Here is a 55,978-nt window from a genome sequence, read left to right on the forward strand (position 1 = left end):
GCTGGGCGGCGTGCTGTTCGTCGACGAGGCGTACACGCTGCTGTCCGACGGCAAGGGCTCCGGCGCCGACTTCGGCAAGGAAGCCATCGACACACTGCTGAAACTGATGGAGGACCACCGCGACGAGGTCGTCGTCATCGCCGCCGGATACACCGACGACATGGGTTCCTTCCTCGCCTCCAACCCGGGCCTGGCCTCCCGCTTCACCCGCACCATCGAGTTCGCCAACTACTCGGTGGAGGAGCTGGTGACCATCACCGAGTCCATGTGCGGGACCCACCGCTACGAGCTGGACCCCAGCACCCTGGACGCCCTCGCCCGGCACTACGAGCGGATGCCGCGCGACGCCACGTTCGGCAACGGCCGCGCCGCCCGTCAGGTCTTCGAGGAGATGATCGACCGGCAGGCGTTCCGGCTGGCCTCGATGGCCAGCCCCGCCGAGTCCGACCTCACCCTGCTGTTGCCCGAGGATGTCGCGGACGCCTCGGCCGCCGCGGGCGCGGGCGACGGCCGCAGCTCCGAGGAACTCCTCGCCGACCTCGACGCCATGATCGGTCTCCAGGCCGTCAAACGCGAGGTCACCGACCTGGTCAACCTGCTGTCGGCCACCAGGCAGCGGCAGGCCGCAGGACTGCCCACCCCGAAGATCAGCCACCACCTGGTCTTCTCAGGACCGCCCGGCACCGGCAAGACCACCGTCGCCCGCCTCTACGCCGACCTGCTGCACTCCCTGGGCGTCCTGACCACCGGCCAGCTCGTGGAAGTGGCCCGCGCCGACCTGGTCGGCCGCTACGTGGGTCACACCGCGCAGCTCACCAAGGAGGTCTTCGAACGCGCCCTGGGCGGCGTGCTCTTCATCGACGAGGCGTACACCCTCACCCCCGAGGGCGCTGGCTCCGACTTCGGCCGCGAGGCCGTCGACACCCTGCTCAAGCTCATGGAGGACCACCGCGACGAAATCGTCGTCATCGTCGCGGGCTACACCGAGGAAATGGCCCGCTTCCTCGCCTCCAACCCCGGCCTGGCCTCCCGCTTCTCCCGCACCGTGGACTTCGAGCACTACTCCGCGGACGAACTGGTCGAGATCATGGGCCGCCACGCCACGACCTCCGGCTACGACTGCGCACCGGAGACCGTCGAGGCGCTGCTGCGGTACGTGGCCGGGCTGCCGCGCGACCGCTCGTTCGGCAACGCCCGCACGGCCCGCCAGATCCTGGAGCGAATGATGACCGCCCAGGCCCGGCGGATCGGCACGATGGCCGCACCGGGCCTGGAAGACCTGCGGCTGCTGCTGCCGGAGGACCTTCCGGCGGAGACGCGGCAGCCGGCGGGCTGACCAGGGCCGACGGTGAGGGCGGCCAGGGGCAACCGGTCTGCCCCCGGCTCGGTACTCCTGCCCCGTCCCGCTGTCAGTGGTCTGCGGCAGGGTCGCCCATGTCAGTGCTGCGCCGACGACTCGCTCAGCGCGAGGACATATGGGGACAGGGGAGCGCGCTGCCACGGCGGGTTCGGGCGGGCGGCGGCTGGTGGTCGGTGACGACGGCCGGGTGACCCTGCGCGACGCGGACGGCGAAGGAGGTCTGGACGGTGAAGGCGCCCACGTCCGGTGCCGGTCCCGCCATGAACATCGCGCGCGGCTCGGTGCTGCGCCGGGGGCAGCGGCTCCAGCGCCAGTCGCTCGCCTCCACCGACGGCGGCACGGTGCTGGTGCACCGGGACGACCGGCGGCTGGTGCTCTTCGACGCCGAAGGACAGCGGATCTGGTGGCACGCGTGGGACGCGGAGCGGTCGGCGCTGGTGCTGGATGAGGACGGCATGCCGCGGGTCCGCGCCGACGACGGCGGTGTGGCACTGGAGTTGGGTGGTCCGGCCGATGAGTTGCGTGTGCTGCCGGGAGAGGTCCGGCTGTGCCGCACGGACGGGACCGCGGTCTGGCAGAACGGTGAAGAGGTGTCCGAACCCGAAGGCCCCCAGGACGCCGAAGACTTCGAGTCCTGGGTGGACGTACTGACGGATGGCATCGCGTACTGCGCCACCGTCATCCACCACACGACGCCTGACGAGGCGCTGCGCCGCCTGGGCGCCGAGCCCGGCCGCATCACGACCGGCACCTGGGGCGACCTCATGACGCAGGCCGAGATCGAGGGGGCCGACGTCGACGACACCGCCGTGGCCGCGTTCGCGCTCGGTCCGCACACGCTTCTCGTGGAGGACAGGAGGTCCGAAGTCCAGGCGGCGCTGAGGGCGATGGGGGCGCCGACGACCCGGTGGAGACCGCCTTCGACCACGACCTGGAGCTGCTGTGCCGGACCGCCGGAGTGCGGCCGACGGTGGCCGATGTGACCGGGGACGCGCGGTGGGCGATCACACTCGGGCGGTCGTGACGGGGCCGTGGGCTCAGTTGTTCCAGCCGCCGCCGGTGTTCCTGCCGAGGAGGGGGAAGGTGCCGCGCAGCGCCTCGCGCAGGCCGGGGATGAGGCTGTCGAAGTGCGCGGCGATGGTTTTGAGCGCCGGCTCGGCTCGTGGCGCTCCCGCCCGGTGAAGACGCTCGACACCTCGGCCTCGGCCGCGAGCACGGCCAGGTCCTCCAGCGGGATCTCCGCCGGATCCATACGGCGAACACGGCATCGCGCACGCGCTCCTACATGGCGCACACCTGCGCCGGGTCGTTGACGGCGACCCCGTTGGGGAGCGTAACTCGACGGTGAGCTGAGGGATCTCGTACGCGCTGGCGGGCATGCGACCCACCCCTTCCTTCGGGCGCTTCAGGCGGTGGGGCCGCCGACGGCCCCGCCGGTGGCCGTGCGGATCGCCTGAGCGAACTGCCGGGCGGTGGCCTGCACATCGGACGGTTCCGTGGTGCCCGCACCAGCAGCAGCACCAGCACCAGCACCAGCAAGGAAGGCGACTCCGATCTGCTCGTCCAGCACCCGCACCACCGCGGCGCAGGCCGCGGCGTGCAGCCGCACCTCCAGATCACCGGCCGGTCGCCCCAGCCGGTCGCCGATGATCACGCGCAGCTGCTGCTCGGTCTCGTCGCAAGCCATCAACCAGGCTGTGCGCAGCGCCGGTTCCGTGTCGGCGAGCCGGATCATCTTCATCGCCAGCATCTCGTCCGCCAGATCGACCGGCGGTGTCTCGTGCCGAAACCGGACCAGTTCCGCCGCCAGGTGGTCTTCGAGGGAACTGTTCCTCGGCCAACTGTGCAGCAGACTCAGCAACGTGACGACGCCCTGCATCACGATCGGCTCCGCACACGCCTCCTTGCTGCGGAAGTGCCGCCATATGGTGCGCGTGGACAGCCCCACCGCGTCGGCGATCTGGTCGCCGCTGGTCCCGGCCACGCCCTGCTTCCAGAACAGGCGCGCCGCCTCCCGGGAGATCTCCAGCCGCAGCCGCGCACGCCGCCGCTCGCTCATTCCCCCCACGGGGCGCCTCTCCCCCACGGGGGGCTCCTCCGTCGTGGGGCGCTTCTCCGTCGTGGGGCGCTTCTCCGTCGTCATGGCGCTCATCAGCCTTTTTCCCTTCTCCGCACGGCGGTGCGCGGTCGGTGGTGGGTGTGACCGGCCGGTGTCACCGGCTGGTGTCACCAGGTGAGGGCGTCGTCCATCGACCGCTGCCAGTACGTGACGCTGAGGGAGTCGTCGACGTGGACGCCCTTGGCGGGCAGGGGCGGGTGGGCCGCCGAGGGGGTGTACTTCCCGGTGCGGTCCTTGAAGGCGACGGTGAGGGACGTCTCGGTGCGGCCGTTCTTGCCGGTGCCGTCGGTTGCCGACAAGGTCACGCCGGCGTAGCCGGACTCGCCCGGGGCGAGGGTGATGACGGCCCCCGGATCGGAGTCCTTGATGGCCGGCGGCACCGACTGGGCCTCGCCGAATCCGGCGGCCGGGTAGCCGTAGAGGTCGCAGGGGGCGCCGCCGGTGTTGGTGACCGTGAGCAGCAGGTGGTTCACGGGCTTGTTCACGGGAGCCGCGACCGTCGTGGTGCCGGAGCCCTCACAGGCGACGGCCCGCTTCCCGCTCCCGCCGGAGTCGCCCGTGCCGGAGTCGCCGGTCTCGCTGTTCCCACTCCCCGACGATGCGGTCAATGAGCCACCCGCCGACGACTTCCCGCCGTCATCGACCGACTCGTCGCCGCACGCGGTGAGCGAGAGCGCGGCGGTCGCGACGGCCGCGGCGGCGGTCAGCAGGCGGAGGCGGGTGCCCCGGACACTGGACATGTGGGTGGTGCCCTTCTGCGGTGCAGTGGTTGGTGCTTGGCCGAACGGAGTGTGTGCGCGGATCCGTTTCATCCGCCACGGAAGACGGTGATTTGATACGCCGGGACGGGGAAACGGCCGCTGACCAGGCAGGATGCGGGGCGCCTGGAACGTGGGAATGGGACGCGGAACGTGGAAATAGGACGCGGCGTGCGGTGCCGGGGCGACGGGGGATACCGCGGAGGCGACGGCACGGTGTGCCCCTCTTGCAACGGCGCCGCTTCGGCAGCGGCTCGAACCCCTTCGCCGTGGTTGAAGATGCTGTTCTGGTCCGCCGTCGGCCCAGACCTTGGTCACGCTGGGATGTGCCGCGGCCAGGTCGTCGAGCAGGAGCTTGCCGCCGGTGGTGTCGTGCACGTTCGCGGCGGTGACCAGGACGGCCAGCACCAGACCGAGCGTGTCCGTGATCAGGTGCCGCTTGCGCCCCTTGATCTTCTTGCCGGCGTCGATGCCCTGACTGGTTTCGGCGACGTTTGCCGAGGTCTTCACGCTCTGCGCGTCGACCACGGCCGCGGTGGGCTCCGTACGGCGGCCATGGAATCGGCGGGTTTTGTCGCGTCACAGGTCGTCTACCTGCTGGGTGGTGCCGTCGTCTTCCCACTTCGCGTAGCAGTCGTAGACGGTCTTGCAGGGCGGAAAGTCGTGCGGCGGGTACTCCCACGGGATGCCGGTGCGGTTGACGTAGAGGATCGCGTTGACGATCTCCCAGCGGGCGTCGGACAACGTCACTGCGGTACGGGCGACGAGCACTCACGCCTCATCCAACGACCGCCGACGACGACACTCACAAAATCATCCCAGAACGCCAACTACCTAGATTAAATGCTCTCTTAGCACCGCCGAGTGGCCTATGCGCTTGGTAATAGAATTTATGGCCTGGTAACAAAATTAGTAGAGCAACTGTCAAATCCTGCGGACGCGCACGGTGCGGGCACCTGGAATACGGGAATGGGGCGCCGTTTGACGAGCAATGGGTTACAGGTGTTCACTAAGCAGCCTGAACCGCGGAAACGCGGCGCGGCGGGGGCCACGCGGGGTTGGGGAGTTGGGGAGGAACCGTGTCGGAGTCGACAGGGGCAGGGGCCACCGAGGAAGCGGAAGCGTTCGCGGAACTGCTGCGGGGACTCAAGGAACGCTCGGGACTGAGCTACGTGGCACTGGCCAAGCGGCTGCACATGAGCGCCTCGACGCTGCACCGTTACTGCATCGGCCGCGCGGTACCGACCGAGTACGCGCCGGTCGAGCGGCTCGCCCGGAAGTGCCGCGCGACCGGCGAGGAGCTGGTCGAGCTGCACCGGAGGTGGATTCTGGCCGATGCGACGCGGACGCGCAGGGGGCCGGGCCAGGGCGGAACAGAGCCGGGAACGGGACCGGACGGGGCGGGACCGGAGCGGACAGCCCCGGCATCCGACAGCAGCGAACCAGACGAATGCGATGAACCGGTCGTCAGCGACGCCGTGCCGTCCGTCCCCCCGCCCACCCGCACGCGCCTCCGCTGGAGCCGCCGCCACACGCTCATCGCCTGCGCCGTGGCGACCGCCACTCTGGGGAGCGTCGCACTCGCCGCGGGTCTGCCGTTCTCCGGAGACGACGACCGCGGCCCGATACATGCCGGAGACGACACCTGGAAGGTCGGCACCGACGAGGACGTGAGCCCGCTCGCATCGACCCTCCCCAACCCGCCCCGGGACACGAAGAGCGGCAAGTCCACGGCGCCGGGGTCCGGCGACCACGACGGCGCACCGGTCAAGGTCACCACCCGGCCCTACGTCTACGACGACCCGTGCGGGCAGCACTTCCTCGTCGACAGCGGACCCAAACAGGTCGGCCCGCCCGCCACCGAGCAGGACGCCCCCCAATGGGCCGCCGCATACGGCGCGGTCTCCTCGGGGCAGCAGCGCGTCGCCCTCACCGTGCAGGGCACCGGGAAGGACACCGTCGTCCTGGAGGCGCTGCACGTGCGCATCACCGCGAAGCGCGACCCGCTCACCTGGAACGACTACTCGATGGGTGTCGGCTGCGGCGACAGCGTCAAGGCCAAGTCCTTCGACGTCGACCTCGACAAGCGCAGCCCCACCGTCACCGCCGAGAACGGCCAGCACGACTTCCCCCTCACGGTCAGTGAGTCCGACCCGAAGGTCTTCCACGTCACCGCCCGCACCACGGCGCATGACGTCCGCTGGGACCTCGCCCTGGACTGGTCCAGCGGCGACCGGCACGGCACCGTCCGCATCAACAGCAAGGGCACCCCGTTCCGTACCAGCGCCGACATCGACCGCCCCGGATATGACTATCCGCTGAGCGGCGGCGGGTGGGTCAAGCGGAAAGGCTAGGACCGCAAAGGGCCGTTACCCCCCGAATCGCGTTCCGGGGAGAGGTGAACGCATCCGGGGGGGGCAACGGCGTTCCCGGGGGAGGCACGGCCCCACAACCGAACCTCCGCCGAGGGGGGAATGGCTGGCGCGCGTACAGGTCGGCGTGCGTCCTGCCGTTGACAATGTGTCGTGGCACCGGAACTCGTAATTCCTGCCCTGCTGTTCAGGTTGTACCCCTCTGACGAGCAGCCAGCGTGCGAGGTGAAGCTCATGTAGTAGCGCCACGTGGGAACGGAGCCGACCGCGAGACCGGCAGCGGCACGAGAACGCCAGGGCTTCATGTTTCCCCACACTTTCATCAGCACAATTAATCGAGTGGCGCACCGCCATGGTGCGGTGTTGGGGAAACTCTACGCCTCACAAATTCAGGCACGAGGAATCGGAGGGAATTCCACCGGGCCAGGGTGAGGGATTCCAGGGAATGCGCACTGCCCGAAAGGGAAACCGGGAAATCCGGCCGCCGCCCCCTCACAGGTAGCCTTCCCGGATGGCATACGCCACGGCGTGGGCCCGGTTGCGCAGGTGCAGGCGCATGGTGAGTCCGTGCAGGACGTTCTTGATGGTGCGTTCCGAGTAAGCCAGCTTGGTGGCGATCTCCCCGGTGTCCAGGCCCTCGGCGATCAGGCGCAGGACCTCCACCTCGCGGGGCGTCAGGCCCGGGGAGGAGACGCCGGGCCCGCCCGTCGTGCTGCGGTGCAGGGTGCCGACCTGGCCGATGAGGCGGCCCAGCAGGTCGGCGGGCAGGTCACCGTCCCCCCGGGACGCGGCCAGGATCGCCTGTACGAGCCGGTGGGAGGTGGCCTCGTGGCGCCACACGATGGCGGCGACACCGCACTCGATGACGTCCAGCAGTTCGTGCTCGCGGATCGCGCCCGTGACGAGCACGGTGCGCGCTCCCTCGCTCCGTGCGGTCCGGCGCAGCCGGGTGAGCGCGGTCTCGTCGAGCGTGTCCTCGATCAGCAGGGCCACCGTGCCGGGGCCCGGCCGCTCGCGGAGTTCGATCCCCGGGTGCGGGCGCAGTTGGCTGATGGCGCCCTCGCGGGAGATCGGGTCCGGGGCGCTCACCGTCACGGGTACCCGGCCCCGGGGGCCGTCGTCGGCGGCGCGGGGTGGGCTGTGCACCGTCCGCCCGTGTTCGCGTACCCGCTGCCCGGGGAGGACCGGCGGGGAATGAGTCGGTCCGGGTTTCCGGGACGCGCGTTCCGGCAGCGTCTTCACATCGTGTCCTTGAGGCCGTGTCATCCTTCGGCCTCCTCCTCTCGTTCCGGCTCGGTCCCGTTCTCCCCGTTCCAGGGCTCTCAGCGGCTGGAGGTGCCGCTGGAGGCCCGGCCGCTGCGCCTCGGCGGAGCGGCCCATGCAGTCCCCCGCGGTCGCCGCGTACTGCACGAGCGTGGTCTGTCCGGCGGTGACGGCCGGCTCCAGGGAGTCCGCGGCGGTCTTGCCCAGGCGCCGGTACGCCTCCCGGTGCACCTGCTGCCGCCGGGCCTCCGACCACTCGGTGAGCACCGCGTCCCGCAGCAGCGGATGCGCGTAGCGCTGTCCTCGCCGCGTACGAGCGCAACTGCCGCCACAGCTGCGCCGCCTGCCGCCACCGCCCGGTCGCGCTGTCGCCCGCCCCGTCGCCCGGGATCCCCTGGGTGAACTCCCCGCCCTGGCCCAGCAGATGCAGGACCGTGGCGAAGGGCAGCTCCGCCCCCTCCGGGAAGCAGCGCGCGCAGGACGCGCAGACCGTGGGCGGTGGCGTGGGAGACGGCCGCCTCAAGCGCAGCGGTACGGCCGGTGCCCGTGGCGCCGCGCCGCAGGACGGTGCCGCCGGCGCCGTCGGCCGCGCGCTCGATCTCGGCCGCGAGCAGCGCGTAAGTGTCGTCGCGTTCGTACAGCGGTCCGGTCATCTCACGCCCCCCGCGCGTACGGTCGCGAAGCCCCGGGAGCACCGATGCGGTCGGCGGCTTCGGTAACGGTGTCCATAAGCACTCCAGACTTCCCATCGGGTGTCACCATCTGGTGGCGTCACGCATCGACTGCTGCCAGTACGTGACGTCCAGAGAGTCGTCGACGTAGACGCCCCCGGCGGGCAGCGCCGGGTGGGCGATCGCGGGAATGTCCTCCCCGGCGGATCGGCCCTGGAAGGCGACGGTGAGGGACGTCTCGGTTCTGCCGTTCGCACCGCTGCCGTTGGTGGCCGACAGGCTCGCGCAGGCGTAGCCGGACTCGCTGGGCGCGAGCGTGACGGTGGCCCGCGGCTTGGAGCGCTCGATGACCGGCGGCGACTGGGCCTCGCCGAAGCGGAGGACCGGGTAGCCGTAGAGGCGGCAGGGGACGCTGCCGGTGTTGGTGACGGTGAGCAGCATGTGGTTCACGGGGCGGTTCAGGGGAGCCGCGACCGTCGCGGTGTGGGAGCCCTGACAGGGGGCGCCGTCACCCGTGCCGGAGTCGCCGGTACCGGTCCTTCCGTTCCCTCCCGTCGCGGAGCCGCCGGCGCCGGTCTCACCGTTCCGTCCCGCCGCGGGCTCCTTTCCCGCGGGCGTGTCCGCGGGCGTCTCCTGGCGCGGCCACGAACCGTGGGGGGCGGGCTCCTCGTCCTCGTCAGAGGACGAGCCGGAGGGCGACCCGGTCGAGGAGACGGCTGTCGACGAGCCCTCGGCACGGGTACCCGATCCATCGGCGCACGCGGTCATGGAGAGGGCGGCGATCGCCACCGCCACAGCGGCGGTCAGAGAGCCACGGTGCATGTGACGGGGCATGTGGGGCGGGACCCTTCTGTGTGCGGCAGGTCTGGCGCTTCGATGACCAGGCCATGACCGGAGCCTGCGGGACGACCCGTCCCAGCCGCTACGGAAGGCGGGCGGCCTGAGACGCTGGGACGCGGAAATGGGCTCTGAGCAGAGAGAACGTCGGCGGTCTGGGATACGGAGTGGGACGTACCGGGCCTTGCATGCGAGCGGCCGTGTCAGCCGGTCACAGACGTGTTGCCACGCGGACCAGGTCGGCGACCGCGCGAGATCGGCTCTGCGGGGGCCAGGCGATCACCGTTGTCACGGGCCGGGCATCCGAAGCCGGCACGGCGGCGAGATCCCGGCGCAGGTCGGTGGCGGCGGACTCGGAAATGATCACGGTAGTGCGGCCGAGCGCGATCAGCTGGAAGAGCTGTGTGAGGTTCCGTACCTCCGCTCCCGGTCCCTCCGGGCAGCTGCCGTCATGACGGGGCCAACGGGCCATCTGGAGTTCCGGCAACGCGGTGACCTCGGCCTCCCGGACCTGTGGGCGTCCGGCCAGGGGGTGGGGGGTGGGCAGGATCGCCATCTGTCGCTCGGTATGGAGCACTTCGGTGTCGAGTCCGGCCGTCGAGTCGAAGGGCAGGTGCAGCAGAGCCGCATCGGCTTCCCCGTTCTCCAGCAGTTTCTGTTGCCGATGTGCCTCGCAGAGCAGCAGGTCGACGGTGGCCGCGCCGGGTTCCGCACCGTAGGCATCGAGCAGTTTGGCCGCCAGCTCGCCGGCGGTGGTGAGCGGTGAGCGGTGAGCCGTGAGCCGTGAGCGGTGAAGGTCGGGCCGGGTGGCGAAAGGGTCTGTGGCTTCCCGGTCGCCTCAGGGACGGCTGCCGTCGGGCCGAGCGGGCCGCCCCCCGGTCCGCGTCTGTCCGCCGCCACTGCCGCGCTCGGCACCAGAGCCGTCACTGCCGGCAGCCGAACCGTCGTCCGCGGCGGCCGAGTTGCCGCCTCCGGCCCCCGAGCCGCTGACCGCTCCCGCCGAGCCGCTGTCGGCCTTGCCCGAGCCACTGTCAGCCTTGGAGCCACTGTTCGCTGAGCCCGGTCCGCTGCCGTTGCCCTTGCCGCTGTTCCCGGAGGCTCCCGTGCCCTTCTCCGGTCCGGCTGTACGGCCGGGGCGGGCGTCGGACCGGGCCGCCTGCTCGGCGCAGTACGCGGTGACGTGCCTCTCGCCGCCCGCGGCCGCGACGAGGCGCTGCCAGGCCGTCGCGTCCATGACCCGGCCCCGGCGCCCGGCCTTCTCGTAGGCGCGGCAGTGCGCTTCGGTGTCCTGAGCGGCGGCGGGACGGCCCGGGGGCGCGGCGGAGGAGACGGACTCCGCGCCGGTGGGCCCGCCCGCCGGGTTTCCGGGGGCGGGCGGGGAGGTGGGCGCGTGGGAGCGGCCCGGCTCGTCGGAGCCGGACGGGGAGTCGGACGAGCCGATCGCCGCGACCGCCACACCGCCCAGTGTGAGACTGGCGAGCAGCACCGAGAGAGTGGTCCTCAGCGAACGCCCGGTCAGCCGCCGCTCCCGGGGCCGCCAGTCGTCCCGGCGGCGGGAGCGCGCCCGGTGCGCGCCGGAGCCCCGGGCGGCCCGGAACGCGGCCACGGCCCGCTGTTCGGCCCCGCTGTCGATCCGGCCCTGAGTGAGAGCGGCGACGAGGAACGCCTGCACCTCGGCCTCGTCGAGGACAACGGCCGGCCCCGGGGGGTGCGGCGGGCTGCCGGAGCCGGCCGTTGCGGGGTCGCGGGGAAGCGGGTCGCCGGCGTCCCGTGCCGCCCGGCGGGCATACGCGGAGTCGCCGAGGTGCACACCCCGACGGCCGGCAGGCCCGCCGTCGCTTCGATGTCCACCCATGTCCGGTTCCGTTCCTGCTCGATCCGATCGATCCCGCTGCCACTCCGGCGCCGGGCCCCAGTACGTCCCGCCGGTCCGCCCCGTTCAGGGCGCCGGGTCCGCGCGACCCGGCCGGGCCGTCAGCGAAACCACCGGTTCCGCTACGTCGACTCCCCCAGCGTCCGGGGAGTCTCATCCGTCACACTCTCCGCGCGCAGCTGCCGGGCGAGGCGTTTCAGACCCCGGTGGGCGGCCGTGCGTACGGCACCCTGCCGCTTGCCCAGGACCCGCGCGGCGGCAGGGCCGTCGAGGCCGACCACGACCCGCAGCAGCACGGCCTCGGCCTGGTCCCGCGGCAACCCCCGGACCAGCTCCAGGGCGCGCTCGGTGGAGAGGGCCTCCAGCGCCTGGTCGTGCGTGCTCTGCGGTCCGGGCAGGTCCAGGACGTCCTGCTCCAGCGCGGACGAGCGGGGCCGTACCCGCTGCCGGCGCAGGTGGTCCAGCGCCCGGTGCCGGGCGATGGTCGCCGTCCAGCCGCGAAAGCCTGCCCCGTCGCCCCGGAACCGCCCGAGGTCCCGGGCGATCTCCAGCCAGGCGTCGGACGCCACGTCCTCCGCGTCGTCGCCGACCAGGCCGCGCAGATAGCCGAGCAGTCCGGGCTGCACGAACCGGTAGGCGGCCGCGAAGGCCGCCTCGTCACCCTGCTGGGCCCGCGCCACGGCCTCGCCCAGCTCCCCGTCGTACGCCTGCCCGCGCCGGGGCTCCGCTCCCTGACCCAAGTACCGTCCTCGTCCGTGCCGAGTGCGCGCCCTCCCACCGTGATCAGCGCCGGTCCGCCCGGAAGTGTCACAGCGCGTCAGACGACCGTTCGGGTCAACCCGACCCGCCGTCCTCGGGAGCCCGGCCCCGCGGAGGTTTCGGCCAAGTGCCGTACCGGGGAGCTCTGCACGCGATGCCACCCCGCACACGAAAGGCGAGCGCCGTATGACACACCGCCTCCTGCGCACCGCCGTCGCCACCGCCCTGGCCCTCGGTGCCCTCGGCCTGACGCAGCCCGCCCGGGCCACCCCCTCGGACGGTGTGCACACCGTCCGGGTGCCGGACGGCGACCCCCACGACCGGTCCCTCGCCCCGCGCACCACCGAGCCGTTCAGCCTGATCGGCATCACCTGGGACGACCCGGACGCGGTTTTCGACGGCTCCGCCCAGGTGCGCACCCGCTCCCGGAAGAGCGGCGCGTGGACCGCGTGGCGCCCCCTGGACACCGAAGGCCGTACGCCCGAGGCCGGCCCCGACCGCGACCGGGCCGGGGTGCGCGGCAGCACCCAGCCGCTGTGGACCGGGCCCTCGGACGGTGTCCAGGTGCGTGTGACGGGCTCGCGCCTGCCGGAGGGCCTGCGGGTCGAACTGGTCGACCCCGAGGCCGGGTCGGACCCCGTGCACACCGCGGTCGTCGAGCCGGACGGGGCCGGGCCGGCGCCCGGCCCGCTCTCGGCCGGGCGTCCCGCCGTGACATCGCGCTCCGCCTGGGGCGCCGACGAGTCCCTGGTGAAGGACCCGCCCACCCTGACGGGTGGCACGAAGGCGATGTTCGTCCACCACACGGCGGGCACCAACGACTACACCTGCTCCCAGTCGGCGTCGATCGTGCGCGGCGTGTTCCTCTACCACGTGCAGAGCAACGGCTGGAACGACATCGGCTACCACTTCCTCGTCGACAAGTGCGGCACCGTCTTCGAGGGACGTGCCGGCGGCATCGACAAGCCCGTCCTCGGCGCGCACACCTACGGGTTCAACACCGCCACCAGCAGCGTGTCGGTGCTCGGCGACTACTCCACGGCGGCCACGAACGCCGCGGTGCGCGCGTCGGTCGCGAAGGTCGCGGCGTGGAAGCTCGGCCTCTACGGCATCGCGCCGACCGGGACGGTCGTGCTGACCTCCGGGGCCGACAACGGCAAGTACAAGCTGGGCCAGAAGGGCACGTTCCAACGCATCTCCGGCCACCGCGACGGCTACCCGACCGAGTGCCCCGGACAGAACCTCTACGACGACCTGCCCGAGATCCGCACCCTGGCGGCGAACGCGGCGAACGCGGCGAACGCCGCAACGACGGCCGCGCCCGCCGCCGAGCCGCCCGACGGCCCTCAGGCCGTGGTCGAGGGCGTGGTCGAGGGCGTGCTGGAAGGCGCCGAGGGCGTCGAGGGTGTGATCGAAGGCGTGGACGGGCAGGTCCGCGCCCGCCGACGCTAACGCCGGGGCGCGGTGCTCATCGCGTCCCGGCACAGCAGCCGCAGCGATCCATGGCCGCCGTAGCACCGGCGGGCCTCGTCGATGGGGTCCCACAGGCGCCCGTCGGGAGTGCGGATCCAGTGGTCCCCGCCGGTCGCCCACCACTCGGCGCCGGTCTGACGCGCCATCACCTCACCCGCGTACGCGCCGAAGCCGCGCAGCACCTGCTGGACCGCCGCGTCGGGCGCTCCCTCCCGCCGTATCCCCTCGATCATCCGGTCGATGCTCCACAGGCTCTGCGCCGAGTAGTCGAGGCGCAGCCGTGCTCCCTCGCGCATCGTCGCCACTGTGTCCGCCGCCCATCGCAGCGGCTTCGCAGCCGCCGATGGCCTGGTCTCCGCTTGAGTCGTCACATCCCGGAAAGCGCTGCGGCGAAGCGTTTCGTCACCCGAAATCGGCGGCTTCCCCGAAGCGGCGCAGGACCGCCCCACCGCGCCCAAGGGACAGTCACAGGATGTGCCCAGGAACGGGGTTTAGGCCGGTCGGGCCGTCGGCCGCCGCCCTTCAGCCCCGCTGCCGGCTCCGGCGGGACACCACCGCGCGCAGGACCCGCCGCCCCTCGACCGACAACTCCAGGGCCCGGCGCAGCCCGGCCGGGCCATGTCCGGCCAGGACCTCCAGGACGGTGATCTGGCGGCGCAGTTCGGCCGCGACGAGGGGCGACATGCCCTCCGTACGGCCCTCGCGGCGGGAGTCGACGGACGAGGCCGCGTCCGCGGCGGTGTCCAGGAGCCGGTGGATCTGGAGGGAGGCGACGGAGCAGCCGTCGGCCCACACCCGGACCGCGGCGGCGGACCGCTCGGCGGGAGCGGCCTCCAGCATCCGGTGGGCGAGCGCGGCCGCCTCGTCCCCGGCGCCGGCCGCGTCCAGCTTGCCGCGCGCCTGCTCCAGCCGCTCGCCCCACTCCTCGGCAGCGGCGCCGTCGCTGAGACTCGCCCACACCGGCCTGAGGACCTCGTCGTCGCCGCCCAGCAGGGGCACGCACCGATCCAAACAAGCCAGCCCGCTCGCGGCCAGCCCGCGTTCATCGGCCTGTGCGATCAACTCCACCAGGCTCATCCACGCCTCCTCCGCGGGCCTTCTTCGGGGCCCATCAGGCCACTAGCGGCCCTCACCCCTCACGGAACCCGCACTTCCCCTTACTGCGTGCAACGGGCCCGGAGTGTCACAGGGGCACCACGCCCAGTCTGTCGAGGAAGCGGAACAGCAGGTTTTCAGCCAGGGGGTCCCCCCGCTCGAGCGAAGCCGAGAGTGGGGGAGGATCAGGGTCTGAAGTCAGTACGTCCACCAGTGCGCGGGCGTTCACCTCACGCCCGGCCTCGGCGGCCCAGCGCACGGCGTGCTCGGCGGCGTCGTCGGGGTCCAGGAAGTAGTCCTCCAAGGTGAGGCCCTCCCGGTCCGCCCCCAGGTACCCGGCCATCGCGGAGCGCGCCAGGCAGGTCGTCCACGCCCCGCTCTCCGGAGCGGCGGCTTCCAGCACGACGCACTCGCTGTTCATGACGTACCCGAAGAGCGCCGGTGCCCCGGTCTCCCGGGCGAGGGCGTTCATGTTCCCGATGTCGCCGTCGCTGCTCGGGTACTCCCACACCTGCCATCCGCCCGGCGCCGAGGCACGCTGCGTCGGACCGTCCCCGGCCCCCGCCAGCGCGTCCAGCTCCGGCAGCGGCCGCTCCCCCCGGCCCACGACGAAATATCCCCAGTAGCCCATGTCCCGGTTCCCCCCCGGCATGTTCGATTGCGGTCGCGCCAGAAGACCACCACAGCCGTACGGGAGTTCGCAGCCGTATGGGCCAATTCGTGCCGGGTCAGCCGAGCCTGTCCGCCAGCGCCCGGAACTCCGCCCAGGACAGCTCCGGCTTGTCCGGGTCCCAGAGCTTCTGGACCGTCGCCCGCAGCGGCATCCGGATCCCGGCCGCCACCTGGTCCTGCGTCTGGGAGTCCGCGAGGTCGCACCACACCGCGAAGGACCCGCCGAGGATCTGGTCGTCGTAGCGCGCCGGGACGGCCGCGGTGCCGCGCAGCACCCGGGGCGTCCACTGCTCGTAGATCCGCTGCCCCGTCGGGTAGACGAAGGTCTGCGGCTCGCCGAGCACGTAGTACAGGAACTCGTCGTTGTAGTTGATCACCTTGCGGCCCGCCTGCAGATACTCCAGGGGCGCCCGGGCGCCGATCTCCTTGCCGGTCCAGTAGGCGACCTGGATGTCCTTGGCGGCCTGCACGGAGGTGCCCCGGAAGAAGCCGTCGTTCCAGGCGCGCGGGACGCGCTGATGCCCCCGGACGGTGTCGGCCCGGTCGTTCAGCCAGCCGGTGGTGAGGTCGGCGACCGTCGCGCCGGAGCCGTACTTCTTCTGGGCGGCGGCGGCCAGCTGCGGGAACGACGCCTCCGGGTCCGACCGGGTCAGCGCCTGGTACTCGTCACCGCCGAGGTGCCACGGCCCGCCGGGGAAGAGGTCCGCGTACTCGTCGAGCAGATCGTCGACGATCTGGGCGCTCTCGGCCTTGGAGATGTCGATGGCGCCCTGCACCGCCGAGCCCTGAGCGCTGCGCAGCTGCAGGTCGGGGTGGGCGTCGATGACCGCGCCGAGGTGCCCGGGCGAGTCGATCTCGGGGACGATCGTGATGTGCCGGCTCTGCGCGAGGTCGATGATCCTGCGCACCTGCGCCTTGGTCAGATGCTGCCGCGACACGATCTCGGGATGCGAGGTCGACTCGATCCGGAACCCCTGGTCGTCGGAGAAGTGCAGCCCCAGCTGGTTGAACTTCAGGTCGCCCAGTTCCCGGATCCGGTCCTCGATCCAGCCGGCCGTGAAGTTCTTGCGCGCGATGTCCAGCATGAACCCGCGCTGCGGCTTGGCCGGTTCGTCCTTCACGACCCCCTCGGGGGCCGTGCCGCCGTCGTGGGTCTCCTGCTTGAGCGTGCGGGTGCCGTAGAAGACCCCGGTGTCGGACGGCCCGTCGATCTCCACCCGCCCGTCGCGCACGGTCATCGTGTACGACTCCGGGTTGGCGCCCTTGTCGCCGTTCAGCCCCAGCCGCAGGTCCCCGGCCTTCTTGTCGCCCTTCTCGCCCGCGTACGTCATCCCGAGCTCGCCGGCGACCAGCCGCCCCTCGTCGGCCAGCGCCGGGTCGTCCACGACCACCCGGTTGCCCTGCCCGGGCCGCCAGCCCGGGCCGCGCGCCGGCTCGTGGTCGCGCACGGCGGGGATGGTGCGGGGTGCCTCGGACAGGGGGTAGGAGCGGGTCGGGCTCGGGGTGGCGCCGGCCTCGGGCTCTGTGTCCTGGGGCGCCGCCGAGGCCCCCCGGGAGGATCCGGCCTCCGAGGCCGTGGACCCGCCGTCACCGCCCGAGGCCGCCCAGAGCCCGAGACTCACCCCGGCCGCGACCACGACCAGCGCTACAGCCATGGCCACGACCAGCACCTGCCGCTGTTTCTCCTGCTTCGCCGAAGTCCGGCGCCTGTGCTGACTCACCCAGCCAACCTAAAACCCTCGGCCGCCCGGCGCGCGTCCACCACGCGTGCGGAAACTCTCCCTCCCGGGTGAAATTCGTGCATCCTTCGGACACGTCACGGTCGTACTCGATAGCGTGACGTCACATCTCTCACACCTTGCCCTGCCGACACACGTGACGCCCACGAGGACCCACGCTGCCCGCGCATCATGTCCCAGATCTCCCCGGCCGACTCGCCATACCGGTGGAGCAGTTCAACGCCGCCTCCGAGGAGGACCTGGAGCAGGCCCTCCTCTCCTGCCTGCGCAGCCTCCGCTGGGCCCGGCGCGTCGCGGACCACCGCCCCTACCCGGATCTGGACTCCCTGCTGGCCGCGGCGGACGAGGCGGCCTACGACCTGGCCTGGCCCGACCTCACGGAAGCGCTGGCGGCCGAGCACCTGCCCACGCTCCCGCCGGACACCTACTCCGCGGCCCACACCGCCCTCAGCGCGGCCCACGCCGCCTACGAGTCCCGCTTCGGGCACGTCTTCGTCATCTGCCTGGACGGCCTGTCCCCGTCGGAGACCCTGGACCGGCTCCTCGCGGCCATCCGGTCACGATTGACCAACGATCCCGAGGAGGAGCGGGCGGTCGTGGCGGACGAACTCCGGCGCTTGGCGAGCGTGCGGCTGGTCAGCGCCCTGAGGGGCGCGGGGCTGCAGTCGACCTGCGGCTGACGCCGCGGGTGCGGTCAACCGGTGACGTCTCGCACCCCGCGCCCCAAAGACACCTCCTGCCCCCTGGGCCGCACTAGCCCACCAGTACCTCTTTGCGTGCCAGTTTGATCACACCCCGGGACCCGGGCTCAGCCCCGCCGCAACGCATCGCTACGATGCTGGGGGCCGGTGGACCGTACCCGGCCGGGCCCGACCGACACACCAAGCCGGCGCGGCCCCAATCCCCGCTCCCGGAGGAAACTTCCGTGCCGGCTGGAACGCTGTACCGCGGCCGGGAAGGAATGTGGTCCTGGGTGGCTCACCGAGTCACCGGCGTCCTCATCTTCTTCTTCCTGTTCGTCCACGTGCTGGACACCGCCCTCGTCCGCGTGTCCCCTGAGGCCTACGACAACGTCGTGGCCACGTACAAGACGCCGATCGTCGCGCTGCTGGAGTACGGCCTCGTCGCCGCCATCCTCTTCCACGCGCTCAACGGCCTGCGTGTCATCGCCGTCGACTTCTGGATCAAGGGCGCCCGGTACCAGAAGCAGATGCTCTGGACCGTCGTCGCTCTGTGGGTCGTGCTGATGCTCGGGGCGATCTACCCCGTCCTCGGCCACGCCGCTCGTGAACTGTTCGGGAGCTGACGCCAATGTCCACGTCTGAGAAGACCGCCGCCGGCGTCGGCCCCGTCGAGGGCGGCGCCGTCTACACCGTCGACAACCCGGCGCCCTTCATCGAGGCCCCGCGCCAGCGCACCAAGAAGACCCCGAAGAGCACCCGGGGCAACTTCGAGCTGGCGGCCTGGCTGTTCATGCGCCTGTCCGGCGTCGTACTGGTCGTCCTCGTCCTCGGCCACCTGCTGATCCAGCTCGTGCTGGACGGCGGCGTCTCCAAGATCGGCTTCGCCTTCGTGGCGGGCCGCTGGGCGTCCCCGTTCTGGCAGGTCTGGGACCTGCTGATGCTGTGGCTCGCCATGCTGCACGGCGCCAACGGCCTGCGCACGGTCATCAACGACTACGCGGAGCGCGCGAACACCCGGCTGTGGCTCAAGGGCCTGCTCTACACCGCCACGGTGTTCACCATCCTGCTGGGCACGCTGGTGATCTTCACCTTCGACCCGAACATCCGCTAGGCACGGGGTTGCGAGAATCATGAAGATCCACAAGTACGACACCGTCATCGTCGGCGCCGGTGGCGCGGGCATGCGCGCGGCCATCGAGTCCACGAAGCGCAGCCGCACCGCCGTGCTGACCAAGCTGTACCCCACCCGCTCCCACACGGGCGCCGCGCAGGGCGGCATGGCCGCCGCGCTCGCCAACGTGGAGGAGGACAACTGGGAGTGGCACACCTTCGACACGGTCAAGGGCGGTGACTACCTGGTCGACCAGGACGCCGCCGAGATCCTGGCGAAGGAGGCCATCGACTCGGTCCTCGACCTGGAGAAGATGGGCCTGCCGTTCAACCGCACCCCGAACGGCACGATCGACCAGCGCCGCTTCGGCGGTCACAGCCGCAACCACGGCGAGGCCCCGGTCCGCCGCTCCTGCTACGCGGCCGACCGCACCGGCCACATGATCCTCCAGACGCTGTACCAGAACTGCGTCAAGGAGGGCGTGGAGTTCTACAACGAGTTCTACGTCCTGGACCAGCTGATCACCGAGGTCGACGGCGTCAAGAAGTCGGCCGGTGTCGTGGCGTACGAGCTGGCGACCGGCGAGATCCACGTCTTCCAGGCGAAGTCCGTGGTCTACGCGTCCGGCGGCTGCGGCAAGTTCTTCAAGGTGACGTCGAACGCGCACACGCTGACCGGTGACGGCCAGGCCGCGGTCTACCGCCGCGGGCTGCCGCTGGAGGACATGGAGTTCTTCCAGTTCCACCCGACCGGCATCTGGCGCATGGGCATCCTGCTGACGGAGGGCGCCCGCGGTGAGGGCGGCATCCTCCGCAACAAGGACGGCGAGCGCTTCATGGAGAAGTACGCGCCGGTCATGAAGGACCTCGCGTCCCGTGACGTCGTCTCCCGCTCCATCTACACGGAGATCCGTGAGGGCCGCGGCTGCGGTCCCGAGGGCGACCACGTCTACCTCGACCTCACGCACCTCCCGCCGGAGCAGCTGGACGCGAAGCTGCCCGACATCACGGAGTTCGCGCGCACCTACCTCGGTATCGAGCCCTACACGGACCCGATCCCGATCCAGCCCACCGCGCACTACGCCATGGGCGGCATCCCGACCAACGTCGAGGGTGAGGTCCTGGCGGACAACACCACGGTCGTCCCGGGCCTGTACGCGGCCGGCGAGGTCGCCTGCGTCTCCGTGCACGGCGCCAACCGCCTCGGCACGAACTCGCTGCTGGACATCAACGTCTTCGGCAAGCGCGCGGGCATCGCCGCCGCCGAGTACGCGCAGAAGGCCGAGTTCGTCGAGCTGCCGGAGAACCCGGCCGAGCTCGTGGTCGAGCAGGTGGAGCGGCTGCGCGACGCCACCGGCACCGAGCGGGTGGCGGAGCTGCGGCGTGAGCTGCAGGAGACCATGGACGCCAACGTCATGGTGTTCCGCACCGAGCAGACGATCAAGACGGCGGTCGAGAAGATCGCGGAGCTGCGCGAGCGCTACCGGAACGTCTCGATCCAGGACAAGGGCAAGCGGTTCAACACGGACCTGCTGGAGGCCATCGAGCTGGGCAACCTGCTCGACCTCGCCGAGGTCATGGCGGTCTCCGCGCTCGCCCGCAAGGAGTCCCGCGGCGGTCACTACCGCGAGGACTACCCGAACCGCGACGACGTCAACTTCATGCGGCACACCATGGCGTACCGCGAGGTCGGCGCCGACGGCTCCGAAACCGTCCGTCTCGACTACAAGCCGGTCGTCCAGACCCGCTACCAGCCGATGGAGCGTAAGTACTGATGGCTACCCCCGTTCTGGACAAGGAAGACGCGGCCGGCAAGCCCGAGCCCGGTTTCGCCGACTCCCCCTACATCACGGTCACCTTCCGCATCCGCCGCTTCAACCCGGAGGTCGCGGCGGAGGCGGTCTGGGAAGACTTCCAGGTGGAGATCGACCCCAAGGAGCGCGTCCTCGACGCCCTCCACAAGATCAAGTGGGACCTGGACGGCACGCTGACGTTCCGCCGCTCCTGCGCGCACGGCATCTGCGGCTCGGACGCCATGCGGATCAACGGCAAGAACCGTCTCGCCTGCAAGACGCTGATCAAGGACATCAACCCCGAGAAGCCGATCACGGTCGAGGCCATCAAGGGCCTCACGGTCCTGAAGGACCTCGTGGTCGACATGGAGCCGTTCTTCCAGGCGTACCGCGACGTCATGCCCTTCCTCATCACGAAGGACACGAACGAGCCGACGCGCGAGCGGTTCCAGACGGCCGAGGACCGCGAGCGCTTCGACGACACGACGAAGTGCATCCTGTGCGCGGCCTGCACCACGTCGTGCCCGGTCTTCTGGAACGACGGCCAGTACTTCGGCCCGGCGGCCATCGTCAACGCGCACCGCTTCATCTTCGACTCGCGCGACGAGGCCGGTGAGCAGCGCCTGGAGATCCTCAACGACCGTGACGGCGTGTGGCGCTGCCGCACGACCTTCAACTGCACGGACGCGTGCCCGCGCGGCATCGAGGTCACGAAGGCGATCGCGGAGGTGAAGCGGGCGCTGATCACGCGCCGCTTCTGAGCGTTCTGCCGCTTGCTCATGAGGGCCCTGTTTCCGCTGGAGACGGGGCCCTCTGGCATATGCCACACCTTCGGGTGAAGGAGTGCGGAACGGACGCTGGGGCGTCGTCCGACCTACGATGATGCTCTCGACACCAGTTCCCAGGAGGCACCTGATGTCCGCAGCTTCCGTCGAGCAGCCCTTCCACGACGAAGAGCCGGTCACCCTCACGACCATCGCCGACGAGATCATGGAGCGCCATCCGGGCTACCGCGTCGAGATCATCGGAGGCCATCTCCTCGTGACCCCGTCCCCTGACGGCGCCCATGCTCGCGCGCTGACCAAGCTCATGCGTCCCTTCATGGCAGCCGACCTGGATGGAGGCGAAACCGAGGTCCTTCAGGGCGTCGGTCTTTGGCTGCCCATGGAGCCGGAGGACTACGCCATCCCCGACCTCGCGGTCGTGGACGCCGACTTCGAGGACCATCACGTCGAGAACAACGCCTACGAACCGGTCTGCTTCCGCCTGGTGCTGGAGGTCACCTCCACACACTGGAAGAACGACCTGAAGACGAAGGTCGCCGCCTACGCCGAGGCGAAGGTCCCCGTCTACGTCGTCGTGGACCGCAAGCACCAGCGGCTCCACGTCCTGACCGACCCGGTGGGAAGCGGCTACGAGAACCACCGCCCCCATGCCCCCGGTGAACTCGTCACGCTCCCGGACTCCATCGGCGCGAAGGTGACCCTCGACGTGGCCGAGATCCTCAGGGCGGGCCGGCCGAAGACGAGCGACTGAGCACACTCGGAATCGGCCAGATCAGGCTCGGTTCCGGCCAGCTGTCGTGCTGCTCCTGTGACCGACGGGGCCGGGTGTCACGAGACTGTCGCTCATGACGCCCCTGAGGAAAGCCGCCGTCGCGCTGCTGGCCACTGCCGCCGCGCTGCTGCCGGTATCCCCCACCGCCTCGGCGAGTCCCTCCCCGGTCCTCGCACGGGAGACCTTCGACCACCTTCCCCTCGGCCCGGTCACCCAAGGCCGCGGGTGGACCGCTGACACGTCCGACGGAACGCTGACGATCGCCCGTTCGTCGTCCGGCCGCGGCCGCGAACTCCGCATCCGCACCCAGGGCAACGGCCACGCCTTCCTGGTCTTCCCCGACCTCAAGCCGCCCGGCAACAGCTTCTGGGGCCGGCTCCGCCTCCGCGTGGACGCCTTCCCGACCGCCCCCGACTGGGCTCACTGGACCCTCGCGGAGGCCTCCGGCACCGGCTCCCCGACGCTCGTCCGGCCGCTCGGCGGCCAGTACGCGCCCACCGACCGGGGGAACTTCTGGGGCGTCGGCTCCGACCTCGGGCCGACCGGGGACTGGACCTCCTGGAAGACCTCGACCCCGGCAAGGGCCGGAGCATGGCAGTGCGTCGAGTTCCACCTGGACGCCACCGACAACCGCGTCACCGTCTCCTTCGACGGCGTGCCCCAGCCCGACCTGACCGTCTCCACCCATCAGCACGGCGGCACGCCGGACCCGTTCGTCTTCCCGACGTTCGACCGGCTCAAGCTGGGCTGGCAGCTGTACCAGGCCGACCCGAGCCCGTCGTCGTACGACGTGCGGATGGACGACATCGCGCTGAGTTCGCGGCGGGTGGGGGGCTGCGGGGCCTGAACCGGTGGCCCCTCAGGGCAGTGGTGCGGCGGTGCCGGCCCCTGCGGCCGAAGGAGGTCGAGGCCCGGCCACACAGCACCCTGTTGAACATGTTCAAAAAGAGGTCTACAGTCTCCCTCAACAGCGTTTTGAACGTGTTCAAGAAGGGTGGGGCTATGGACCGCACGGTCATCGCCTACGTCATCTACCTGCTGGTCAGCATCGGTCTGACCGTCTGGGTGGCCCGCACGCTCAGCCGTAACGGCAGGGTCTTCCTCGCCGACGTGCTGCACGGCAACGAGAAGCTCGCCGACGCCGTCAACCACCTGCTGGTGGTCGGCTTCTATCTCGTCAACCTCGGGTTCATCGCGCTGTACCTGAGCGGCGACGGGACCATCAGCGACGCCCGCGGGATCTTCGAGGCCCTGTCGACCAAGCTCGGCGTGGTGCTGCTGGTGCTCGGTGTGATGCACCTGGCCAACGTCTACGTGCTCAACCGGATCCGGCGCCGGGGTGCCATGGAGCGGGAGCAGGTGCCGCCGGTCCCGCCGCAGGGCTGGGTCGCCCCGCAGCCGCAGGCCTGAGCGGAGGCCCACGTGAGCGCCACCGGCACCAGCACCGGCACCAGCACCGGCACCGGCACCGGCACCGGCACGACCGGAACGAACAGCACCGGCACACACGCGGCCCCTCCCGTCCGCCGGCTCACCGTCCTGTACGACGCCGAGTGCTCCCTGTGCGCGTTCCTGCGCGACTGGCTCCTGCGGCAGCCGAAGCTGGTGCCGCTGGAGCTGGTCCCGGCCGCCTCCGAGGAGGCCCGGCGGCGCTTTCCCGGCCTCGACCACGGCGCCACCCTCGACGAGATCACCGTCGTCGGCGACGCCGGGCAGGTCTACCAGGGCCCGGCCGCCTGGGTGGTCACCCTGTGGGCGCTGCGCGAGCACCGCCCGCTCGCCCACCGGCTGAGCACCCCGTCCGGCGCCCTGCTCGCCAAGGGCGCCGTGCTCGCCGCCGCCAAGTGGCGCGGGGCGCAGTGGCACCGGGGGCAGCGCGGCGGGGCGCAGTGGGGCGGGGCGCAGTGGGGCGGCCGGGTCTACCGGCGGGCGGACGGCTGGTCGTACGACCCGGACAGCGGCTGGAGCTACTCCGCGCCGGGCTGCGCCGACGGCACCTGCGCCCCTCGGTAGCCGCACCGGTGCTGACGTTAGGCTCTCTTCCCGTGTCCGCGAAGAACGACGGCCCCGACGACGGCGCCCTCCCCACCAAGTCCGAGCAGACCCGCGCCCTGATCCTGGAGACGGCCATGCGGCTGTTCCAGGAGCGCGGCTACGACAAGACGACGATGCGGGCCATCGCCAAGGAGGCCGGGGTCTCCGTCGGCAACGCGTACTACTACTTCGCGGGCAAGGAGCATCTGATCCAGGGCTTCTACGACCGGATCGCCGCCGAGCACCAGGTGGCGGTCCGGGAGATCCTGGACCGGGAGCGCGACCTGGAGGCCCGGCTCGCGGGGGTGCTGCGGGCCTGGCTCGACATCGCCGCGCCCTACCACGAGTTCGCGGTGCAGTTCTTCAAGAACGCCGCCGACCCGGACAGCCCGCTCAGCCCCTTCTCCCCCGAGTCGGAGCACGCGCGCGAGGAGGCCATCAGCGTCCACCGGGAGGTGCTCGCCGGGGCCACGAAGACCAAGGTGCCCGAGGAACTGCGGGACATCCTGCCCGAGTTGATGTGGCTGTCCCAGATGGGACTCGTCCTGTACTGGATCTTCGACCGCACCGAGGGGCGCGAGCGCAGCTACCGGCTGGCCGAGCGCGGTGCCCGGCTCACCGCGCGGGGTGTCGCCCTGGCCCGCTTCCGGGTGCTGCGGCCGCTCGTGCGCGAGGTGCACGAACTGTTCACGGAGTTCCTGCCGGGCATGACGAACGCCATCCCCGATCCGGCGGCCCGGCGACGCACCGACCCCTGACCCGCCGTGGCGCGTCGCCAGAGCGGCCTGACCCGCCGTGGCGCGTCGTCAGAAGGCCTGACCTGCGGGGCCGGACGCCAGAGCGACGTGACCCGCGGGCGGCCGTCAGAGTGACGTGAGGCTCCACAGGCGGAACACGCCCGTGCCGTCGGAGAGGTACTGGCCGCCGCCGACGTCCTCGGTGGTGACGACGTACTCCTTGGCCTGCCACAGCGGCAGCACCGGGACGTCCTGGGCGACGGTGTCCTGCACCGAGCGGAAGTCCCGCTCGGCCTCGGTCCGCTCGGCGAAGCGCCGGCTGTCCTTGATGAGCCGGTCGACGGTCTTGCTGCTGTAGCCGGTGTTCATGGCGCTGCCGGTGCCGACGAGCGCGGCGCCGAAGGTGTCCGGGTCGGGGAAGTCGGCGACCCAGCCGACGGCGTACGCGTCGAGCTTGCCGGTCGCCCACTGCTTCTGGAAGGCGGTCCACTCGTAGCCCTTGAGGGTGACCTGGAACAGGCCGCTCGCCTCCAGCTCCTTCTTGATCTCGGCCGCCTCCTGCTCACCGGCGCCGCGCCCCTTGGCGTAGCCGTAGGTGAAGTGCACCGGCAGGCTCACGCCGGCCTTCCTGAGGAGCTGCCGGGCCTTCTCCGGGTCGGGCTTCGGATAGTCGTCGAAGAACGAGGCGGTGTGCCCGGTCAGACCTGCCGGGATCAGGGAGTACAGCGGGTCGACGGTGCCGTCGTAGACGGTGGCGGCCAGCGCCTCGCGGTCGATCAGCCAGGCCATGGCCTGCCGGACCTTCGGGTCGTGCAGCGGCTTGCCCGAGCGGGTGTCGAAGTACAGGTTGCGGGTCTCCGAGCCGTCCGCCTCGTAGACGTGCTGGGCGGGGTCGCTCGGGTTGAGCCCGGCGAGGACGCCGGGCGGCAGCTGGTCGGTCGCGACGTCGACCTGCTTGTCCTTCCAGGCGGTGTCCAGGGCCTGGGGGGACGCGTAGTAGCGCATGTCGACGGGCCGGCCGGTGCCGCTGACGGCACCCCGGTAGTGGGGGTTGGGCGCGAGGACCGCCTCATGGTCCTTCGTGTAGGAGGTCAGGGTGTACGGGCCCGTCCCGTCGGCACCGGCGTCGGTGCGGAGCTTGCCGGCCGGGTACGCGGTGTGGTCGACGATCGAGCCGGCTCCGGTGGCCACCTTGAAGGGGAACGTCGCGTCCGGCGAGGTCAGGTGGAAGGTGACGGTCATGCCTGCGGCGTCCACGGAACCGAGTGTGCCGAGCAGGGACGCCGGGCCGACGGGGGACTTGATCCGCAGGATCCGGTCGAAGGAGTACTTCACGTCCTCGGCGTTCATCGCCCGGCCGCTGGGGAAGGTGAGGCCGTCGCGCAGCCGGCAGCGGTACGTGGTGAGGTCGCCGCGGACGAACGCGCAGCTCTTCGCCGCGTCCGGCACGGGGGCGGTGCCGCCCGGCGCGAAGGTCAGCAGCGACTGGAAGACGTTGCTGAACAGCGCCCAGGAGCCCGCGTCGTAGGCACCGGCGGGGTCGAGCGAGGTGACGCCGTCCGTCGTACCGACCGTGATGGTCTTCCCGTCGCCCTTCGACGGCAGGAACTGCCAGGCGCCCACGCCCGCGGCAGCCAGGACCAGCAGCCCCGCGAGTATCCGCATGCGAACCGATCGCATCGGCTTTGCCCTCCCCAGGCCCGTGAAGGCCCATGTGCGTATGCCACACCCCTTTGCGGCGGGCTCACCCAATCACAGGATTTCGAACAGGAGGAAGGGAGATCTTATGAGTTGGGAAAGAACTTACCGATGCGCCTTTCGGTCCGGTTTCACAGCGTTCTCACAGGGTCGGTGGTCAGGCCTGCTTCGACGCGAGCTCGATGACGGTGATGTCCGACGGTGCGCCCACGCGGGTGGGCGGGCCCCAGGCGCCGGCGCCGCGCGAGACGTAGAGCTGGGTGTCGCCGTAGCGGTCCAGGCCCGCGAGGGTGGGGTTGGCGCCGGCGGCGATGAGGCTACCGGGCCACAGCTGGCCGCCGTGGGTGTGGCCGGAGAGCTGGAGGTCGACGCCGTGCTCGACGGCGTCGTGGATCTGGACGGGCTGGTGGGCGAGCAGCACGCACGCGCGGGCGGTGTCGCGGTCGCCGAGCGCCTTCGCGAAGTCGGGGCCCTGGCCCTCGTCCTCGCCCGCGACGTCGTTGACTCCGGCCAGGTCGAAGTACGGCATCTCCCTGCGGGCGTTCTCCAGGGGGTCGATGCCCAGGCGGCGGACCTCCTCGACCCACTGCTCGGCGCCGGAGAAGTATTCGTGGTTGCCGGTGACGAAGTAGGAGCCGTGACGGGCCCTCAGCTGGGCGAGCGGGGCGGCCGCGGGGCCGAGGTCCTTCACGCTGCCGTCGACCAGGTCGCCGACGACCGCGATCAGGTCGGGCTGCGTCCCGTTGATCGTGTCGACGACCTTCTGCGCGAAGCCGCGTCCGAGGACCGGGCCGAGGTGCACGTCACTGACCACGGCGATCCGGTACCCGTGCGCGGCGCGCGGCAGCTTGGCCAGGGGCACGGTGACCCGCTTGACCTTCGGCCCGCGCAGCACACCGTACGTCCCGTAGCCCACGGTCCCGACGGCGGCGGCCGCGGCGGCACCGGCGACGACCCGGGAGACGAAGAGGCGGCGGGAGGGGCCGGCGGGAGCGGCGGGTGCGGGGGCGGGGTCCGCGGTGGTGAGCCGCTGGGGCACGCCGTCGGTGCCGGGTGCGCCGTCGGTCCCGGGTACGCCGTCGGTCCCGGGTACGCCGTCGGTGCTGGGTGCGCCCTCGGTGCCGGGGGCCTGGTCGGTCCGCGAGGGAGGGGGCGTCGCGGGGGTGCCGGGCCGGGAGGCGGCCGCGGGTGCCGTCACGGGCTCGGGTGCCGGCGTCGCGGCGGCGGGTGCGCCGGTGTCGGTACTCCTCCCGTGCAGGCCCTGGTCCGTCCGTCTCGCCCTGTGGTCGAGGAAGCGGCGCAGGAGCGGGCGGACGATCTCCCCGGCCACCACTGCCAGCAGCAGGTATATCGACAGGGCCAGCCACAGGAAGCCCGGCCAGGCCAGCACCTGCTGGAGCCGGAAGGGGGCGCCGGAGCGTTCGGCGACCAGGGCGGTGACCGCGAGGACCCAGCCGCCCGCGATGAGGACCGCGCCCGCCCGGCGGACGAGACCCGGGCCGCTGGTCGTGTCGCGGAACAGGCGGCGCCACACGTACCAGTTGGCCGTCACGACGACGGCCAGGACCAGACTTGCGACGAGTACGAAAACGATGACCACGGTGCCGTGTCTCCCGATCGCCCTATGACGTCCGGCGCAGTGCGCGCAGACCACGCAACCCGATGGCCCCGATGACCGTCCCCAATACGAAGGAAACGACGGCGAGCAGCAGGTGCACCCAGAAGTAGGCCGTGGGACGACCGTCGTCGAAGGCGAGCCCGCTGCCGTCCTTGACCAGGTTCTTGACGAAAGTGATCCAGATGACCCAGCTCCACACCCCGAAGGCGAGCAGGAACCAGGACACGGGGCGGCTGAGCTTCATGCACCCAGTATCGCCAGGCCGTGTCCGGTTCCGTTCGCGGGGTGGGACCGCAGACGGGACTTCCCCCCGTACGGCATGTACGTTTCCGACCGTGCCCGCTCAGAACAAGACCACCAGGCGATCCCTGCTGGTCACCTCCGCCGTCCTGTCATCCCTCGCCCTGGCCGCACCCGCCGCCGTCGCCGCACCGAAGCCCTCGGACAGCCCGTCGGCGAGCGCGAGCCCCTCGGCCACTCCCCCGGCCTCGATGTCGAGCGTGGGCGGCGCCCGGCTCGGCAGGCCGGGCACGCAGGCGAGCCTGGCGGGCGGCGTGCCGGCACTGCCGAAGGACGTGAGCGCGCGCTCCTGGATCGTCGCCGACGCCGAGTCCGGAGAGGTGCTGGCCGCCCACAACGCGCACTGGCGTCTCGCCCCGGCGAGCACGCTGAAGATGCTGTTCGCGGACACGCTGCTGCCGAAGTTCCCGAGGGACGCCAAGCACAAAGTCGTGCCCTCCGACATGGCCGGCATCGGAGCGGGCTCCAGCATGGTCGGGATAAAGGAGGAGGAGACGTACTCGGTCCACGACCTGTGGCTGGGCGTCTTCCTGCGCTCCGGCAACGACGCGGTGCACGTGCTGTCCGCCATGAACGGGGGCGTCGAGAACACCGTCAAGGACATGAACGAGCACGCCGAGGAGCTCCAGGCCCTCGACACGCACGTCGTCAGCCCGGACGGCTACGACGCCGAGGGGCAGGTCTCCTCCGCGTACGACCTGACGTTGTTCGCCCGCTCGGGGCTGCAGAAGAAGGACTTCCGGGAGTACTGCTCGACGGTCAGCGCCAAGTTCCCGGGGCAGACGAAGAAGGGCAAGAAGGGCAAGCCGGTCCGCGAGTCCTTCGAGATCCAGAACACCAACCGGCTGCTCGCCGGCGACTCCGACGTGCCGGTCTACCAGGGCATCGCGGGCGTCAAGAACGGCAACACCACCAACGCGGGCGCCACCTTCACCGGCGTCGCCGAGCGCGGCGGCAAGGTGCTGCTGGTGACGGTGATGAACCCGGAGAAGCCCGAGCACAACGAGGTCTACAAGGAGACGGCCCGGCTGTTCGACTGGGGCTTCAAGGCGGCCGGGAAGGTGCAGCCGGTGGGCGAACTGGTGCCGCCCAAGGGCGCCGAGGAGGCCAAGCCCGGCGCGAACCCCTCGGGAGAGGCGGGCGGTTCCGGTGACGGCGGCGGCACGGCGGGGACCGGTTCGAAGCCGGTGGCCAGTGCCCCGGCCGCGGACGGCTCCAGCGGCATAGGGACCGCGCTCGGCATCACGGGCGGGGTGCTGGTTCTGCTCGCGGGCGGCGCGTTCCTCGTCAACCGCCGGTGGCCCCTGCCGGATCTGGTGCGCCGCCGCACGCGTCCCTGATCTCGGCGACCTCGTCCTCCTTGCTCTGCGTCGCCGTCCAGGCGGCGCAGAACAGCACCAGTTTCGAGGTGAAGTTGATCCACAGCAGCAACGCGACGGGCACCCCGAACGCGCCGTACATGCTCTTCGCCGCCACGCCCTGCAGATAGCCGCTGAGCAGCAGCTTCAGCAGTTCAAAACCGATCGCGCCGGTCAGCGCCGCCACGAACAGGCGGTGGCGGGTCGGCTCGACGCCGGGCAGCAGGGTGAGGACGTAGAGCAGGAGCAGGAAGTTCGCGAGGACGGCGATCAGGAACGCGGCGATGTGCAGCAGGACCCCGCCCCAGCCGCCCTCGTCGATGCCGGCTTCCTTGATGATCCAGCCGATCATGGCGGAGGCGACGGCGGAGGCGGCGATGGTGACGAGGAGGGCGCCGCCGAGGCCGATCAGGACGCCCGCGTCCTTGCCGTAGCGCAGGACGGGGTTCTCCTCCTCGTCGGACAGCTCCCACACCGCCCGCAGGCACTCGCGCATCGAGCCGGCCCAGCTGACACCGGTGAAGAACAGCAGGGCGCCCGCGATGAGCCCGATGGTGCCGGCGTTGTCGACCAGGCCGGCGATGTCGAGCTGGTCGGAGATGCCGGGGACCTGTTCGGCGAGCTTGTCCTGAAGCCTGTGCTCCTGCTCCGTGCTGAGCGTGGCGGCGGCGATGGTGGCGGACACCGTCAGCAGCGGGAACAGCGCGACGAAACTGGTGAAGGTCATCGCGGCGGCCAGCCGCGTCCACTTCACGCGGTCGAGCCGCTCGTACGACCGCCACGCGTGGGTGATCATCAGCCGCTCTGCCCGCGGCCCGACCACCGGGATTCTTTTCAGCCAGTCCATGATCCGACTCTGCCCTCCGCCCGGAACACCCATGTACGGGTACCCCAGAACCGCAGGACTGTGGCCAGCGCCATACCGATGACCGCGCCGGAGACGGTGTCCGCGCGCTGCGAGGTGAGGCCGAGACCGTAGTGGCTGACGGCCAGGCAGAGCAGTTGTACGGCGGCTCCGGCGAGGTTCACCGCGAAGAACACGGCGTACGCCCGCAGGCCGGCTGCGCGTGCGGTGCGGTAGGTGCCGAGGGCGTTGCCCGCGTAGGCGACCGTGCAGGCGGCCAGGAACGACAGGGACTTGGCGGTGATCGGGTCGAGTCCGGCGGGTCCGCGCAGGGCGGTGAACAGGGCGAGGTCGACGGCGTAGGCGAGGAGACCGACGCCGGCGAAGCCGAGCAGTTCCCGGCGGTCCGGGAGCGGAGTGCTCCGCCGGGTGCGCGTGCTCACCAGTTGGCCACGGCAAGGCCGTACATCGCCACCCAGGCGATCCCGATGAGTGCGAGGGCACGGTCGCCCAGGACGACGTCCTCGGGTTCGCCGGCCGTGCCGCGGTCGGCGAAGACGGCGTAGCGGAGGATCGCCAGGATGAAGGCGACCATGGACAGTTGGCGCCAGGGCAGCACGCTGGTGTGCGGGACGCCGCCCTCCTCCATGGCCCACAGGCAGTAGCCGAGGACGGCGACGCCGGCCGCGAGCTGCCAGACGAAGCGGAGGTAGCCGGTGGTGTACTCGGTGAGCAACGCGCGGGTGGCGCCCGCCTTTCCGGCCATCTGGACGGCTTCCGAGTAGCGCTTGGCCGACACCATGAACAGCGCGCCGAAACCGGTGGTGATCAGGAACCAGCGCGAGAGCGGGATGCCGAGGGCGAGTCCGCCGACCATGGCCCGCATCAGGAACCCGGTGGTGATGACGGCGAGGTCGACGACCAGGACGTGCTTGAGGCTGATGCAGTAGGCCAGTTGCATGGCGAGGTAGGCGGCCAGCAGGGTGGCGACGGCCGGGCCGCACGACCAGGCCGCGGCGGCGGGCGCGAGGACGCCCAGGCAGCCGCCGACGGCGTAGGCGAGGGGTACCGGGACCTGCCCGGCGGCGACCGGGCGGTGTTGTTTGGTGGGGTGGGCGCGGTCGGCGTCGGCGTCGCGGGCGTCGTTGACGAGGTAGACGGCGGCGGCGCAGGCGGTGAAGAGGCAGAAGACCAGGGCGAGTCGAAGCAGCGCGTGCCGGGAGAAGAGCTCGCCGGCGGCGGCCGGGGCGGCGGCGACGAGGACGTTCTTGACCCACTGCTTGGGGCGCGCGGTCCTGAGAAGACCGGCCAGGAGACCACCCTTGTGGGGTGATGCGGGCCGCTCGTCGTGGGTGCGCTGCCGCAGGACGGCCGTCTCAGTCACGGTGGGCGCCCTCCCGCATCCAGCGGGCGCCGAGCCGGGCCGTGAGGGCGCCGAGGGCCGCGCCGGCGGCGACGTCCGTGGGGAAGTGGACACCGGCCACCAGCCGTGAGACGCAGACCAGGCCGGCGAGCGGCGGGACCGCGTGGGCGCCCAGGGCGCCGAAGGCGACGGCCGCGGCCGCCGCGGAGGCGGCGTGCGAGCTGGGGAAGGAGTGCCGGCCGACGGTGTGCACCAGGGGCTCGACGTGCGCGGGGCGCGGTCTGCGCACGACCCGTTTCACCCCCATGCTGACCAGGTGCGCCCCGGCGGTGAGGGCCGTGCCGCGCAGCCAGGCGCCGCGTCGCCCGCCGTCGACGGCGGCTCCGGCGAGCCCCGCCGCCAGCCACAGCGCCGCGTGCTCCCCCGCCCAGGACAGGGCACGAGCGGCGCCGGCGACGCGTGGGTCGGTGCCGCACTCCCTGAGCGCCGAAACGATCCGGTGGTCCATGTCGTGCAGGTCGTCGAGGTCGTCCATGTGGACTCACTGTTCACGCCCTTCAGGCCTGAACTCCGGCAATATTGGGCGACATCCCATTAATCACCCATTTCGGGGAGGGATGCCATGTTCGCTAACTATTCGCTCACAGTAGGGCGATACGGTCACGGACATGTCTGCCGACACCGATTCCGACCCGGACGTCATGGGCCTGGACCACACCACCGTCACGGGCTGGGGCCGCACTGCCCCCACTGCCGCATGGGTGGTCCGCCCCCGGACATACGAGGAGGCCGCGGCGGCCGTCCGGGACTGCGGGGCGCGCGGCGGGATCCCCCGGGGCCTGGGACGGGCGTACGGGGACGCGGCGCAGAACGCGGGCGGGTCCGTGCTCGACATGACGGCCCTGGACCGGGTGCACGCGATCGACGCCGACGGCGGCACCGTGCTGTGCGACGCGGGCGTCTCCCTGCACCGGCTGATGGAGGTGCTGCTGCCGCTCGGCTGGTTCGTGCCGGTCACCCCCGGCACCCGCTACGTCACCGTCGGCGGGGCGATCGGCGCCGACATCCACGGCAAGAACCACCACGTCTCCGGCTCCTTCGCGCGGCACGTGCTCGCCCTCGAACTGCTCACCGCCGACGGTGAGATCCGCACGGTGATCCCCGGCACGCCGCTGTTCGACGCGACGGCCGGCGGCATGGGCCTGACCGGCGTGATCCTCACCGCGACGATCCGGCTCCAGCCCGTCCAGACGTCGCTGATGTCCGTCGACACCGAGCGGGCGACGGACCTGGACGACCTGATGGCCCGGCTGGCGGCCACCGACCACCGTTACCGCTACTCGGTCGCCTGGATCGACCTGCTGGCCCGGGGCGCCGCCACCGGCCGCGCGGTCCTCACCCGCGGCGACCACGCCCCGCTGGACGCGCTCCCCGCACGCCTGCGCCGCGACCCGCTCGCCTTCCGCACCCCCCGCCTCCCGGCCGCCCCCGCGATCCTCCCCGAGGGCCTGCTCAGCCGGACGACGGTGGGTCTGTTCAACGAGCTCTGGTACCGCAAGGCCCCCCGCGCGCGGACCGGCCGACTCCAGCGGATCTCCGGCTTCTTCCATCCCCTGGACGGCGTGCCCCACTGGAACCGCGTCTACGGCCGCGGCGGCTTCGTGCAGTACCAGTTCGTCGTCGGCCACGGCCGGGAGGACGCGCTGCGCCGCATCGTGCGCCGCATCTCCGAACGCCGCTGCCCGTCCTTCCTGGCCGTCCTCAAGCGCTTCGGGGAGTCCGACCCGGGGTGGCTGTCCTTCCCCGTGCCGGGCTGGACGCTGGCGCTGGACATCCCGGCGGGCCTGCCCGGCCTCGGCTCGTTCCTCGACGAGCTGGACGAGGAGGTCGCCGCCGCGGGCGGTCGCGTCTACCTCGCCAAGGACGCCCGGCTGCGCCCGGAACTGCTCGCTGCCATGTACCCGCGCCTCGACGACTTCCGCGAGCTGCGCGCCCGACTGGACCCGCGCGGGGTGTTCGTGTCCGACCTGGCCCGCCGCCTCAGTCTCTGAGCAACCCCTAGGAGCTGCTGTCATGAAGGACGCCTTCGGCCTCCCCCAGTCCCTGCTCGTCCTCGGCGGCACGTCGGAGATCGCGCTGGCCACCGCCCGCCGCCTGATCGCCCGCCGTACCCGCACGGTCTGGCTGGCCGGCCGCCCCTCCCCCGCCCTGGAGGAGGCCGCCGGGCAGCTGCGCGGGCTCGGGGCCGACGTGCACACCGTCGCCTTCGACGCCCTCGACCCGGCCTCCCACGAGGCCGTGCTCGGCAAGGTCTTCGCCGAGGGCGACGTCGACATGGTGCTGCTCGCCTTCGGGCTGCTCGGTGACCAGGCCCGCGACGAGCGGGAGCCCGAGGCGGCGGTGCGGGTCGCGCAGACCAACTACACCGGCGCGGTCTCGGCGGGTCTGGTGTGCGCCCGCTCGCTCCAGTCCCAGGGGCACGGCTCGCTGGTCGTGATGTCGTCCGTCGCGGGCGAGCGGGCCCGCCGCGCGAACTTCATCTACGGCTCCAGCAAGGCCGGCCTCGACGCCTTCGCGCAGGGCCTGGGCGACGCGCTGCACGGCACGGGCGTGCACGTCATGGTCGTACGCCCCGGCTTCGTGCGGACGCGGATGACCGCCGGGCTGCCGGAGGCGCCGCTCGCGACCACCCCCGAGGCGGTCGCGACGGCCGTGGAGCTGGGGCTGCGGCGCCGCTCGGAGACGGTGTGGGTGCCGGGGACGCTGCGCGTGGTGATGGCGGCGCTGCGACACCTGCCGCGCGGGGTGTTCCGGCGACTGCCGGTCTGACCCGCGGCGGCTCAGCGGGTGGGGACCGAGCCGCGCTCCACCCGCCCGGCCTGCGGGGGGACCACCGAGCCGCCGAAGGGGAAGTCGCGGAGCTTGCGCCAGACGCCGTCGGCGCCCTGCTCGTAGAGGGCGAAGCCGGTGCAGGGCCACTCGGCCTCGTAGCCGGAGAGCTCCTCGAAGGCGCGGTCCATGGCCGCCTCGTCGATGCCGTGCGCCACGGTGACGTGCGGGTGGTACGGGAACTGCAGTTCGCGGGGGGCCGGACCGGCGGGGTCGCGGACCTGCTCCTGGAGCAGCGTGCAGGCCTCCGCGCCCGCGACGACCCGGACGAACACCACCGGCGACACGGGCCGGAAGGTGCCGGTACCGGACAGCCGCATGGGGAACGCGCGGCCGGCCGCGGCGACCTCGGCCAGATGCGCCTCGACGGCCGGCAGGGCGCTCTCGTCGACCTCTGTCGGCGGCAGCAGGGTGACATGCGTGGGGATGCCGTGAGCAGAGGCGTCGCCGAAGCCCGCGCGCAGCTGCTGGAGCTCGCTGCCGTGAGGCTCCGGGACCGCGATCGAGACACCGATCGTTACGGTCCCCACGTCGTCTCCTGTCGTGTCAGTGTGGCCGCTGATACGACCACCCGGTTATCGACTGTACGGCCACGACCGGGTTACGGGCAGGCGCAACCGGAGTGATGTACAGCGCTGTTCGGTGGTACGGGTGTGTGCCGGGGCCGGTTCAGTGCTTGGCGGGCAGGAAGCCGACCCTGTCGTAGGCCTGGGCGAGGGTCTCCGCGGCGACCGCGCGGGCCTTCTCGGCGCCCTTGGCGAGGATCGCGTCGAGCGTCTCCGGGTCGTCCAGGTACTGCTGGGTGCGCTCCCGGAACGGCGTCACGAAGTCGACCATGACCTCGGCGAGGTCCGTCTTGAGCGCGCCGTACATCTTGCCGGTGTACTTCTCCTCCAGCTCGGCGATGCTCTCGCCGGTGAGGGTCGAGTAGATCGTCAGGAGGTTGCTGACGCCCGGCTTGTTCTCGGCGTCGTAGCGGATCACCGTCTCGGTGTCGGTGACGGCGCTCTTGACCTTCTTGGCCGTGGCCTTCGGCTCGTCGAGGAGGTTGATGAGGCCCTTCGGCGTGGACGCCGACTTGCTCATCTTGATCGACGGGTCCTGGAGGTCGTAGATCTTCGCCGTCTCCTTGAGGATGTACGGCTTCGGGAGGGTGAAGGTCTCGCCGAAGCGGCCGTTGAAGCGCGTGGCGAGGTCACGGGTGAGCTCGATGTGCTGGCGCTGGTCCTCGCCGACCGGGACCTCGTGGGCCTGGTAGAGCAGGATGTCCGCGACCTGGAGGATCGGGTACGTGAACAGGCCGACCGAGGCGCGCTCGGCGCCCTGCTTGGCGGACTTGTCCTTGAACTGGGTCATCCGGCCGGCCTCGCCGAAGCCGGTGAGGCAGTTCATGATCCAGGCGAGCTGGGCGTGCTCGGGGACGTGGCTCTGCACGAAGAGCGTGCAGCGGTCCGGGTCGAGGCCCGCCGCGAGGAGCTGGGCCGCGGCCAGGCGCGTGTTCGCGCGCAGGTCCTTCGGGTCCTGCGGGATGGTGATCGCGTGCAGGTCGACGACCATGTAGAACGCGTCGTGGGTCTCCTGCAGGGCCACCCACTGGCGGACGGCGCCGAGGTAGTTGCCGAGGTGGAACGAGCCGGCGGTGGGCTGGATCCCGGAGAGCACGCGAGGTCGGTCAGAGGCCATGCCCACCATTCTCTCAGGTCCCGGGGGCCGATCCGGAACCGGCCGGATACAGACGGGCTCCCGATCGGCCCCGGCGGTGTAACAAGGGTGAGGCACGGGACGGGCTGCCCCCGGGCGGGCTCGGACGGGCCGTTGTGGGCGTTGTGGCGTTGTGGCGTTGTGGAGCGGGGCCGATGCGGAGGGGGACCGATGCGGGCACGAGGCGGGGTGGAAAGACGCAGGGGCCGGGCGGGTTCGGCTGCGTTGCGGGGACGGGTGGTGTGGTGGGTGCCGGTGGTGTCCGTGGCGGCCGTTCTGGCCGGGGGTGCGACGGTCTCGACCGCCGCCGCCCTCCCGGCGCGGGGGCGGGACGTTCCCGACGTGGCGATGGTCGTCGCGGGCGGGACGGGGCGGACTGCGGCGGTGCGCTCGGGGCAGCGCGACTTCGCCCGGCTGTGGCAGCTGCTGCAGCCCATGCACACGGAGACGGAGCGGGTGCCGGACGACTGGGCGGAGGGGGACTTCCCGCAGGTGCGGCTCACTGTGCTCTGGGGGCTGTCCGGGGTCGGCGGCTGGCCGAGCACGAACCGGCCGCCGGGCCGGGACGTGGCCGTCGAGCGGCAGGACCAGCTGCTGGTGGCCGAGGACGGCACGCCCTGGGTGCGCTCGGATCCCAGCCCCACCGTGGAGGACGACGACATCCGCTGGCACCGGGCGCCGCGGTCCGTCTTCGAGCGGTTCGAGCTGGCCCGGCTGCTCGGTGACGCGGAGGGCGGATCCGTCGCGAGCCCGGCCGCCGCCGCGGACCTGGACGGTCCGGTGCGGGGTGACGTCCGGTGGGCGGCGGTGGCGGGGGCGCTGGGGCTGGCGGCCGGTGTGGGCGGCACGCTGCTGCTACGCCGCGCGGCGGCCCGGCGGGAAGCCGGACCGCCGCGGGAGGAACCGCGTCAGGTGCTGATCGACCTGGACGAGTGACGGGCCGTGCACCTCGGCCCAGGCCCTGGACGGATGACAGGCCGTGCACCTCGGCCCAGACCCTGGACGGATGACAAGCCGTGCACCTCGTCCCAGGCCCTGGACGGGTGACAGGCCGTGCACCTCGGCCCTGACCCTGGACGGGTGACGGGCCGAGGGCGTCAGCCCAGGTCGATCTCCGGGTAGAGCGGGAAGCCGGCCACGAGGTCGGTGGCGCGCTGGGAGATCTCGTCCGCGACCTTCGCGTCGAGGACGTGGGACGCCTTGGAGGGGGCTCCCGACTTGGTCGTGCCCGGCTCCGCGGTGGTGAGGACACGGTCGATGAGGCCGGCGACCTCGTCCATCTCGGCGGTGCCCAGGCCGCGGGTGGTCAGGGCGGGGGTGCCGATGCGGATGCCGGAGGTGTACCAGGCGCCGTTCGGGTCGGCGGGGATGGCGTTGCGGTTGGTGACGATGCCCGAGTCGAGCAGCGCGGCCTCGGCCTGACGGCCGGTGAGGCCATAGGAGGAGGCGACGTCGATCAGGTTCAGGTGGTTGTCCGTGCCGCCCGTCACCAGCGTCGCGCCACGGCGCATCAGGCCCTCGGCCAGCGCGCGGGAGTTGTCGACGATGCGCTGGGCGTAGTCGCGGAAGGACTCCTGGCGGGCCTCCGCGAGGGCGACGGCCTTGGCCGCCATGACGTGCGGGAGCGGGCCGCCGAGGACCATCGGGCAACCGCGGTCGACCTGGTCCTTCAGCGAGTCGTCGCACAGCACCATGCCGCCGCGGGGTCCGCGCAGCGACTTGTGGGTGGTCGTCGTCACGATCTGGGCGTGCGGGACCGGGTCGAAGTCGCCGGTGAGGACCTTGCCCGCGACCAGGCCGGCGAAGTGCGCCATGTCGACCATGAGCGTCGCGCCGACCTCGTCGGCGATCTCCCGCATGATCCGGAAGTTCACCAGACGGGGGTACGCGGAGTAGCCGGCGACGATGATCAGCGGCTTGAACTCGCGGGCGGAGGCGCGCAGCGCCTCGTAGTCGATGAGGCCCGTCGCAGGGTCCGTGCCGTAGGAGCGCTGGTCGAACATCTTGCCGGAGATGTTCGGGCGGAAGCCGTGGGTGAGGTGACCGCCGGCGTCCAGGGACATGCCGAGCATGCGCTGGTTGCCGAAGGCCTGGCGCAGCTCGGCCCAGTCGGCTTCGGTCAGGTCGTTGATCTGGCGGACGCCGGTCTTCTCCAGGAAGGGCACCTCGACGCGGGCGCCGAGGACGGCCCAGAAGGCGACGAGGTTGGCGTCGATGCCGGAGTGCGGCTGGACGTAGGCGTGGCGGGCGCCGAACAGCTCCTTGGCGTGCTCGGCGGCGAGGGACTCGACGGTGTCGACGTTGCGGCAGCCGGCGTAGAAGCGGCGGCCGATGGTGCCCTCGGCGTACTTGTCGCTGAACCAGTTGCCCATGGTCAGGAGCGTGGCCGGGGAGGCGTAGTTCTCGGAGGCGATCAGCTTGAGCATCTCGCGCTGGTCGGCGACCTCCTGGCCGATGGCGTCCGCTACGCGGGGTTCGACGGCGCGGATGACGTCGAGGGCGGCGCGGTAGGCGGTGGAAGCGGTGGAGAGGGGCTCGGCTGACATGTGTGGACCTCCGGACGTGGCGTTCAGCGTTCACGGTACGGCCCAGGCGCACGGCTCTGACTGCTCGGGCCGCTCCCCGATGGTTGGTCCCATCCCAGCGCGCCAGTCACGGCCCGGGGTCAGCCTACCGGGTGGGGTGGGCGGGGGGCGTCTGCCGGGTGGCTCTTCGGTGCCGGGTGCGGGTCGTTCGTGGCTGATCGCGCCCACGCGGCGGTAGCCGCACATCGATTACAGCCCCGCGCCCCTGGAGGGCGAGATCCCCCCACCCCGTTTCAAAGGATCACGTGGGGCAGGAACCTCGCGTACTCGTCCGTGATCAGGCCCGACGATTCCCGGATGCCCAGGCCCGCCGACTCGTTCTCCACCACCCAGGCACCCAGGACCACCCGGTTGCCGTCGAAGTCGGGCAGGGGGGCCAGCTGCTGGTAGCAGCAGGGCTCGTCGCGGAGGGTGGGGGCGGAGCCGGGCTCGTGGATCGTGACGCCCGCGCCCTCTCGGCCGAGGAGGGGCTTGGCCACCCAGCCCGTGGTGGACAGATCGCGAGGGCCGTCCAGGTACGCGGGGAGGAGGTTCGGGTGGTCCGGGTACAGCTCCCAGAGGATCGCGAGCAGCGCCTTGTTGCTGAGGAGCATCTTCCAGGCCGGTTCTATCCACAGGGTGGAGCCCGTGCCGCCGCCGTTGTCGAGGGTGTCCAGGACGTGGTCCGCGAAGCGGTCGGTGGTGAGCCACTCCCACGGGTAGAGCTTGAAGACGCTGCGGATGAAACGGAGGCGGTTGTCGACGAAGCGGCCGGAGAGGCGGTCCCAGCCGATCTCCTCCATGGCGATCCAGTCGGTGGCCAGGCCCGCCTGCTCGGCCGTCTCCTTGAGGTAGGCGACCGTCATCATGTCCTCGCCGAGTTCGTCGGCGGAGGAATACGCGAAGTACAGGGGGCTGCCGGGCGGGAGGAGGGCGGCCTGCTTCTTCCACGCGTCGATGAGGCGTTCGTGGAGGGAGTTCCACTGGTCGGCGCCGGGGAAGCGGTCCTCCATCCAGAACCACTGGGGGGACGCGGCCTCGACCAGTGAGGTGGGGGTGTCGGCGTTGTACTCCAGGAGCTTGGCCGGGCCGGTGCCGTCGTAGCGGAGGTCGAAACGGCCGTAGAGCGAGGGGAGTTCGGCTCGGCGCTGCCAGGCCTCGGCGACCGTGCGGGCCACCCGGGGGTCGGTGATGCCGAGGTCGGCGAAGCGGTCCTCGGTGACGATGTGGTCGGCCGCCGCCAGGCACATGCGGTGGAGGTCCTCGACGACCTCCTCCAGTGCCTCGATCTCCTCCAGTGGGAAGACGTAGTACGCGCTCTCGTCCCAGTAGGGGCGCAGGGAGTCGTCGGGGTAGCGGGTCAGGGGGTAGATCAGGCCCTGTTCCTCGACGGTCTGCTGCCAGCCGGGGCGGGGTTCGACGGTTCTGCGTTCCATCTGCCGTGTCCGCCCGTCAGCCGCCGCCGCTGCCGGAGCCCGAGCAGCCGAAGCCGCCCCGGTCGACGGCCTCGCTGCGGCTGAAGGTGCCGTGGTCGGCGTAGCCGCTGCTGACGTCGGCGTCGTAGTACCAGTCGGCGTCGGTACTGTTGGTCTTGCCGGTCTTCTTGCGGCCCTTGCCCGAGGAGGACGTGCCGGACGAGCAGTTCTTGTCGGCGACGATCTTGTAGCCGTTGATGTAGTCGTAGCTGTCGCGGTCCACGCAGCGGCGGTCCGGGTCGGAGCCGCAGGCGGACAGGGCCGCCGCGAGGACGCCCATGCCGCCCAGCACCACCGTGCTCGAGCGCAGCCGTCGCCGTGTTTCAGCCATGTGCGTGTCTCCCCGCGTCTCCCCGTAGTGCACTGACAGACGGTCAGCCTAGAGATCGGTGAGGACGGGCGCGCATGGCCCCCCGTTCGCGACCGCTCGCCTACTGTCGGTTTGTGATTTTTGGAATGGTGTGCGCCCTTGGTGCGGCGGTCTGCTTCGGTACGGCGACGGTGTTGCAGGCGATCGCCGCGCGGTCGGCGGCGGCGACCGGGCCGGGCGGGGACGTGGCGCTGCTGTGGCGGGCGCTGCGGCAGTGGCGGTATCTCGCCGGCCTCGCGCTGGACGGGCTCGGCTTCGTGCTGCAGATCCTGGCGCTGCGGTCGGTGCCGATCTACGCCGTGGGGGCGGCGCTGGCCGCGAGCCTCGCGGTGACGGCCGTGGTCGCGGCGCGGCTGCTCAGGGTGCGGCTGAGCCGTGTCGAGTGGGCGGCGGTGGCGGTGGTGTGCGCCGGGCTCGCGCTGCTGGGGCTGGCGTCGGGGGCGGAGGGTGATGAGTCCGGACCGGGCTGGCTGCCGTGGGCGATGCTCGGGGCGGCGGCCGGGGTGCTGCTGCTCGGGGCGTTCGGCGGGCGGCTGCCGGAGCGGGGGCGGGCGCTGACGCTCGGGCTGGGGGCGGGGCTGGGGTTCGGGGTGGTGGAGGTGTCGGTGCGGCTCATCGACGGTTTCTCGGCCGGTGAGCTTTTCCCCGACCCGGCGACGTACGCGCTGCTGCTCGGCGGCGGGGCGGCCTTCCTGCTGCTCACCACGGCCCTGCAACGCGGGTCGGTGACCACGGCGACGGCCGGACTGGTGCTCGGGGAGACCGTCGCGCCCTCGCTGATCGGTGTGGTGTGGCTCGGGGACCGGACGCGGCCGGGGCTGGGGTGGCTGGCGATCCTCGGTTTCGCGGTGGCGGTGGCGGGGGCGCTGGCGTTGTCGCGGTTCGGGGAGGCGCCGGTGGAGGCGGAGGAGAGCGTCGTCGCGCCGCGGTAGGGGCGGCTATCCGGCTGCCGAAAGTCCGCACGTTCGGGGGCGATCTTGCGAACGGCCGGAAAATTGTTTGTTGAATCTTGAACGCGGGGTGAGCGCTTTCCGTACGGGACGGCGTGACCAGTAATCCCGTCACGGTCACCGTGGCCTATCGCGTGACGCCGGGCCGTGCGGCCGACTTCCACTCCTGGGGGTGGGCCTTGCTGGGCGCGACGGCGCGGCAGCCGGGATTTCTGGGGGGTGGGGTACTTGTCGACGGAGGGGCGGAGTGGCATGTCGTCTATCGCTTCGCCAGCGAGGGTGCGGCCCTGGCCTGGGAGAATTCAGACTCTCGGGAGCGGTGGGACGCCCGGCTGGAGGGGGTCGCCCGGGAGGCGGAGCGCCGGAGGGTGCCGGGCGCCCGGGCCTGGTTCGACGCGCAGACGCTGACACCCGCGCCGCCTGCTCCACCGTCGAAATGGAAACTGTGGTTCGTGAATATGAGCGCGGTTTTCCCGCCGGTGCTCCTGTTCAATCTGACCATTCTCCCCTATCTCGGTGACCTCAATGCACTGTTTCGCACACTGTTGCTGTGTCTGTGTGTGACGGCCCTTGTCACCTGGATTCTCATGCCTCGGCTCCAGCGTTTCTTCAGGAAATGGCTGTACCCGTCGCTCCAGGCACTGCGCGGCCGGCACAAACGCCGGGCCACATAGGCCCGCGAACGAACAGAGGGAGGTGGGCGGGTGAAGACCCTGCTCATCGACAATTACGACTCGTACACGTACAACCTGTTCCAGCTGATCGCCGAGGTCAACGGCGAGGAGCCGGTGGTGGTCCGGAACGACGCGCCCGCCGAGGGGCTCCCCGACCTCCGTGCGTTCGACAACCTCGTGGTGTCCCCCGGCCCCGGGCACCCGGGCGAGGCGCGTGACTTCGGCATCGGGGGCAGGCTGCTCGCGACCTCCCCGGTTCCCGTGCTCGGGGTGTGTCTGGGGCATCAGGGCATCGCGCTCGGGGAGGCCGGTCGGGTGGGGCCCGCGCCGGAGCCGCGGCACGGGCATCTGTCCACGATCCGGCACGACGGACGGGACCTGTTCCACGGGCTGCCGCAGCACTTCACCGCCGTCCGCTACCACTCCCTGGCCGTGCGCGAGCCGCTGCCCAAGACGCTGGAGGCCACGGCCTGGTCGGAGGACGGCGTCCTGATGGGGCTCCGGCACCGCACACGGCCGCTGTGGGGAGTGCAATTCCATCCGGAGTCGGTCCTCACGGAGTACGGGCACCGCATGCTCGTGAACTTCCGCAACCTCACCGCCGAGCGGGCCGGCAAGCTGCGCCCGAAGAACACGGCCGTGCCGTCGCACGTGGGAGTTCGGCGACGGACCGGCACGCCGGAGTGCGACATGGGGGTGTGGCGGGCGGGGACGAGCCTTGGGGACACCGGACGCCCGCGCAAGCCCGCGACGGCGGCCGTCTTCCAGGTGGCCGCGGTCTCCCAGGCGGCTGTCGTCCCCCTCAGCGCGGCGAAACAGTCCGGCGGGGCCCCTTCGGCGCACACGGGCGGCCCGGCCGCAGGGCAGGGCGGGGCCCCTTCGGCGGGCGTGGGCGGCCCGGCCGCAGGGCAGGGCGGGGCCCCTTCGGCGGGCGTGGACGGCCCGGCCGCGGGGCAGGGCACGCCCGTCCGCGTCGGTGGGTCCGCCGCCGCGCACACGCCCTCCGTCGGCTTTCCCCGGCCCCGTCGCCCCGGGCGGGCCGGGTATCGGCTGCACACCCGGCGGATCAGCGGTGCCGTCGATGCGGAGGCGGTCTTCGGGCGGATGTTCGCGGAGTCGCCGCGGTCCTTCTGGCTCGACAGTTCGCTGGTCGAGCCGGGGCGGTCGCGGTTCTCGTTCCTCGGGGACGACCAGGGGCCGCTCGCCGAGTTCGTGCGGTACGACGTCGCCGCCGGGCGGTGTGAGATCGAGCGGGCGGGCCGGCCGGTGCGGCAGGTCAGGGCGAGCGTCTTCGACTACCTCAAGCGGCAGTTGACCACCCGCCGGGTGGACGCGACCGGGCTGCCGTTCGACTTCACCGGCGGTTATGTCGGCTACCTCGGCTACGAGGTGAAGGCCGACTGCGGGTCGGCCAACCGGCACCGCTCCCCCGTCCCGGACGCCGCCTGGCTGTTCGCCGACCGGGTGATCGCGGTGGACCACGAGGAGGGCTTCACCTACGTCGTGTGCCTGGCGGAGGACACCCCGCAGGCCGCGAGCGAGGCCGCCGACTGGCTGGACGGTGTGCTGGACGGCCTCTCCTGCGTGGCGACGGAGCGGCCGCCGCTGCCCGGGCCGCCGGCCCCGGCCGACCTTGGCGCCGCCGAGCCGTGGCTGGTGCGCGACCGGGCGACGTACCTCGCGGACATCGAAGCCTGCCGCCAGGCGCTGCGGGCGGGCACCAGCTACGAGGTCTGCCTGACGAACGCCGCCCGGCTGCCCGCGCCGCCCGACGCGCTGGAGTTCTACCGGACGCTGCGCCGCGACAACCCGGCCCCGTACGCGGCGTTCCTGAGGTTCGGGGAGCTGGAGGTGGCCGGTTCCTCGCCCGAGCGGTTCCTGCGCATCGGCCGGGACGGCACCGCCGAGGCCCGGCCCATCAAGGGCACCGCGCCCCGGGGCGACGGGCCGGAGGAGGACGCCCGGCTGCGGGACGCGCTCGCGTCGGACGCCAAGACCCGGGCCGAGAACCTGATGATCGTCGACCTGCTGCGCAACGACCTGGGGAAGGTCTGCCGGACCGGGACCGTACGGGTCTCCCGGCTGATGGCCACGGAGACGTACGCCACCGTGCACCAGCTGGTGTCGACCGTGGAGGGCAGGCTGCGGCCCGGCACGGACGCGGTGGACTGCGTGCGGGCCTGCTTCCCGGGCGGGTCGATGACCGGCGCGCCGAAGCTGCGCACGCTGGAGATCATCGACTCGCTGGAGACCGAGGCCCGCGGCGTCTACTCCGGAGCCCTCGGCTACTTCGGGTGCGGCGGCGGAGCGGACCTCAACATCGTGATCCGCACCGCCGTCTTCGCCGCGGGCCAGGTGCACCTGGGGGCGGGCGGCGCGATCGTGCTCGACTCCGATCCGGAGGCGGAGTACGACGAGATGCTGCTGAAGACGGCGGCCCCGATGCGGGCCCTCCACCGGCACGCCGCCGACCGGACGCGCCGGCAGCCCCCGCCGGGGCAGAAGGCCGGTGCGGCCGGGGAGGCCCGGCGATGACCAGCCCGCAGGCCACGTTGAGCGCGGCCGGGACCGGGGCGCCCGGGAACCTCGCGGCGCATCTGGCGGAACGCGCCGAACGGCGCGGATGGACCGGGCGGACCGCCTTCCACCAGGGGCACCGGTCCTGGACCCACGGTGAGGTGCACGGCCTCGCCGCCCGCGCGGCCACCGTGCTGGCCGGCCACGGGGTGCGCCCCGGCGACCGTGTGCTGCTCGCGCTGCCGGACTCCTTGGCCTGGGTGACGGCCTTCCTCGCCTCCGCCCGGCTCGGGGCCGTCGCGGTCCTGGTCAACCCCGAACTCCCGGCCGCCGATCACGCGTTCCTGGCCGAGGACACCGACGCCGTGCTGTGTGTGACGGGGCCGGGCCTGGAGGGGCGGTTCGCCGGCCGGGCGGGGCTCGGCGCCGACCAGCTGATGGCCCTCGCCCCCGCCGCCGATCCCGCCCCCGCGCACCAGGTCGACGCGCACGGCCCGCTCTACGTGCAGTACACCTCCGGCACCACGGGCCGCCCCAAGGGCGTCGTGCACACGCACGGCGATCCACGCACGTACCACGACCTGGTCGGGCGGCGGGTGCTGCGGATCACGGCGGAGGACGTCACCCTGTCGGTGTCGAAGCTGTTCTTCGCCTACGGCTTCGGCAACGCGTTCGTCTTCCCGCTGTTCTCCGGCTCGTCCGCCGTCCTGGTCGACCGGCGGCCCTCTCCGGCCGCCGTCGACGAACTGGTGGCCCGGCACCGGGTCACGCTGCTGTACTCCGTGCCGTCCGCGTATGCCGCGCTGGTCGCCGAGCGGGGTCCCGGGCACGAGGGCTGCTTCGCCTCGGTGCGGGCCGCGGTGTCGGCGGGTGAGGGGCTTCCGCGGGGACTGGCCGGGCAGGTGGCCGCGCTGCTGGACGCGCCGGTGCTGGAGCAGATCGGCTCCACCGAGGCCGGCCACGCGTTCTGCGCCAACGGCTTCGCCCACAACCACCCGGGCACCGTGGGACTTCCCGTCCCCGGCTTCGAGGTGGAGCTGCGCGACCGCGGCGGGCATCCGGTGCCGGACGGCGACGAGGGCGAGATGTGGGTGCGCGGGCCGACCGTGACGCCCGGTTATCTCGACCGGCCCGAGGAGACCGCCCGGACCCTGGTGGGCGGCTGGCTGGCCACCCGGGACCGGGCCCGCCGCGAACCGGACGGCACCTACCGGCATCTGGGGCGCGTCGACGACATGGAGATGGTCGGCGGCATCACCGTCTCCCCGCTGGAGGTGGAGGCGGTGCTGCGCGGCCATCCGGCGGTGCGGGAGGTGGCGGTCGCGGCGGTTCCCGACGGGCGCGGCGCGAGCCGGCTGCGGGCCTTCGTGGTCCCCGCGGCGCCCGTACGGGACGGTCTGGCCGACGAGTTGACGGGCCTGGCCCGCGAGAGCCTCGCCGCGTTCAAGGTCCCCCGCAGCGTCAGCTTCGTCACGTCGCTGCCCCGCACTCCGACCGGGAAGCTCCGCCGCCATCTGGTGCGCAAGGGCGCCTGGTGAACACCACGGAGAGGTACGACTCCATGAGACAGCACCTGCTCGCCGACCGGGGGTTCTATCTGGGTACGGTCTTCCGGCGTGCGGCCGACCGGCACGGGGCGGTCTTCGTCACCCTCGACCGGCCGCTGGACGTCGCCCCATCTCTCGGGGTCGACCTGAGCTACACCGTGCTGGCCGAGGCGGTCGAGGAGTTGTCGGGCCGGTTGTGGGAGGCCGGGGTACGGCCCTCGGAGCAGGTCGTCGTACACAAGGCGGACAACGTCGACATCATGCTGTTGACCTGCGCCGTCTCCCGTATCGGGGCCGTGCCCGTGCTGCTGTCGCCCGCGCTGGCCCCCCAGGTGGCGGGGCAGCTCCTCGCACGGCTGCGGCAGCCCTGGCTGGTCACCGACGCCGCGACGCTGGACGGCCTGAAGGACATCGCCCTGTCCGGGCTGGTGCGGCGCACGCTGTCCGTGGACGACGCGCCCCGTGCCGAGCCGCTGGCGCAGTACACCGGCGCCGAACCGCCCCCGCCCGTCCGGCTGCACCCCCGCGAACCGGCCCTGATCACCCATAGTTCGGGCACCACCGGCGTCCCCAAGCTGGCCGTGCACTGCGCGCGGACCATGTGGAACCGGCTCGTGCCGCAGCAGGCGATGGGCCGGCCCACCCGGGGCGAGACCGCCGCACTGCACATGTCGTTCGTGCACTCGCGCTTCTATCATCTGCTCGGCGTGCTGGTGCACTTCGGCAGCCCGCTCGTGCTGATCACCGACCCGGCCCCGGCCGCGGTCGGCCCGCTGCTGGTCCGGCACCGGCCCGGCATCGTGGAGACGCACCCCAACACGTTCGTGCTGTGGGAGGAACTGGCCGACGCGCCCGGAGCGCCGCTGTCCCGGGTCCGGTCCTACGGCTCTACGTTCGACGCGATCCACCCGCGCACCGTGCGGCGGCTGCTGGACGCCTCGCGGCGGCGCATGCCGTGGCTGATCCAGCTGTACGGGCAGAGCGAGACGGGCCCGGTGGCGTTCCAGGTGGTGACCCGGCGCAGCGCGGCCCGGGCGGACGGCCGCCGGGTCGGGTTCGGGATACCCGGCTTCACCCGGATCCGGGTGACCGACGCCGAGGGCGCGCGGGTCCCGCCGGGCACCCCGGGCCGGATCGAGGCGCGTACGCGGGGCCGGATCCTCACCTACCTCGGCATGCCGGACCGTTACGACCGTCAGCTCACCGACGGCTGGTGGGAGATGGGCGATCTGGGCTACCGGGACCGGCTGGGCGCGCTGTACCTGATCGACCGTGAGGTCGACCGGATCGACGCGGTGCACAGCAACCTGGAGGTCGAGGACGCCCTGATGTCCCGGCTGGAGGAGCTGCGCGAGGTCGTGATCGTGCCGGGGGCGGACCGCGAGCCGGTGCCGGTGGTGTGCGTGCGCGGCGAGCGGCCCCTGGACCCGGAGCGCTGGCGGCGTGCCACGGCCGGGCTGCCGGCGATGGCCGAGCCCCGGCAGTGGCGGTTCGAGGAGCTGCCGATGACGGCGACCTGGAAGGTGAAGCGGGTGGAGATCGCCCGGATGCTCACCGAGGACGTGCGGGCATGACCCCGGCCGTGGTCGTGGGCGCCGGACCGGTGGGCTTGTCGGCGGCCCTCGCGCTGCGGGCGCACGGCCTGCCGGTCACCCTGCTGGAGGCCGATCCGCAGGGCCGTGAACGGCCGGGCAGCCGGGCCCTGTTCGTGCACCGGGAGACCCTTGCCCTGCTGGACGCGATGCTGCCCGGCCTCGCCGCCGAGATCACCGCGTACGGGCGGACCTGGCACACCAGGCGCACCCTGTACCGGGGCCGTGAGGTCTACGCCCGGACCTTCCCGCCCCCGGCCGGCCCGCCGCCCTTCACCAGCCTGCGCCAGACCGACACCGAGCGGTTCCTGCGCGCGGCCTGTGAGCGGGCCGGGGTCGACTTCGTGTGGGAGGCCCGCGTGACGGGCGTGCACAGCACGGCGGACGGGGTCCGGCTGACGGATGCGGCGGGGCGGGAGTGGAGTGCTTCCCGTGTCGTCGCCGCCGACGGGGCCCGCTCCGCGGTCCGGCGCGCGCTGGGCATCGAGTTGGAGGGCACCCGCGGCGAGGGCTTCCACGTCGTCGTGGACGTCGCCGATGTGCCGGGCGCCGAGCTGCCGTGGGAGCGGGTCTTCCACTACGAGCACCCCGGGGCCGGCGGGCGCAGTGTGATGCGGGTGCCGTTCACCGGGGGTTTCCAGGTCGACCTGCAGTGCCGCGAGGAGGACCGGCCGGAGGAGTTCGGCACCGAGGAGGCCGTACGGCGCTGGCTGCCCGCGATCGTCGGGCACGGCTACGGCGAGCGGATTTTGTGGGTGTCGACGTACCGCTTCGTGCGCAAGGTGGCGGCCTCGTTCACCGATCGGCACCGGCGGGTGCTGCTGGCAGGTGAGGCGGCGCATCTCTTCCCCCCGTTCGGGGCGCGCGGGATGAACAGCGGGATCGCGGACGCGGCGGCCGCCGCCGAGGCGATCGCCGCCGGGACCGGCGAGGCGGTTGCGCGCTTCGCGGAGGTGCGGCGCGCGGCGGGTCTGTTCAACAGCGCCGCGGCCGGTACGGCCCTGGACCATCTGCGGCCGCGCCGCCGGGCCGTCCGGGTCAGGCAGCGGGCCGCGGCGGCCCTGGCGCCGATGCTGCCGTGGTGTGGATCCTGGCTGGAGCACGCGCCGTACGGACCCCGGCACGGGGCGCCCGCGGTCGCGGGCCGCACGTACTGAGGAGGACTTCGTGGTGACGGGACCGGTGGTGGCGGAGGGCCTGTGGGCGTGGGCACCCGACGGGGGGCTGGCGGCCTCGGAGCGGACGGACGGGGGACGGCTGCTCGTGGCGGACTCCTGGCTGCTGCGCGAGGGCCGGGTGCGGGCCTACGCCCGGCATCGGGAGAGGTTCTCGCGGTCCTGCGGTGACTGCGGCGGGCTCGGGCCGCGCCGGCTTGCGCAGTTCTGGCGGGAGGTGACCGCCGCCCTGCCGCGCACCGGGGTGTGGTTCCCCCGGGTGGAACTGGCGGCGGGTTCGCTGGAGTTGCGGCTGCGCTTGCGGCCCGTTCCGCCGCTCGGCACCGGGGTGCGCCTCTGGGCGGCGGGCCAGTCCGATCCGCGGACGGTGCCCCGCCGCAAGGGCCCGGACCTGGACACCCTGGCCCGGGTGCGCCGCCGGGCCGCGGGTGAGGGCGCGGAGGAGGCGATGCTGATCGCCCCCTCGGGCACGGTCCTGGAGTCGGCCACCGCGGGTGTTCTGTGGTGGGAGGACGACACCCTGTGCCTGCCCCCGCCGCGGCTGCCCGTCCTGCCGAGTGTGACGGCCGGGCTGGTCCAGGAGCGGGCGCTGCGCTCCGGGTTCCGGATCGCGCACCGGGAGCGGACCGTGGCCGAGCTGGACGGTCGTGAGGTGTGGCTGGTGAACGCGTTGCACGGCATCCGGCCGGTGACGGGCTGGATCGGACGGCCGATGCGGATCCCCCCGGTGGAACGGGCCGCGGAATGGCGGGCCTGGCTGGACGGCATGATGGATCCGCTGCCGGACGAGTGAATTGGGCGGGAAACAGCGACGCCGGGCCGCATTCGACCCGGCGGGCTTTTCCTGCTGCCATCTTCAGTTTTTCGGGACCATTCGGGTCGTTATCGCGATGCGGTTGTACGCGTTGATGACGGTGGCCGCCCAGATGAGGGCCGCGATCTGGTTCTCGTCGAATACCGCGGCCGCCTCGGCGTAGACCGCGTCCGGGACGCGGCCGTCGTGGACCAGCGTCACGGCCTCGGTCAACGCCAGGGCGGCCCGCTCGCGTTCGGTGAAGAAGGGCGTCTCCCGCCAGGCGTTCAGGGTGTGCAGGCGCCGCTCCTCCTCGCCCTGCGCGCGGGCGTCCCTGGTGTGCAGGTCGAGGCAGAACGCACAGCCGTTGATCTGGGAGGCGCGAATTCTGACCAGTTCCAGCAGTTCCGGTTCGAGCTTGGCGTCCTTGGCCGCGGAAACAGCGGCGGCATGCAGGGAGCCCATGGCCGCGGAGACGTCGGGGGTGATTTCCTTCAGGGCGACGCGGGACATGGGAGAACGTTCATCCATGGGGCTACCATATCCGTCGGGCGACATTTCTGAGGAGAATTCGCGCGATTATCCGGGCAGTACCGCACACAGCGCGTCCAACGCCCCGGACCAGGCGTGGTCCGGGGGTGTGCCGTATCCGACGACCAGGGCGTCGACGGGCTCGGCCCGTGCGCCGGGGTGGGTGTAGCGGGCGAGTCCGTGCAGTGCGAGACCTCGCCAGTGCGCCGCCTGGACCACCGAGTGCTCGGTGCCCGGCGGCAGTCGCAGCAGGACGTGCAGACCGGCCGCGATGCCGCTGACGCGGGCTTGTGGGGCCCGGGCCGTGACGGCGGCGACCAGGGCGTCCCGGCGGCGCCGGTAGTGCAGGCGGGTCGCGCGGAGGTGCCGGTCGTAGGCACCGGACATGAGGAACTCGGCCAGGGTCAGCTGGTCCAGCACCCCGCACGTGTCGACGCCGCCCTTGGCCGCCGCGACCTCCTCCGCGAGGCCCGGCGGCAGCACCATCCAGGCCAGCCGCAGCCCGGGCGCGAGGGACTTGCTCGCCGTGCCCAGATGGACCACCCGGTCGGGGTCCAGGCCCTGGAGCGCGCCGACGGGCTGCCGGTCGTAGCGGAACTCGCCGTCGTAGTCGTCCTCCAGCACCAGCCCGCCGGTGCGCCGCGCCCAGTCCACGACGGCCGTGCGGCGGTCGCGGTGCAGGGGCACGCCCATGGGGAACTGGTGGGCGGGGGTGAGGAGGACCGCGTCGGCTCCGGGCAGCCCGGCCGGGTCCGTGCCGAGCCGGTCGAACGGCAGCGCGACGGTGTCCAGGCCGGAGCCGGTCAGGATCCTGGTGTGCACGTCGAGACCGTACGACTCGACCGCGACGGTCCGTGCCCCGCGCGCCCGCAGGACCGTGCCGAGCAGCTTCAGACCGTGTGCGAACCCGGCGCACACCACGATCCGTTCGGGGTCGGCGCGCACGCCCCGGGCCCGTGAGAGATACGCGGCGAGCGCGGCCCGCAGCTCGGGCCGGCCCCGCGGGTCGCCGTAGTCGAGGGCGTGGTGGGGAGCGGCGGTCAGGGCGCGGCGGGCCGCCTTGAGCCACTGCGCGCGCGGGAAGGACGTGAGATCCGGACTGCCGGGGCGCAGATCGTAGGCCGGGCGGGCCGGAGTGCGCGGGTGGGGTGCGGTGCCGGTGGGCGGGACCACCCTCCGCTCGGCGACCCGGGTGCCCGAGCCCTGCCGGGCGGTGAGCCAGCCCTCGGCGACCAGGTCGGCGTAGGCGTCGGCGACGGTGTTGCGGGCGATCCCCAGGTCGGCCGCGAGTGCGCGGGAGGACGGCAGCCGGGTGCCGGGGGCCAGCCGCCCCGAGCGCACGGCCTCGCGCAGGGCGTCGGTCAGCCCCCGGCGCAGGCCCGGCCCGGTCGGCTCCACATGCAGGTCGAGCCCCGGAGTGGCCCAGGATTCCGCCATGGAAATGGACCATACCCCTGGGCTGCTTCCTTCCTAGGGTCGAGGGCATGACGACGCACACCGACGAAACGACGGCCCCGGAAAGCGTGGAGTACGCCCCCGAACAGCCCGCCCGCCTGGAGTGGGCCACGCACGCGCCCGAGGTCTACAAGGCGATGGTCCGGCTCGACGTGGCGGCCCGGCGGGGCCTGGACCCCAAGCTGCTGGAGCTGGTGAAGATCCGCGCCTCGCAGATCAACGGCTGCGCGTTCTGCCTCGACATGCACAGCAAGGACGCCCTCGCCGCCGGGGAGAGCGTCGAGCGGATCATCCAGCTCGGGGCGTGGGAGGAGTCGCGGCACTTCTACACCGCGAAGGAGCTCGCGGCGCTGGAGCTGACGGAGGCGGTGACGGTCCTGACGCACGGTTTCGTGCCGGACGAGGTCTACGACAACGCCGCGAAGCACTTCGAGGAGGCCGAGCTGGCGCAGGTCATCGCCGCGATCACGGTGATCAACGCGTGGAACCGGTTCGGGGTGACGTGCCGTATGGCGCCGGGGCACTACCAGCCGGGACAGCACAAGTGACGGCCGGGACGGGGCGTACGACGGGCAAGGCCGGGGTGTTCCGCGCCCTGCACCACCACCGGGCGCCCGGCGATCCGCTCGTGCTGCCCGGGCCGTGGGACGCGGCCAGTGCGCGGGTGTTCGCCGAGGCCGGGTTCCCCGCGCTCGCCACGCCCAGCGCGGGGGTCGCCGCCTCGCTGGGGTACGAGGACGGTCAGGTCCCGGCCGACGAGATGTTCGCGGCGGTCGCCCGGATCGTCCGGGCCGTGGACGTGCCCGTGTCGGCGGACGTGGAGGGCGGTTACGGGCTCGCCCCGAAGGACCTCGTGGAGCGGCTGCTGGAGGTGGGTGCGGTCGGGTGCAACCTGGAGGACTCGGAGGGCGAGGTGCTGAAGGACCCCCGCGCGCACGCCGGCTGGCTGGCCGAGGTGCGGGAGGCGGCCGGTGACCGGCTGTTCGTCAACGCCCGCATCGACACCTTCGCCTGCGGGGTGGCCGATCCCGGCCCGGCCATCGAGCGGGCGGCGCTGTACGTCGCCGCGGGGGCCGACTGCGTGTACCCGATCGACGCCCCGCCGGAGGTGCTGCCGCTGCTGCGGGCCGGGATCCAGGGGCCGATCAACGCAGGGGCTCCGACCGACGGCGGCCCCTCACCCGCCGAACTCGGCGCGCGAGGGGCCACCCGGATCACCTTCGGGCCGGGGCTCCAGCGGCGGGCTGCCCGCGCCCTGCGGGAGATCGTCGCCCGGTTGGCGTAGTGGACGTCAGGACAGCCACTTCTTCCATGTGGACTTGTGGCTGTCCACCCACTTCTTCGCCGCGTCCTGAGGCGTCATCTTCTTGTCGGCGATCATCAGGGAGACCTCGTTCTGGTCCTCGGTCGTCCACTTGAACTTCTTCAGGAAGGCCGCCGCCTTGCCGCCCTTCTTCGCGAAGTCCGCGTTGAGGTACTTCTGCAGCGGGGTGTGCGGATAGGCGCAGGCGACCTTCTCCGGGTCGGCGTCGCAGCCCTCCTTGTACGGCGGCAGCTTCACCTCGGTCATCGGGACCTTCTTGAAGAGCCACTGCGGGGAGTACCAGTAGGTGAGGAAGGGCTTCTTCTCCTTGGCGAACTGCCTCATCTGCGTGATCTGCGCCGCCTCGGACCCGGCGAACACCACCTGGTAGTCCAGCTTCAGGTTCTTCACCAGCGCCTTGTCGTTGGTGACGTAGGACGGCGAACCGTCCATCAGCTGGCCCTTGTTGCCGCTCTCCGGGGTGCGGAAGAGGTCGGCGTACTTGTTGAGGTTCTTCCAGTTCGTGATGTCCGGGTGCTTCTTGGCGAGGTACGTCGGGACGAACCAGCCGATGTGGCCGGTGACGCCGAGTTCGCCGCCGGGCGCGATCGTCTTCTTGTCCTTGACGTACCGCTGTTCCTGCTCGGGGTGGCCCCAGTCCTCCAGGAGCGCGTCGACGCGGCCCTGGCTGAGGGCGTCCCAGGCGGGCACCTCGTCGACCTGGACGGTGTCGACGCGGTAGCCGAGCTCGTGCTCCAGGAGGTACTGGGCGACGGCCACGTTGGACTGGGCGCCCACCCAGGACTGTACGGACAGGGTCACGGTCTTGGAGCCCTGCGCGCCCGCGAAGGGCGAGGCCTGCTTGGTCATGTCGGCCGCGCCGCAGCCGGTGAGCAGTGCCAGGGAGCTCGCCGCGGCGATCACGGCAGTCTTGCGGACTCGCATGTCACGCTCCCTTCTTCGCACGGCGTTCGGTGGGCTGCGTCACCCGGTCGAGCATCAGGCCGAGGCAGACGATCGCGCCGCCGGCCACCAGACCGGTCGCCAGGTCGCCCTGGGCGAGGCCGAAGACGACGTCGTAGCCGAGGGCGCCGCCGCCGACCAGGCCGCCGATGACGACGACGGCGAGGACCAGGACGAGACCCTGGTTGACGGCGAGCAGCAGCGCCGGGCGGGCCAGCGGGAGCTGGACCTGCCGCAGCTGCTGCCAGCTGGTCGCGCCCAGCGAGCCGGCCGCCTCCAGCGCGGCCGGGTCGACCTGGCGCAGGCCCTGGGTGGTGATCCGGACGACGGCCGGCAGGGCGTAGACGATCGCCGCGGCGACGGCCGGGGCGCGGCCGACGCCGAACAGGGCGACGACCGGGATCAGGTACACGAACTGCGGCATCGTCTGGAACACGTCGAGGACCGGGCGCAGCGCCCGCTCCAGACGGTCGCTGCGGGCCGCGGCGATACCGACGGCGAAGCCGACGACCAGGGTGACGGCGACGGCCGCCAGCACCTGGGAGAGGGTGTCGAGAGACGGCTTCCAGACGCCGAGGACGCCGATCGCGGCCATGGCGAGGACGGCGGTGAGCGCGGTGCGCCAGGTGCCGATGACCCAGGCCAGGGCGGCGACGATCAGCAGGAGGCCCCACCAGGGCAGCGCCTGCAGGCCGTCGCGCATGGGGTCGAGGACCCAGGTGGTGAAGTGGCCCGCCCAGTCGGCGGTGCCGCCGATGACGGGGACGCCCGAGTACAGGTGCGCGGTCATCCAGTCGACGGCGCGGTTGACGGGCTCGGCGATGTTGACGATCCAGGCGTCGGGCCAGTCGAGGCGGCCCGCGAGCCGCCCGGCGACCGCCACGACGACGACACCGGCGAGGGCGTAGAGCCAGCCGCGGCCGCTGTGGGGCTCGGGTTCGGCGCCGAGCTTCTCCCCCGCCGCGCCGGTGACGCGGTCCAGGACGACGGCCAGCAGCACGATCGGGATGCCGGCGGCGAGCGCGGCGCCGACGTCGACCGAGGCCAGGGCCTGGTAGACGCGGTCACCGAGACCGCCCGCGCCGATGACGGCCGCGATGACGGCCATGGACAGCGCCATCATGATCGTCTGGTTGAGGCCGAGGAGGAGTTCCTTGCGGGCCAGCGGGATCCGTGCGGTCAGCAGGCGCTGGCGCGCGGTGGAGCCGAGCGACTCGACGGCTTCCAGCACCCCCTGGTCGGCGCCGCGCAGACCGAGCGAGGTCAGGCGGGCCATGGGCGGGGCGGCGTAGATGACGGTGGCCAGGACGGCCGCAGGGACGCCGATGCCGAAGACCAGGACGACCGGCAGCAGGTAGGCGAAGGCGGGCAGCACCTGCATGGTGTCCAGGAC

At 72.1% G+C, this 55,978-nt stretch carries 53 protein-coding genes, 2 pseudogenes and 1 riboswitch (2 of these 56 cut by a window edge); of the genes and pseudogenes, 27 read left to right on the forward strand and 28 right to left on the reverse strand.

Annotation, left to right across the window (positions count from 1 at the left end; translation table 11 throughout):
• Both FDO69_RS01650 and FDO69_RS01655 read left to right on the forward strand, forming a co-directional pair.
• A protein-coding gene (locus tag FDO69_RS01650; RefSeq protein WP_104777758.1) for a right-handed parallel beta-helix repeat-containing protein crosses the window boundary here: on the forward strand, positions 1 to 1,336 show its end. It extends 1,982 nt beyond the left edge of the window; the window shows 1,336 of its 3,318 coding nt (coding positions 1,983-3,318); its start codon lies beyond the left edge, outside the window; it ends in the stop codon at positions 1,334 to 1,336.
• Positions 1,337 to 1,587: 251 nt separating this feature from the next.
• Positions 1,588 to 2,343 carry a DUF6461 domain-containing protein gene (locus tag FDO69_RS01655; protein WP_104777759.1) on the forward strand — a complete coding sequence of 252 codons (756 nt, stop codon included), beginning with the start codon at positions 1,588 to 1,590 and terminating at the stop codon, positions 2,341 to 2,343.
• A gap of 422 nt (positions 2,344 to 2,765) precedes the next feature.
• Here FDO69_RS01655 and FDO69_RS01660 read toward each other — a convergent pair whose 3' ends face one another.
• From FDO69_RS01660 to FDO69_RS41535, 3 genes are all read right to left on the reverse strand, one after another.
• A complete protein-coding gene (locus FDO69_RS01660; protein WP_234387808.1) occupies positions 2,766 to 3,512 on the reverse strand; it encodes a TetR/AcrR family transcriptional regulator in 747 nt (248 codons plus the stop codon).
• Between the two features lie 74 nt (positions 3,513 to 3,586).
• Positions 3,587 to 4,747 carry a DUF4232 domain-containing protein gene (locus FDO69_RS42845; RefSeq protein WP_206338747.1) on the reverse strand — a complete coding sequence of 387 codons (1,161 nt, stop codon included), beginning with the start codon at positions 4,745 to 4,747 and terminating at the stop codon, positions 3,587 to 3,589.
• 69 nt (positions 4,748 to 4,816) lie between these two features.
• Positions 4,817 to 5,008 carry a transposase gene (locus FDO69_RS41535; RefSeq protein ID WP_206338748.1) on the reverse strand — a complete coding sequence of 64 codons (192 nt, stop codon included), beginning with the start codon at positions 5,006 to 5,008 and terminating at the stop codon, positions 4,817 to 4,819.
• A gap of 308 nt (positions 5,009 to 5,316) precedes the next feature.
• Between FDO69_RS41535 and FDO69_RS01675 the strand changes: the two genes are divergently transcribed.
• Positions 5,317 to 6,591 (forward strand): helix-turn-helix domain-containing protein, encoded by a 1,275-nt coding sequence (locus FDO69_RS01675; RefSeq protein WP_104777761.1) that lies wholly within the window; start codon positions 5,317 to 5,319, stop codon positions 6,589 to 6,591.
• Between the two features lie 510 nt (positions 6,592 to 7,101).
• On the opposite strand, the gene FDO69_RS01680 is transcribed toward FDO69_RS01675, so the two are convergent.
• From FDO69_RS01680 to FDO69_RS01700, 5 genes and pseudogenes are all read right to left on the reverse strand, one after another.
• On the reverse strand, positions 7,102 to 7,755 hold the full coding sequence (locus tag FDO69_RS01680; protein ID WP_234387820.1) for a helix-turn-helix transcriptional regulator: 654 nt from the start codon (positions 7,753 to 7,755) through the stop codon (positions 7,102 to 7,104).
• 872 nt (positions 7,756 to 8,627) lie between these two features.
• Positions 8,628 to 9,365, reverse strand: coding sequence for a DUF4232 domain-containing protein (locus FDO69_RS01685; RefSeq protein WP_234387809.1), 738 nt, complete (start codon positions 9,363 to 9,365; stop codon positions 8,628 to 8,630).
• 226 nt (positions 9,366 to 9,591) lie between these two features.
• A pseudogene (locus FDO69_RS01690) lies at positions 9,592 to 10,134 on the reverse strand (LysR substrate-binding domain-containing protein); the annotation flags it as partial.
• Between the two features lie 84 nt (positions 10,135 to 10,218).
• Entirely contained in the window at positions 10,219 to 11,235 is a 1,017-nt protein-coding gene (locus FDO69_RS01695) for a hypothetical protein (protein ID WP_199838272.1), read from the reverse strand.
• A 140-nt stretch (positions 11,236 to 11,375) separates the two neighbouring features.
• Entirely contained in the window at positions 11,376 to 11,993 is a 618-nt protein-coding gene (locus FDO69_RS01700) for an RNA polymerase sigma factor (RefSeq protein WP_104777765.1), read from the reverse strand.
• A gap of 205 nt (positions 11,994 to 12,198) precedes the next feature.
• Here FDO69_RS01700 and FDO69_RS01705 point away from each other — a divergent pair, with 205 nt between their 5' ends.
• Positions 12,199 to 13,464, forward strand: a complete 1,266-nt coding sequence (locus FDO69_RS01705; protein WP_104777766.1) for an N-acetylmuramoyl-L-alanine amidase — start codon at positions 12,199 to 12,201, stop codon at positions 13,462 to 13,464.
• On the opposite strand, the gene FDO69_RS01710 is transcribed toward FDO69_RS01705, so the two are convergent.
• The 4 genes from FDO69_RS01710 to FDO69_RS01725 form a co-directional block, all read right to left on the reverse strand.
• Complete coding sequence (locus FDO69_RS01710; protein ID WP_104777767.1) at positions 13,461 to 13,856, reverse strand: hypothetical protein; 396 nt, start codon at positions 13,854 to 13,856, stop codon at positions 13,461 to 13,463. The two genes, FDO69_RS01705 and FDO69_RS01710, sit on opposite strands and share 4 nt — an antisense overlap.
• Before the next feature lie 151 nt (positions 13,857 to 14,007).
• Positions 14,008 to 14,562 (reverse strand): hypothetical protein, encoded by a 555-nt coding sequence (locus tag FDO69_RS01715; protein WP_104777768.1) that lies wholly within the window; start codon positions 14,560 to 14,562, stop codon positions 14,008 to 14,010.
• Between the two features lie 106 nt (positions 14,563 to 14,668).
• Positions 14,669 to 15,211: a hypothetical protein gene (locus FDO69_RS01720; RefSeq protein ID WP_104777769.1), complete on the reverse strand. Its 543-nt coding sequence runs from the start codon at positions 15,209 to 15,211 to the stop codon at positions 14,669 to 14,671.
• A gap of 97 nt (positions 15,212 to 15,308) precedes the next feature.
• Positions 15,309 to 16,973: a beta-N-acetylhexosaminidase gene (locus FDO69_RS01725; protein ID WP_420878474.1), complete on the reverse strand. Its 1,665-nt coding sequence runs from the start codon at positions 16,971 to 16,973 to the stop codon at positions 15,309 to 15,311.
• A 224-nt stretch (positions 16,974 to 17,197) separates the two neighbouring features.
• Between FDO69_RS01725 and FDO69_RS01730 the strand changes: the two genes are divergently transcribed.
• The 10 genes from FDO69_RS01730 to FDO69_RS01775 all read left to right on the forward strand — a co-directional run bounded on the left by FDO69_RS01730 (position 17,198) and on the right by FDO69_RS01775 (position 24,926).
• Complete coding sequence (locus FDO69_RS01730) at positions 17,198 to 17,671, forward strand: 2-oxo-4-hydroxy-4-carboxy-5-ureidoimidazoline decarboxylase (protein WP_104777770.1); 474 nt, start codon at positions 17,198 to 17,200, stop codon at positions 17,669 to 17,671.
• Positions 17,672 to 17,916: 245 nt separating this feature from the next.
• Positions 17,917 to 18,297, forward strand: a complete 381-nt coding sequence (sdhC, locus tag FDO69_RS01735) for a succinate dehydrogenase, cytochrome b556 subunit (RefSeq protein ID WP_010047075.1) — start codon at positions 17,917 to 17,919, stop codon at positions 18,295 to 18,297.
• A 5-nt stretch (positions 18,298 to 18,302) separates the two neighbouring features.
• Positions 18,303 to 18,785, forward strand: coding sequence for a succinate dehydrogenase hydrophobic membrane anchor subunit (locus FDO69_RS01740; RefSeq protein WP_033311431.1), 483 nt, complete (start codon positions 18,303 to 18,305; stop codon positions 18,783 to 18,785).
• 19 nt (positions 18,786 to 18,804) lie between these two features.
• Entirely contained in the window at positions 18,805 to 20,559 is a 1,755-nt protein-coding gene (gene sdhA / locus FDO69_RS01745; RefSeq protein WP_104777771.1) for a succinate dehydrogenase flavoprotein subunit, read from the forward strand.
• Entirely contained in the window at positions 20,559 to 21,338 is a 780-nt protein-coding gene (locus FDO69_RS01750; RefSeq protein ID WP_031107859.1) for a succinate dehydrogenase iron-sulfur subunit, read from the forward strand. Before sdhA ends, FDO69_RS01750 begins: the two co-directional genes overlap by 1 nt.
• Before the next feature lie 154 nt (positions 21,339 to 21,492).
• Entirely contained in the window at positions 21,493 to 22,113 is a 621-nt protein-coding gene (locus FDO69_RS01755; RefSeq protein ID WP_104777772.1) for a Uma2 family endonuclease, read from the forward strand.
• Between the two features lie 94 nt (positions 22,114 to 22,207).
• Entirely contained in the window at positions 22,208 to 22,981 is a 774-nt protein-coding gene (locus FDO69_RS01760; RefSeq protein WP_104777773.1) for a hypothetical protein, read from the forward strand.
• A 155-nt stretch (positions 22,982 to 23,136) separates the two neighbouring features.
• Positions 23,137 to 23,544 carry a hypothetical protein gene (locus FDO69_RS01765; RefSeq protein ID WP_104777774.1) on the forward strand — a complete coding sequence of 136 codons (408 nt, stop codon included), beginning with the start codon at positions 23,137 to 23,139 and terminating at the stop codon, positions 23,542 to 23,544.
• A 129-nt stretch (positions 23,545 to 23,673) separates the two neighbouring features.
• Positions 23,674 to 24,147, forward strand: coding sequence for a thiol-disulfide oxidoreductase DCC family protein (locus FDO69_RS01770; RefSeq protein ID WP_104777919.1), 474 nt, complete (start codon positions 23,674 to 23,676; stop codon positions 24,145 to 24,147).
• 32 nt (positions 24,148 to 24,179) lie between these two features.
• Positions 24,180 to 24,926 (forward strand): TetR/AcrR family transcriptional regulator, encoded by a 747-nt coding sequence (locus tag FDO69_RS01775; RefSeq protein ID WP_104777775.1) that lies wholly within the window; start codon positions 24,180 to 24,182, stop codon positions 24,924 to 24,926.
• Positions 24,927 to 25,031: 105 nt separating this feature from the next.
• Here the strand turns inward: FDO69_RS01775 and FDO69_RS01780 are convergent, their stop codons facing one another.
• The 3 genes from FDO69_RS01780 to FDO69_RS01790 all read right to left on the reverse strand — a co-directional run bounded on the left by FDO69_RS01780 (position 25,032) and on the right by FDO69_RS01790 (position 28,465).
• Positions 25,032 to 26,585 (reverse strand): ABC transporter substrate-binding protein, encoded by a 1,554-nt coding sequence (locus tag FDO69_RS01780; RefSeq protein ID WP_104777776.1) that lies wholly within the window; start codon positions 26,583 to 26,585, stop codon positions 25,032 to 25,034.
• 175 nt (positions 26,586 to 26,760) lie between these two features.
• Positions 26,761 to 28,203 carry a metallophosphoesterase gene (locus FDO69_RS01785; protein ID WP_104777777.1) on the reverse strand — a complete coding sequence of 481 codons (1,443 nt, stop codon included), beginning with the start codon at positions 28,201 to 28,203 and terminating at the stop codon, positions 26,761 to 26,763.
• A gap of 22 nt (positions 28,204 to 28,225) precedes the next feature.
• Positions 28,226 to 28,465 carry an SCO4848 family membrane protein gene (locus FDO69_RS01790; RefSeq protein WP_003992504.1) on the reverse strand — a complete coding sequence of 80 codons (240 nt, stop codon included), beginning with the start codon at positions 28,463 to 28,465 and terminating at the stop codon, positions 28,226 to 28,228.
• Positions 28,466 to 28,556: 91 nt separating this feature from the next.
• On the opposite strand from FDO69_RS01790, the gene FDO69_RS01795 reads away from it, so the two are divergent.
• Positions 28,557 to 29,861: a D-alanyl-D-alanine carboxypeptidase family protein gene (locus tag FDO69_RS01795; protein ID WP_324826308.1), complete on the forward strand. Its 1,305-nt coding sequence runs from the start codon at positions 28,557 to 28,559 to the stop codon at positions 29,859 to 29,861.
• Here FDO69_RS01795 and FDO69_RS01800 read toward each other — a convergent pair.
• The 4 genes from FDO69_RS01800 to FDO69_RS01815 are packed head-to-tail and all read right to left on the reverse strand — an operon-like array spanning position 29,809 to position 32,621.
• Positions 29,809 to 30,726, reverse strand: a complete 918-nt coding sequence (locus FDO69_RS01800; protein ID WP_104777779.1) for a YihY/virulence factor BrkB family protein — start codon at positions 30,724 to 30,726, stop codon at positions 29,809 to 29,811. The two genes, FDO69_RS01795 and FDO69_RS01800, sit on opposite strands and share 53 nt — an antisense overlap.
• Positions 30,714 to 31,166, reverse strand: coding sequence for a GtrA family protein (locus FDO69_RS01805; protein ID WP_104777780.1), 453 nt, complete (start codon positions 31,164 to 31,166; stop codon positions 30,714 to 30,716). The genes FDO69_RS01800 and FDO69_RS01805 overlap by 13 nt, the downstream gene beginning before the upstream one ends.
• Positions 31,163 to 32,107 (reverse strand): decaprenyl-phosphate phosphoribosyltransferase, encoded by a 945-nt coding sequence (locus FDO69_RS01810; protein WP_104777781.1) that lies wholly within the window; start codon positions 32,105 to 32,107, stop codon positions 31,163 to 31,165. The genes FDO69_RS01805 and FDO69_RS01810 overlap by 4 nt, the downstream gene beginning before the upstream one ends.
• A complete protein-coding gene (locus FDO69_RS01815) occupies positions 32,100 to 32,621 on the reverse strand; it encodes a phosphatase PAP2 family protein (protein ID WP_104777782.1) in 522 nt (173 codons plus the stop codon). The genes FDO69_RS01810 and FDO69_RS01815 overlap by 8 nt, the downstream gene beginning before the upstream one ends.
• Before the next feature lie 133 nt (positions 32,622 to 32,754).
• Here FDO69_RS01815 and FDO69_RS01820 point away from each other — a divergent pair, with 133 nt between their 5' ends.
• Positions 32,755 to 34,137, forward strand: a complete 1,383-nt coding sequence (locus tag FDO69_RS01820) for a decaprenylphosphoryl-beta-D-ribose oxidase (RefSeq protein WP_104777783.1) — start codon at positions 32,755 to 32,757, stop codon at positions 34,135 to 34,137.
• Positions 34,138 to 34,159: 22 nt separating this feature from the next.
• Complete coding sequence (locus FDO69_RS01825; RefSeq protein ID WP_104777784.1) at positions 34,160 to 34,915, forward strand: decaprenylphospho-beta-D-erythro-pentofuranosid-2-ulose 2-reductase; 756 nt, start codon at positions 34,160 to 34,162, stop codon at positions 34,913 to 34,915.
• An 11-nt stretch (positions 34,916 to 34,926) separates the two neighbouring features.
• Here the strand turns inward: FDO69_RS01825 and FDO69_RS01830 are convergent, their stop codons facing one another.
• On the reverse strand, positions 34,927 to 35,505 hold the full coding sequence (locus FDO69_RS01830) for a 2'-5' RNA ligase family protein (RefSeq protein ID WP_104777785.1): 579 nt from the start codon (positions 35,503 to 35,505) through the stop codon (positions 34,927 to 34,929).
• Positions 35,506 to 35,644: 139 nt separating this feature from the next.
• Positions 35,645 to 36,658 carry a tryptophan--tRNA ligase gene (gene trpS / locus FDO69_RS01835; RefSeq protein WP_104777920.1) on the reverse strand — a complete coding sequence of 338 codons (1,014 nt, stop codon included), beginning with the start codon at positions 36,656 to 36,658 and terminating at the stop codon, positions 35,645 to 35,647.
• Between the two features lie 267 nt (positions 36,659 to 36,925).
• On the opposite strand from trpS, the gene FDO69_RS01840 reads away from it, so the two are divergent.
• Positions 36,926 to 37,612: a hypothetical protein gene (locus tag FDO69_RS01840; RefSeq protein WP_420878475.1), complete on the forward strand. Its 687-nt coding sequence runs from the start codon at positions 36,926 to 36,928 to the stop codon at positions 37,610 to 37,612.
• Positions 37,613 to 37,773: 161 nt separating this feature from the next.
• On the opposite strand, the gene FDO69_RS01845 is transcribed toward FDO69_RS01840, so the two are convergent.
• From FDO69_RS01845 to FDO69_RS01855, 3 genes are all read right to left on the reverse strand, one after another.
• On the reverse strand, positions 37,774 to 39,222 hold the full coding sequence (locus FDO69_RS01845) for a glycine hydroxymethyltransferase (RefSeq protein WP_104777786.1): 1,449 nt from the start codon (positions 39,220 to 39,222) through the stop codon (positions 37,774 to 37,776).
• Between the two features lie 33 nt (positions 39,223 to 39,255).
• Positions 39,256 to 39,342: riboswitch (ZMP/ZTP riboswitch) on the reverse strand.
• Between the two features lie 152 nt (positions 39,343 to 39,494).
• Positions 39,495 to 40,676 carry a glutathionylspermidine synthase family protein gene (locus tag FDO69_RS01850; protein ID WP_104777787.1) on the reverse strand — a complete coding sequence of 394 codons (1,182 nt, stop codon included), beginning with the start codon at positions 40,674 to 40,676 and terminating at the stop codon, positions 39,495 to 39,497.
• A 16-nt stretch (positions 40,677 to 40,692) separates the two neighbouring features.
• The gene (locus FDO69_RS01855) at positions 40,693 to 41,046 is read right to left on the reverse strand and encodes a hypothetical protein (RefSeq protein ID WP_104777788.1); all 354 of its coding nucleotides are present in this window, start codon (positions 41,044 to 41,046) and stop codon (positions 40,693 to 40,695) included.
• A 125-nt stretch (positions 41,047 to 41,171) separates the two neighbouring features.
• Between FDO69_RS01855 and FDO69_RS01860 the strand changes: the two genes are divergently transcribed.
• From FDO69_RS01860 to FDO69_RS01890, 7 genes and pseudogenes are all read left to right on the forward strand, one after another.
• Positions 41,172 to 42,017, forward strand: a complete 846-nt coding sequence (locus FDO69_RS01860) for a DMT family protein (RefSeq protein ID WP_104777789.1) — start codon at positions 41,172 to 41,174, stop codon at positions 42,015 to 42,017.
• Positions 42,018 to 42,130: 113 nt separating this feature from the next.
• Positions 42,131 to 42,709 carry an antibiotic biosynthesis monooxygenase gene (locus FDO69_RS01865; protein ID WP_104777790.1) on the forward strand — a complete coding sequence of 193 codons (579 nt, stop codon included), beginning with the start codon at positions 42,131 to 42,133 and terminating at the stop codon, positions 42,707 to 42,709.
• Between the two features lie 30 nt (positions 42,710 to 42,739).
• Complete coding sequence (gene pabB / locus FDO69_RS01870; RefSeq protein ID WP_104777791.1) at positions 42,740 to 45,244, forward strand: aminodeoxychorismate synthase component I; 2,505 nt, start codon at positions 42,740 to 42,742, stop codon at positions 45,242 to 45,244.
• A complete protein-coding gene (locus tag FDO69_RS01875) occupies positions 45,241 to 46,764 on the forward strand; it encodes an AMP-binding protein (protein WP_104777792.1) in 1,524 nt (507 codons plus the stop codon). Before pabB ends, FDO69_RS01875 begins: the two co-directional genes overlap by 4 nt.
• A 23-nt stretch (positions 46,765 to 46,787) precedes the next feature.
• Positions 46,788 to 48,347: pseudogene (locus FDO69_RS01880) on the forward strand (class I adenylate-forming enzyme family protein); the annotation flags it as partial.
• Positions 48,344 to 49,522: an FAD-dependent monooxygenase gene (locus tag FDO69_RS01885; protein WP_104777793.1), complete on the forward strand. Its 1,179-nt coding sequence runs from the start codon at positions 48,344 to 48,346 to the stop codon at positions 49,520 to 49,522. The pseudogene FDO69_RS01880 and the gene FDO69_RS01885, both read left to right, overlap by 4 nt.
• 13 nt (positions 49,523 to 49,535) lie before the next feature.
• Positions 49,536 to 50,333, forward strand: coding sequence for an aminotransferase class IV (locus FDO69_RS01890; protein WP_104777923.1), 798 nt, complete (start codon positions 49,536 to 49,538; stop codon positions 50,331 to 50,333).
• Positions 50,334 to 50,396: 63 nt separating this feature from the next.
• Here the strand turns inward: FDO69_RS01890 and FDO69_RS01895 are convergent, their stop codons facing one another.
• Entirely contained in the window at positions 50,397 to 50,864 is a 468-nt protein-coding gene (locus tag FDO69_RS01895; protein ID WP_104777794.1) for a carboxymuconolactone decarboxylase family protein, read from the reverse strand.
• Between the two features lie 48 nt (positions 50,865 to 50,912).
• Positions 50,913 to 52,301, reverse strand: a complete 1,389-nt coding sequence (gene pdxR, locus FDO69_RS01900) for a MocR-like pyridoxine biosynthesis transcription factor PdxR (protein WP_104777795.1) — start codon at positions 52,299 to 52,301, stop codon at positions 50,913 to 50,915.
• A 47-nt stretch (positions 52,302 to 52,348) separates the two neighbouring features.
• On the opposite strand from pdxR, the gene FDO69_RS01905 reads away from it, so the two are divergent.
• Complete coding sequence (locus tag FDO69_RS01905) at positions 52,349 to 52,867, forward strand: carboxymuconolactone decarboxylase family protein (RefSeq protein ID WP_104777796.1); 519 nt, start codon at positions 52,349 to 52,351, stop codon at positions 52,865 to 52,867.
• Positions 52,864 to 53,604, forward strand: coding sequence for an isocitrate lyase/PEP mutase family protein (locus tag FDO69_RS01910; RefSeq protein WP_170320820.1), 741 nt, complete (start codon positions 52,864 to 52,866; stop codon positions 53,602 to 53,604). Before FDO69_RS01905 ends, FDO69_RS01910 begins: the two co-directional genes overlap by 4 nt.
• 6 nt (positions 53,605 to 53,610) lie before the next feature.
• Here the strand turns inward: FDO69_RS01910 and FDO69_RS01915 are convergent, their stop codons facing one another.
• Together FDO69_RS01915 and FDO69_RS01920 are read right to left on the reverse strand one after the other, a co-directional pair.
• Complete coding sequence (locus tag FDO69_RS01915; RefSeq protein WP_104777797.1) at positions 53,611 to 54,567, reverse strand: ABC transporter substrate-binding protein; 957 nt, start codon at positions 54,565 to 54,567, stop codon at positions 53,611 to 53,613.
• A gap of 1 nt (position 54,568) precedes the next feature.
• Positions 54,569 to 55,978, reverse strand: partial view of an ABC transporter permease gene (locus FDO69_RS01920; RefSeq protein WP_104777798.1) — the 3' portion only. It continues 540 nt past the right edge of the window; the window shows 1,410 of its 1,950 coding nt (coding positions 541-1,950); its start codon lies off the right edge, out of view; it ends in the stop codon at positions 54,569 to 54,571.

It is taken from the genome of Streptomyces tibetensis (genome assembly GCF_007655005.1).
Taxonomy (GTDB): domain Bacteria; phylum Actinomycetota; class Actinomycetes; order Streptomycetales; family Streptomycetaceae; genus Streptomyces; species Streptomyces tibetensis.

What these genes read in the sequence shown, in the direction of transcription:
- sdhA (WP_104777771.1), top strand. Translation starts at nt 18,805, where the DNA reads ATGAAGATCCACAAGTACGACACCGTCATCGTCGGCGCCGGTGGCGCG.
- FDO69_RS01750 (WP_031107859.1), top strand. Translation starts at nt 20,559, where the DNA reads ATGGCTACCCCCGTTCTGGACAAGGAAGACGCGGCCGGCAAGCCCGAG.
- pdxR (WP_104777795.1), bottom strand. Translation starts at nt 52,301, where the DNA reads ATGGCGGAATCCTGGGCCACTCCGGGGCTCGACCTGCATGTGGAGCCG.
- FDO69_RS01755 (WP_104777772.1), top strand. Translation starts at nt 21,493, where the DNA reads ATGTCCGCAGCTTCCGTCGAGCAGCCCTTCCACGACGAAGAGCCGGTC.
- FDO69_RS01695 (WP_199838272.1), bottom strand. Translation starts at nt 11,235, where the DNA reads ATGGGTGGACATCGAAGCGACGGCGGGCCTGCCGGCCGTCGGGGTGTG.
- FDO69_RS01790 (WP_003992504.1), bottom strand. Translation starts at nt 28,465, where the DNA reads ATGAAGCTCAGCCGCCCCGTGTCCTGGTTCCTGCTCGCCTTCGGGGTG.
- FDO69_RS01820 (WP_104777783.1), top strand. Translation starts at nt 32,755, where the DNA reads ATGTCTGCCGACACCGATTCCGACCCGGACGTCATGGGCCTGGACCAC.
- FDO69_RS01765 (WP_104777774.1), top strand. Translation starts at nt 23,137, where the DNA reads ATGGACCGCACGGTCATCGCCTACGTCATCTACCTGCTGGTCAGCATC.
- FDO69_RS01850 (WP_104777787.1), bottom strand. Translation starts at nt 40,676, where the DNA reads ATGGAACGCAGAACCGTCGAACCCCGCCCCGGCTGGCAGCAGACCGTC.
- FDO69_RS01855 (WP_104777788.1), bottom strand. Translation starts at nt 41,046, where the DNA reads ATGGCTGAAACACGGCGACGGCTGCGCTCGAGCACGGTGGTGCTGGGC.
- FDO69_RS01905 (WP_104777796.1), top strand. Translation starts at nt 52,349, where the DNA reads ATGACGACGCACACCGACGAAACGACGGCCCCGGAAAGCGTGGAGTAC.
- FDO69_RS01875 (WP_104777792.1), top strand. Translation starts at nt 45,241, where the DNA reads ATGACCAGCCCGCAGGCCACGTTGAGCGCGGCCGGGACCGGGGCGCCC.
- FDO69_RS01915 (WP_104777797.1), bottom strand. Translation starts at nt 54,567, where the DNA reads ATGCGAGTCCGCAAGACTGCCGTGATCGCCGCGGCGAGCTCCCTGGCA.
- FDO69_RS01815 (WP_104777782.1), bottom strand. Translation starts at nt 32,621, where the DNA reads ATGGACGACCTCGACGACCTGCACGACATGGACCACCGGATCGTTTCG.
- FDO69_RS01740 (WP_033311431.1), top strand. Translation starts at nt 18,303, where the DNA reads ATGTCCACGTCTGAGAAGACCGCCGCCGGCGTCGGCCCCGTCGAGGGC.
- FDO69_RS01885 (WP_104777793.1), top strand. Translation starts at nt 48,344, where the DNA reads ATGACCCCGGCCGTGGTCGTGGGCGCCGGACCGGTGGGCTTGTCGGCG.
- FDO69_RS01860 (WP_104777789.1), top strand. Translation starts at nt 41,172, where the DNA reads ATGGTGTGCGCCCTTGGTGCGGCGGTCTGCTTCGGTACGGCGACGGTG.
- FDO69_RS01780 (WP_104777776.1), bottom strand. Translation starts at nt 26,585, where the DNA reads ATGCGATCGGTTCGCATGCGGATACTCGCGGGGCTGCTGGTCCTGGCT.
- FDO69_RS01705 (WP_104777766.1), top strand. Translation starts at nt 12,199, where the DNA reads ATGACACACCGCCTCCTGCGCACCGCCGTCGCCACCGCCCTGGCCCTC.
- FDO69_RS01895 (WP_104777794.1), bottom strand. Translation starts at nt 50,864, where the DNA reads ATGGATGAACGTTCTCCCATGTCCCGCGTCGCCCTGAAGGAAATCACC.
- FDO69_RS01660 (WP_234387808.1), bottom strand. Translation starts at nt 3,512, where the DNA reads ATGAGCGCCATGACGACGGAGAAGCGCCCCACGACGGAGAAGCGCCCC.
- FDO69_RS01720 (WP_104777769.1), bottom strand. Translation starts at nt 15,211, where the DNA reads ATGGGCTACTGGGGATATTTCGTCGTGGGCCGGGGGGAGCGGCCGCTG.
- FDO69_RS01685 (WP_234387809.1), bottom strand. Translation starts at nt 9,365, where the DNA reads ATGCACCGTGGCTCTCTGACCGCCGCTGTGGCGGTGGCGATCGCCGCC.
- FDO69_RS01825 (WP_104777784.1), top strand. Translation starts at nt 34,160, where the DNA reads ATGAAGGACGCCTTCGGCCTCCCCCAGTCCCTGCTCGTCCTCGGCGGC.
- FDO69_RS01800 (WP_104777779.1), bottom strand. Translation starts at nt 30,726, where the DNA reads ATGGACTGGCTGAAAAGAATCCCGGTGGTCGGGCCGCGGGCAGAGCGG.
- trpS (WP_104777920.1), bottom strand. Translation starts at nt 36,658, where the DNA reads ATGGCCTCTGACCGACCTCGCGTGCTCTCCGGGATCCAGCCCACCGCC.
- FDO69_RS01845 (WP_104777786.1), bottom strand. Translation starts at nt 39,222, where the DNA reads ATGTCAGCCGAGCCCCTCTCCACCGCTTCCACCGCCTACCGCGCCGCC.
- FDO69_RS01715 (WP_104777768.1), bottom strand. Translation starts at nt 14,562, where the DNA reads ATGAGCCTGGTGGAGTTGATCGCACAGGCCGATGAACGCGGGCTGGCC.
- FDO69_RS01760 (WP_104777773.1), top strand. Translation starts at nt 22,208, where the DNA reads ATGACGCCCCTGAGGAAAGCCGCCGTCGCGCTGCTGGCCACTGCCGCC.